The following is a 57,671-nucleotide window of genomic DNA, read 5'->3' as shown; positions in this document are numbered from 1 at the left end:
CTCGGCAAGGACACGAACTACTGGAGCACGGGGCTCCCCGGGCCTGCCGGCCCGTGCTCCGAGATCTTCTTCGACCGCGGACCCGCGTACGGGATCGACGGCGGTCCGGCGACCGACGACGACCGCTACGTCGAGATCTGGAACCTCGTCTTCATGCAGTACGAGATCACCAACGTGCGATCGAAGTACGACTTCGACATCGTCGGCGAGCTGCCCGCCAAGAACATCGACACCGGCATGGGCCTCGAGCGCGTCGCCTTCATCAAGCAGGGCGTCGACAACATGTACGAGACCGACCAGGTGCGCCCCGTCCTGGACCGCGCGGTCGAGCTCTCGGGCCGCGTCTACGGCGCGAACCACGAGGACGACGTGCGGTTCCGCGTCGTCGCCGACCACGTCCGGTCGTCTCTCATGCTGCTCTCCGACGGCGTGACGCCGTCCAACGACGGGCGCGGCTACATCCTGCGCCGCCTCATGCGCCGCGTCATCCGCTCCATGCGCCTGCTGGGGGTCGAGGGGCCGACGTTCCGCGAGCTCTTCACGGTGTCGCGCGACGCCATGAAGGACGCCTACCCCGTCGTCGAGACGGACTGGGCCCGCATCTCGCAGTACGCGCTCGCGGAGGAGGAGACGTTCCTGCGCACCCTTGCCGCGGGCTCGGCGATCCTCGACGACTCCGTCGCGCAGACGAAGGCGGCGGGCGGCGCGAAGATCGCCGGCGCGGAGGCGTTCCTGCTGCACGACACGTACGGCTTCCCCATCGATCTCACCCTCGAGATCGCGGAGGAGGCGGGTCTCACGGTCGATCGCGCCGCGTTCGACTCGCTCATGCAGGAGCAGCGCGCACGCGCCAAGGCCGACGCGAAGGCCCGCAAGCGCCAGCTCGCCGACACGAGCGTCTACCGCGACCTGCGCGCCAAGGGCGAGACCGCGTTCACGGGCTACACCGACCTCGAGACCGAGTCGACCGTGCTCGGCATCCTCGTCGACGGCACGCCGGTGGACCGCGCGACGGCGGGGCAGATCGCCGAGGTGATCCTCGCCGAGACGGCCCTCTACGCCGAGTCCGGCGGCCAGGTCGCCGACAAGGGCGTCATCGTGGGCCCGGGCTACGAGCTCGAGGTCCTCGACGTGCAGAAGCCCGTCCCGGGCCTGGTGAGCCACACGGTCGAGGTCACGACGGGCGAGGTCGGGATCGGCCAGGCGGCCACGACCGTCGTCGACGCCGTCAACCGCCGCGCGGCGCAGCAGGCGCACTCGGCCACCCACCTCGTCCACGCGGCGCTCCGCGACACGCTGGGCAAGACCGCGACCCAGGCGGGCTCGCTCAACCGGGCCGGCTACATGCGGTTCGACTTCGCGTGGGGCCAGGCGCTGTCGGACGACACGAAGAGCGAGATCGAGGAGATCGCCAACAACGCGGTCCGCGACAACCTCACGGTCACGACGCGCGTGCTCCCGCTCGACGAGGCCAAGGCGCTCGGTGCCATGGCGCTCTTCGGCGAGAAGTACGGCGACACCGTCCGCATGGTCGACATCGGCGGCCCCTGGTCGCGCGAGCTCTGCGCCGGCACGCACGTCGTGACCAGTGCCGAGGTCGGCCTCATCAGCCTGGTCGGCGAGTCGTCGGTCGGCGCGTCGAACCGTCGCGTCGAGGCGCTCGTCGGGCTCGACGCGTTCCGGTCGCTCGCTGCGGAGCGCGCACTCGTGTCGCAGCTCACGTCGAGCCTCAAGACGCCGCGCGACCAGCTCCCTGCGCGCATCGCGGAGCTCCAGGCGAGCCTCAAGGCCGCCGAGAAGAAGATCGCCGCGTTCGAGTCGCGGGCACTGGCCGACCGCCTGCCCGCTCTCGCCGGAGCCGCCGTGCAGGTGGGACCGCACCGCGTCGTCGCCGAGTCCCTCGGGTCGGCCGCGTCGGCCGACGACGTGCGCTCGCTCACGCTTCAGGTCCGCGACCGCCTCGGGGCGGAGGCCGCCGTCGTCGCGCTCGGCGCAGACGTGGGCGGTCGCCCCGTCGTCGTCGTCGCGACGAACGAGGCGGCCCGCTCGGCCGGCGCGAAGGCCGGCGTGCTCGCGAAGGGCGCCGCGTCGGCGCTCGGCGGGGGCGGCGGCGGCCGTGACGACGTCGCACAGGGCGGCGGGACGGATGCTGCGGCACTGCCCGCCGCGCTCAGCGCTGTGAAGGGCCTGCTCGGCGCGTGACCGGGTTCCGTCGCGGGGTGCGCATCGGCGTCGACGTGGGCAAGGCCCGCGTCGGGGTCGCGCGGAGCGACCCGGACGGCATGCTCGCGACCCCCGTGGAGACGGTCCCGCGCGGGGACGACTCCATCGCGCGCGTCGTCGCGCTCGCGCGGGAGCACGACGCGGTCGAGATCGTCGTCGGCCTGCCCATCAGCCTGAGCGGGGGAGACACGCCGTCGACGGCCGACGCCCGGGAGCTCGCGCAGGGGCTGGCGACAGCATCCGCTCTTCCCGTCCGCCTCGTCGACGAGCGGCTCAGCACGGTGTCGGCCCACTCCGCTCTGCGTGGTTCGGGCAGATCTCAGCGGCAGTCTCGTAGCATTGTGGATCAGGTCGCCGCAGTCGTGCTGCTCCAGCAGGCACTCGATGTCGAGAAGAACACCGGCAGACCTTCCGGAACACCCGTCCCCCCGGACCAGGAGCCCGCCTGACCATGCCCGACTCGACTTCGCGGTTCGACGATCCCTTCGCGGATCTGTTCGGCCGACTGCCCGACCCGCGGATGCGGGGCGGCGATGCCCCAGGACCCCGGCGCACGCCGGCGCCCCACGTCGACGATGACGACCACACGTGGGAGTCTCCGCCTGTGACCGGTACCTGGAAGCCCTTCACCGATGAGCCCATGGTGACCCCGACGGGCGCCACTCCTGTCTCCGCAGCGCAGACGGGTGCCACTCCCGCCGCGTCGAGCGGCGGCGCCCCCGTCACGCCGGCGGGCGGTCCGCCCGCCGCGCCGACCGAGCCGGTTCCAGCGGCCGACCAGGGCTCTGCCGCTTCCACGGGAGCGGTCCCGACGTCGCGCCGGGCCGCTCGCGAGGCGCTCCGAGCGCAGGGCCAGACCGGCCCGCAGCCCACAGCGGCGGCCGCGGAACCGGAGCAGTCCTCGGCGACGGCATCCCTGCCGGCCGGCCACCCGAGCGGACCTCAGCCGATCCAGGCCGCCGGCGCCCAGCATCCGATCGCCGCTGCGGCTGCGAAGTCCGGACAGCACGCGGGCCGCCCCGAGCAGCGCGAGCCGCTTCCCGCCACGGCGATCCTTCCGGTGGCCGCCCAGGATCCGGCATCGCAGCCCGCCACGGGCGCGCTCTCGTTCGCCGACTTCTTCAGCGAGCCCCACGCCCAGGCGCAGGCGAAGCCCGCAAGCCTTCTCACCGACGCGCGTCCCGATTCCGGGCCGATCGTCCAGGCCTCGACGCCGGCGGGTGGGAACCTGGAGGATCTGTTCATGGGCAGGGCCTCATCGGACGACATCGGGTACGTCCCGCCGCCGCCGGACAAGCGCCGCCGCCGCGTCGGCGGATGGATCGCGCTGGGCGTCGTCCTGCTGATCCTCGGCGGCATCGCCGCCGGCGGCCTGTGGGTCTGGAACACCTATGAAGCGCAGATCCGCGAATTCATGGGCTGGGAGGAGCCCAAGGACTACGAGGAGGGTCTCGCCACCGGCGAGGCGCTCGTCACGATCTCGTCGGGTGACACGGGCGGGACGATCTCGCAGTCCCTCTACGACGCGGGCGTCACCAAGACGCCCGAGGCGTTCTACGAGATGCTCGTCGACGCGGGCCGCAACCCCACGTTCTATCCGGGCGTGTACCAGCTCCAGAAGCAGATGACGTCGGAGGCCGCGCTCGAGGCGCTGCAGGACCCGGCCAACAAGCTCGAGAACTCGGCTCTCGTCCGCGAGGGTCTCACCGTCGACCAGACGCTCACGATCCTGTCGGAGGGCATCGGGATCCCGCTCGAGGACTTCCAGGCCGCCGTCGCGGATCCGTCGGTCTACGGCGTGCCGGTCGATCCCGCCGTCGCCGAGGCAGGTGGGCAGCCGCTCGAAGGCTGGCTCTTCCCCGCGATGTACACGTTCGATCCGGGTGCGACCGCCACCGACGTCATCCAGACGATGGTCAATCGCACGATCGAGTCGCTCGACGCCGCAGAGGTGCCCGCGGAGGACCGCCAGCGCGTGCTCACGGTCGCGTCGATCATCCAGCGCGAGGCGCGCTTCGAGGAGGACTTCTACAAGGTCGCGCGGGTCATCGAGAACCGTCTGAACCCCGACAACCAGCAGACGTTCGGCCTGCTCCAGATGGACTCGACGGCTCAGTACGGGTACGGCGAGATGCACGACGGCACGGTCTCGTCGTCGCAGGAGGCGCTCGACGACCCGAACCCCTGGAACACCTACATCAACGCAGGTCTGCCGGTCGGCCCCATCGCGAACCCCGGCGACGTCGCGATCGATGCGGCGATGCACCCCGCCGACGGGCCCTGGCTCTACTTCGTGACGGTCAACCCCGATACGGGCGAGACGGTCTTCACCGAGACGGTGCAGGAGCACGAGCAGTACGTCAGGCAGTGGCAGGACTGGTGCGCCGAGAACACGGGCAGGTGCTGACACCGGCCGCGACGCGGCTCGCTGTCTGGGGAGACCCCATCGCGCACAGCCGCTCGCCGCAGCTGCACGGCGCCGCGTACGGCGTGCTGGGCCTGGACTGGACGTACGAGCGCCGGCGGGTGTCCGAGGAGCGGTTCGCCGACGTGCTCGCGTCGCTCGACGGCTCCTGGCGCGGCCTGTCGCTCACGATGCCGCTCAAGGGCGTCGCATTCGCGGCGGCCGTCGAGCGCGACCGTCGCGCCGAGCTCACCGGCGCCGCCAATACGCTGCTCCTGGATCCCGACGGGTTCCGGGCGTTCAACACCGACATCGGCGGCATCGTCCGATCGCTCGCCGAGGAGGGGATCGACCGCGTCGGCGAGGCCCGCGTCGTCGGCGCCGGTGCCACGGCGATGTCGGCGCTGGTCGCCCTCGCCGAGATCGGCGCCACCCGTGTCGAGGTCGTCGCACGACGGCCCGAGGCCGTCGAGCCCCTCCAGAAGCTGGGGGAGCGGCTCGCGGTGTCGGTCACACCCGTCCCGTTCGGGGACGGCGCGCTCTCGCCCGTGCCCGTCACGATCGCCACGCTTCCCGGAGACGCGCCCGTCCCCGTGCCGGCGGCCGACGCGCTCGCGCGGTCCGGCGGCCTCCTGCTCGACGTCGTCTACGGGCACTGGCCGACGACGCTCTCGTTCGCGTGGGATCGGGCGGGACACCCTGCGGTCTCCGGCCTCGGGATGCTGCTCCACCAGGCTCTGCTGCAGGTCCGGGTCTTCACGTCGGGCGACGCCGATGCCCCCGTCCCCGACGAAGAGGCGGTGCTCGCCGCAATGCGCGCGGCGATCGTGGGAGACTAGCAGGATGCTCCGCGTGCTCACGGCCGGCGAATCGCACGGCCCAGAACTCGTCGCCATCATGGAGGGCCTGCCGTCCGGCGTGCCCGTCTCGCGCACCGCCATCCAGGCCGACCTCGCCCGCCGCAAGCTCGGCTACGGGCGCGGATCGCGCATGAAGTTCGAGGAGGACGAGCTGTCCATCTCGGGCGGCGTGCGTCACGGACTCAGCCTCGGCAGCCCCATCGCGCTGCGCATCGGCAACACCGAATGGCCCAAGTGGGTCGAGGTCATGAGTCCCGACCCCGTCGAGCTCACCGACAAGTCGCGCGGCCGCGGCGCCGCCCTCACACGCCCCCGCCCCGGGCACGCCGACCTCGTCGGCATGCAGAAGTACGACTTCGACGAGGCCCGCCCCATCCTCGAGCGCGCCAGCGCGCGAGAGACTGCCGCCCGCGTCGCGCTCGGCGCTCTCGCGCGCGCCTTCCTCGCCGAGCTCGGCATCCGCCTGGTGAGCCACACGCTCTCGATCGGCCCCGTGCGCGTCCCCGAGGGCGCGGCTCTGCCGGCTCCCGACGACGTCGACGCGCTCGACGCCGATCCGCTGCGCTGCTTCGACGCGGCCACGAGCGAGCGAATGGTCGCCGAGGTGGACGACGCGCGCAAGGACGGCGACACGCTCGGCGGCATCGTCGAGGTCCTCGCCTACGGACTCCCGCCGGGCCTCGGCTCGCATGTGCATTGGGACCGGCGCCTGGACGGCAAGCTCGCGCAGGCGCTCATGAGCATCCAGGCGATCAAGGGTGTCGAGGTCGGAGACGGCTTCCTCACGACGACCCGCCGCGGATCGCAGGCTCACGACGAGCTGTTCGCGACGGATGCCGGCATCACGCGCTCCTCGGACCGCGCGGGCGGCACGGAGGGCGGCATGTCGACGGGCACCGTGCTGCGCGTGCGCGCGGGGATGAAGCCCATCGCGACGGTGCCGCACGCCTTGCGGACGGTCGACGTCGCGACGGGCGACACGGCCGCCGCACACCACCAGCGCTCCGACGTGTGCGCCGTGCCGGCCGCGGGTGTCGTCGCCGAGGCGATGGTCGCGATCGTGCTCGCCGAGTCCGTGCTCGAGAAGTTCGGCGGCGACTCGGTCCGTGAGACGCGTCGCAACCTCGAGGGCTACCTCGCGGCGATCCCGGACGCCCTGCGCACCACGCCCGCCTCCGAGGCGGCGCTGCTCGCGCACGAGCTGTCCTGATCCATGGGGCACGGCACCACCCAGGCCATCGTCCTCGTCGGTCCCATGGGAGCCGGCAAGTCCAGCGTCGGGCGTCGCGTCGCGCGCGAGCTCGGTGTGGCCTTCACCGACACCGACAGCCTCGTCGTCCGCGAGCACGGCCCCATCGCCGAGCTGTTCGCGAAGGAGGGCGAGGCGCGCTTCCGGGAAGTGGAGCGCAGCGCCGTCATCGAGGCGCTCGGCAAGGGCGGCGTCGTCGCCCTCGGCGGGGGCGCGGTGCTCGATCCCGACACGCGCCACGACCTCGCACGGCACCGGGTCGTGCTCCTCACCGTCGCGCCGGAGATCGTGCGCTCGCGCATCCAGGGCGACGCGAGGCCGCTCCTGGCGAGCGACGAGGATCCGGTGGCGCGCTGGCAGAAGATCATGTCGGAGCGGAAGGGCATCTACGAAGCCCTCGCCGACATCACGTTCGACACCTCGACCGGACCGCTCGCGCACGTCGTCTCCGACATCGTGACGTGGGCCCGCGAGGGCAGCTCCACCGAGGGGGACGCATGACCGACCTGACGACCATCACCGTCGCGGGCGACCAGCAGTACGACATCACCGTGGGCCGCGGCATCCTGGACCGCGTCGCCGACGCGATCCCCGCGGAGGCCCGCAAGGTGCTCGTGATCCACCCGCCGACGCTCGCCGCGCAGGCGGCGAAGCTGCGCGATCGCCTCCTCGACGACGGCACGCGCGAGGTGCTCATCGCCGAGATCCCCGACGCGGAGCAGGGAAAGCGCGTCGAGGTCGCGGCATTCTGCTGGCAGATCCTCGGCCAGGCGGACTTCACCAGGACGGACGCGATCGTCGGCTTCGGCGGGGGCGCCGTCACGGACCTCGCCGGCTTCGTCGCCGCGACCTGGCTGCGCGGAGTCGCGGTCGTGCAGGTGCCCACGACCGTGCTCGGAATGGTGGACGCCGCCGTAGGCGGGAAGACGGGCATCAACACGGCGGAGGGCAAGAACCTCGTCGGAGCCTTCTGGCCGCCGAAGGCCGTCGTGTGCGACCTCGAGCTCCTCGACGAGCTGTCCGCCAACGAGCGCACGGCGGGCTTCGCCGAGGTCGTCAAGGCGGGGTTCATCTGGGCCCCCGAGATCCTCGACCTCGTCGAGGCGGACGCCGGCGCCGCCGTCGACCCCACGAGCGCCGCATTCCGCCGCTGCGTCGAGTTGGCCATCGACATGAAGGCGCGGGTCGTGGGGGAGGACCTGCGCGAGGCGGGCCTCCGCGAGATCCTGAACTACGGTCACACGCTGGGGCACGCGATCGAGCACGCCGAGCGCTACCGCTGGCGCCACGGCGCCGCGATCTCGGTCGGGATGGTGTTCGCCGCCGAGCTGTCCCGGTTGGCGGGACGGCTTCCGGATGCCGCGGCGCAGCGTCACCGCGACATCCTCGAGACGCTCGGCCTGCCGACGAGCTATCGCGCGGGTGCGTGGTCGCAGCTGCTCGCGACGATGCAGCGCGACAAGAAGAGCCGCGGCGGGATGCTGCGCTTCATCGTGCTCGACGACATCGCCCGCCCGACCGTGCTCCAGGCGCCCGACGAGTCGCTCCTCTTCGCCGCGTACCAGGAAGTGGCGGGCGACTAGCGCCATGGCACGGCCGGTCGCGGTCCTCGCTCTTGCGGCCCTGGTCGCCGTGATCTCGGGATGCTCCGAAGCGGAGTCCGAGGCCGGCTTCGGGCTCCCGACCCTCGACTCGGAGGAAGCGGCGGCCGTCGCGCAGTCGGCGGGTGTGCCGGCCGGGAGCGTGGGCGGCGCGCTCGCGGTGGAGTCGAACGGCTGTTTCACCTGGCGGTCGGATGACGAGGCCGACGGGGCCTGGCTCGTGTGGCCCGATGACGCGCGGCAGGACGGCGATGCCGTCGTCCTCGGCGAGGGCGCGCGGATCACGGACGGAGCACGCATCGCCGGATCCGGCGCCGTCGTGTCGCTCGCGGATCTGCCGGACGGCGCGAATGCGGACTCGTACTTCGGCTCGTTCGGCGGCTTCTGCGACGCGGACTCGAGGGGCGCGCTCGTCCTGCTCGAGGTCGCGCCCGAGTAGGGCGGCCGAAGGCCGAGGCCCCGCCCCGCAGTCGCGGGACGAGGCCTCGAGCGGTGCGGCGTCAGACGGCGGCGGCCACCTGGTGCGCCTTCTCGGACTGGATTCCGAGCTCCGACGTCGGGATGCTCTTCGATTCGCGTGCCGTGAGGGCGCTCACGGTGGCGATGAGCGAGATGACGGCGGTGAAGGCGCTGATCACGACCCAGCCGCCCTGCTGCACGCCGCCGAGCGCCGTGACGATGGACGGCGCGAAGCCGGCCATGAGGAACCCGAGCTGCGTGCCGATCGCCATGCCGGAGAAGCGGACGCGGGTCGAGAACATCTCGCCGTAGAACGACGGCCACACGGCGTTGGCGGCGGCGTAGCCGAACGAGAAGGTGAGCACCGCGAGCAGGAACGTGACGAACTCGTTCCCGGCGCCCATCGACAGCATGTAGAAGGGCATGAACACGGCCGACGACAGAGCCCCGTAGATGAAGACCGGCTTGCGGCCGATGCGGTCGGCGAGTGCGCCGAAGAGCGGCTGGGTCCCGAGCGCGACGAAGTTCGCGACGACGACCAGCCACAGCGTGATCGCCGCATTCAGGCCGACCTCGACGCCGTATGCGATCGCGAGGTTGCCGAAGACCGTCGACACCGCGGCGATGAACGCGCAGCAGATGACGCGGAGGACGTCGCGCCAGTGGTCCCGGAGGAGCGGGATGAGCGGCATCCGGGCAATGCGTCCTTCGGCCTTCGTCTGCTCGAACTCCGGCGTCTCGTGGAGGGTGCGGCGGATGAGGTAGGCGACGACGACGACGACGGCGCTGAGCCAGAAGGGCACGCGCCATCCCCACGTGTACTTGATCTCGTCCGGCAGCGCCACGACGGGGATGAAGATGAGCGCCGCGAGGATCTGCCCGCCCTGCGTGCCTGTCAGGGTCCACGACGTGAAGAACGAGCGGCGGTTGTCGGGAGCGTGCTCGAGGGTCAGCGACGACGCGCCGGCCTGCTCCCCTGCAGCCGAGAGGCCCTGGAGGAGTCGGCACAGCACGAGCAGTGCCGGGGCCGCCCACCCGGTCTGCTCGTAGCTCGGGATGCACCCGATCGCGAAGGTCGCGAAGCCCATCAGCAGGAGCGTGAACATCAGCACCTTCTGACGGCCGATGCGGTCGCCGAAGTGCCCCAGGATGACGGCGCCGACGGGGCGCGCGATGTAGGCGAACCCGAACGTCGCGAACGACATCACGAGCGCCGCCTGACTGTCGGACGGGAAGAACACGGTGGGGAAGATGAGTGCGGCGGCCGAGCCGTAGAGGAAGAAGTCGTAGTACTCGACGGCGCTGCCCATGAAGCTCGCGACGGCGGCCTTCACGGGAGTCTTCCGCGTCGTTGCGGTGTTTGTCATCGGAGGTTCCTTCTGTTTCAGTGTCCGGCGAGGATCTCGTGCGGCGCAACGAGGGTGTGGAAATGGCGGTTCATGCGGTCCGGGTCGGGGGTGAGACCCGTGATGAGGCGGAAGGCGTCGACGGCCTGGTGGACCGCCATCCGTCCGCCGTCGAGGGTGGCGCAGCCGGCCGCGCGGGCGGCCCGGAGCAGCTCCGTGTCGAGCGGCCGGTAGACGATGTCGGCGACCCACAGGTCGGGCCGCAGCAGATCGGGCGAGAACGGCGTGCCCGGATGCTCCTTCATGCCCGTAGGCGTGCAGTGCACGAGACCCGACGCCGTGGCGAGCAGACGGGGCAGGGCGTCGGGTGCTGCCGAGCGGACGTCGGCGGCGTGCCGGCTGCGCAGATCCGTCGCGAGCTCCTCGGCGCGCTGAGCGTCGAGGTCGACCACCGTGAGCCGCCGCGTCCCGACGCGCAGCAGTGCGTCGGCGACGGCGGAGCCTGCACCGCCGGCACCGAGCATGGTGACGTCGTCGACCGCTGCTCCGGGCAGGCCCGTGCGGAACGCGGTCTCGAATCCGGTCGTGTCGGTGTTGTGCCCGACGAGTCCGTCGTCGGTGAAGAGCACCGTGTTCACCGAGCCGAGAGCCGCCGCCAGCGGGTCGATGCGATCGAGGTACTCGACGACGAGACGCTTGCACGGATGCGTGACGTTCAGCGCGTCGAACCCGAGTCGCCGCGCCCACGCGAGGATGTCGGGCAGCTCGTCCGGGGCCAGACCCAGGGTCGTGAGATCGATCGTGCGGTACACGTAATCCAGGCCGAGCGCGCGGGCTTCGGCCATGTGCAGCGCGGGGGTCAGCGACGGGGTCACGCCCGTTCCGACGAGCCCCACGAGATAGGGGGGCGTCTGCGCCATGGCGACTCCTTCGTCTGTCGGAACTGCAATGTACTAACTGGTACGTTCACAGAAAACCATGACGAGATCGATCTGTCAAGAGGCGGATGCTGCCGGGCCGGCGCTCAGCGCACGGCCGACGTGAGCCATCCGACGACGACGTCGCCGATGAGGGAGCGCAGGTGGGCCCGGCGATCGGGCTGCGTGAACTCCACGTCGAAGAGATAGCCGAACGTGTACTGGTTCGCGATCTGGAAGACGCAGTAGGCGCTGATGACGAGGTGGACGTCGATCGCGTCGACGTCGGTGCGGAACACTCCGGCGGCTCGTCCGCGCTCGAGGATCTCGTCGAGCAGCGTCTTGGCGGGCTGCGCGAGAGTGCGCAGCGAATCGATCCGGCGGATGAACTCGCCGCGATGGATGTTCTCGATAGCGACGAGGCGGATGAAGGCGTCGTGCGTGACGTGGTGGTCGAAGGTGAGCTCGGCCAGCTGCCGGATGGCGGCCACGGGATCCGTGTGGTCGACGTCGATCGCACGTTCGGCTTCCCGGATGCCGCGATACGCGTTCTCGAGCACCGCCAGGTAGAGCTGCTCCTTGCCGCCGAAGTAGTAGTAGATCATCCGCTTCGTCGTGCGCGTGCGCTCGGCGATGTCGTCGACCCGGGCCCCGGAGTAGCCCTCTTCGGCGAAGACCTCTGTCGCCACGGCGAGGAGCTCGGCTCGGGTTCGCTCGGCGTCTCGGGATACGGGGGGCACGGTTGTCAGGATAGTCGGCGCTTCGTGCGGCGCCGGGGAGACAGGGGGAGTGCGCCACAATGTACTAACTGGTACATTGTGGCGCTATGAAGACCTCGATCGCGACGGTGTGCTTGAGCGGGACCCTCTCCGAGAAGCTGCACGCCGCCGCGGCAGCCGGGTTCGACGGGGTGGAGATCTTCGAGCCCGACCTGGTCGGCTCACCGGAGAGTCCGGAGGAGATCCGCGCCCTGGCGGCCAGGCTCGGGCTCAGGCTCGATCTCTACCAGCCGATGCGCGACGTCGAAGGGGTGGACGAGGATGCCTTCCTCGACGTCCTGCGTCGCGCCGAGGCGAAGTTCGCGCTCATGCGGCGACTCGGCATCGACGTGGTCCTGTGCTGCAGCAACGTCGCGACCGCGACGATCGACGACGACGACGTGTCGGCGTCGCAACTGCGCCGGCTGGGCGAGCTCGCCCAGGATCACGGCATCCGGATCGCCTTCGAAGCCCTCGCGTGGGGGCGGTACATCGACGACTATCGCCGCGCGTGGCGCATCGCAGAGCTCGCCGACCACCCGGCCGTGGGCGTGTGCCTCGACTCCTTCCACATCCTCTCCCGCGGCCACGACCCCTCCGCGATCGAGGCGATCCCGGCCGAGAAGATCTTCTTCCTCCAGCTGGCAGACGCGCCGGCCCTGTCGATGGACGTCCTTTCCTGGAGTCGGCACCATCGCCTGTTCCCCGGAGAAGGCAGCTTCGACCTCGCGCGGTTCCTCACGCACGTCGTGAGGGCGGGCTACACCGGCCCGGTCTCGCTGGAGGTCTTCAACGACACGTTCCGGCAGACCGATGTGCGACAGACGGCGGTCCACGCGCGACGCTCGCTGCGCTGGCTCGAGGACGCCGTCGCACGAGGTCTGGCGGACGACCGGCCGCAGGATTACGAGCCGCTTCCCGCCTTCGGCGGCCCTCGCGGGTTCGACTTCGTCGAGATCAAGGCGGAGGACACCTCTGGCATCGAGGCGCTCCTGGAGATCGTCGGCTTCACACCGCGCGGCAAGCACCGCACGAAGCCCGTCACGCTCTGGACTGCGGGCGAGGCGCGAGTCGTGCTCAACGAGCAGCACGCGCGCGGGCTCGACCCGCACATCGCCGCCCTCGGCTTCGCGGTGCCCGACGCCGATGCGCTCACACGCCGCGCGGCCGAGCTCGGCACCCCGTTCGCCTACCGGCGCACCTACGAGGGTGAGCTCGCCCTGGAGGGTGCCGTCGCCCCCGACGGGACCGAGATCTTCTGGTCGTCGTCTGCGGACGGCGCAACCGCAGACGGCGCCGCACTCCGCGACGAGCCGCTGTGGGCCGCCGAGTTCGAGCACGGCGCAGCGGTCCAGGAGAGCCCCGTCTCGGGGATCGACCACGTGAGCCTCAGCCAGCCGTGGCAGGCGATCGACGAGGCGACGCTCTTCTTCGCATCGGTGCTCGAGCTGCCCACGACGAGCTCGACCGAGGTCGCGAGCCCCCGCGGGCTCGTGCAGAGCCGGGTCATCCAGTCCCGCGACGGCTCTATCCGCATCCCGCTCAACGTCGCGCCGCCGATCCTCTCCGGTGGTCGGGCGGCGCTGCCGCAGCACGTCGCGTTCGCGTGCGACGACATCGTCGCGCTCGCCCGCACCGCCCGCTCGAGAGGCATGGCGGCTCTGCCGATCCCGCAGAACTACTACGACGACCTCGCGGCGCGCTTCGACCTGGACGACGGCTTCCTCGCGACGCTGCGCGAGCTGGACCTCGTCTACGACCGTGAGAGCGAGGGGGAGTACCTCCACTTCTACACCGCGACGGTGGGCGACCTGTTCTGCGAGTTCGTCGAGCGCCGCGGGCGCTACGACGGCTACGGCGCGGGCAACGCGCCCGTGCGCCTCTCCGCGCAGCGGGCGGGCGAAGGCGGCGCGGGACGCGCTGATATCGTGCGAGCATGACCCCGTCGCGCCGGCTCCTGCTCGTCAACGGACCCAACCTCAACCTCCTCGGCACACGTGAGCCCGACGTGTACGGCACGGCGACCCTCGCGGATGTCGAGCGCATCGCGACCGAGGCCGCGGCATCCCGTGGCTTCGAGATCCGAGCGGTGCAGAGCAACCACGAAGGCGTCCTGCTCGACGCGATCCATGCCGCGCGCGAGGACTGCGACGGGATCGTCATCAACCCGGGCGGTCTCACGCACACATCGGTCGTGCTGCGCGACGCGCTCTCCGGCGTCGCGCTTCCCGTCGCCGAAGTGCACATCTCGGACGTGCTCAAGCGCGAGCCGTTCCGCCACCACTCCTACGTCGCCGACGTCGCCGTCGTGCACGTCATCGGCGAGGGTGTCGCGGGCTACGCGACGGCGGTGGGCCGCCTCATCGCCGTCATCACGGGCCAGACCGACTGACGGCATCCGCTCCTTCCGAAGCCGCGAGCCTGAATCGGTTGGACGAGACCGCGGGTACTCCGCCCCCTCTGGTCCAACCGATGTAGTCTCGCGGGCTTGTGGGGACGGGGCCGGGGCGGGGCGGATCAGGCCGCGGCCGGGACGGCTGCCGTCCTGGCGGGGAGCGCGAAGCACACGCCGATCGCGACGACGGTGAAGCCGACGGCCGCCCAGAACGCGACGTCGAAGCCCGCCGCCACGCCCGCGGCCGTGGTCGCACCCTCGGTCGCGAGCTCGAGGACGACGGCGAGCAGCGCCGTGCCGAACGCCCCGCCCAGCTGCTGTGCGAGGCGCGTGATGATGCTCGCGTGCGGCACCTCGTCGTGCGCGAGGCCCACGAAGGCGACCGACATGACGGGGATCATGACGGCGCCCATCCCGAAGCCGCGCACGAGGAGCATCGCCATGAGCCACCACTGGTTCGTGGACGCGTCCGCGAGGGCGAAGGGGATCGTCGCCGCGCCCATGACGGCGAAGCCGGCGATCGCGACGACGCGCGCGCCGATCGTGTCGGTGAGCCGGCCGGCGAGCGTCCGGCTGAGGAGGGCGCCGACGCCCTGGGGGATGAGCAGGAGCGCCGCGCCGAGCGGGTCCATCCCGCGCACGACCTGGAAGTAGAGCGGCAGGAGGAGCATCGCGCCGTAGAGCGAGGCGCCGGAGAGGAAGAGGACGGACGACGCCGAGGCGACCGGTCGGCGGCGCAGCAGGCCGACGTCGACGAGCGAGGAGCCGGGGCGCCGGACCTGCGAGAAGACGAAGGCCGTCATCAGCACGAGCCCCGCGACGACGGGCATCCAGACGTCGGGACGCGCGAACCCGCCGTCCTGGCTCACGTTCGACAGGCCGTACAGGATGCCGACGAGCGCGGGGGAGACGAGGACGAGGCCGACCCAGTCCAGCGCCGGCTTCCCGCGCGGCCCGTCGGCGGGGATGAAGCGCCATGCGAGGGCGAGCCCCAGGAGGCAGAAGGGGACGTTGACCCAGAACAGCCAGCGCCAGTCGGCGAAGCTCAGGATGAGCCCGCCGATCGTGGGCCCGAGGATGGGACCGAGGGCTGCCGGGAGGCTCACCATCGCCATGAGACGGCCCAGACCCGCGCCGCCGGGCACCTGCTGGATGGCGAGCGTCGCCATGAGGGGCATCATGAGCCCGCCGCCGATGCCCTGCAGGACGCGGAAGGCGATGAGGCTCGGCGCGTTCCACGCCAGGCTGCAGAGGATCGACGCGACGAGGAAGATCGTCAGGGCGATCATCCACAGGCGCTTGCCGCCGATGCGCGCCTGCGCCCACCCCACGACAGGGATCGCGACGCCGAGGGCCAGCAGGTAGGCCGTCGTGACCCACTGGATCGTGCTGACCGGCACCCCGAGATCGATCGACAGCGTCTTGAGCGCGATGCTCATGATCGTGCTGTCGAAGATGACGGCAAGTCCGCCGGTGACGAGCACGAGAGCAGTGACGATGGCGCTGCGCGGAACGGCCGGCGCGGCAGGAGTCGTGGTCACGAGCGGGATCCTCCATAAGATACACGGATGTATCTCTCGTTGCCCGAGTGTACGCCGGGTCGATAAGATACACAAATGGATCTTGTGGAGACGCCGAAGCGCCGCCGCGGCAGGGAGCTGGAGGAGGCGATCCTCGCGGCCGGCTGGGCGCAGCTGATCGACGGCGGCTACTACGGATTCACGATCGACGCCGTCGCCGAACGCGCCGAGACGAGCCGCTCGGTGATCTACCGCCGCTTCGACGACCGCGACGCGCTGCTCGAGGCGACGCTGACCTACGGACTCAACCAGGGGCGGACCGAGCCTCCCGATACGGGGAGCCTCCGTGAGGACGTCTTGGAAAGCCTGCGCCGATCCAATCGCTCGAGGGCCGCCATCGCGCCCATCATGAGCGTCTTCATGGGTGCCTACTTCAGCGAGTCGGGCCGCACCTTCGCCGACGTCCGGCAGCGGGCGTTCGGGGAGCGCGCGGGCCGGTCGCTGGACATCATCCTCGAGCGCGCGGTCGCGCGCGGCGAAGCCGATCCCGCCCGGCTCACTCCTCGCGTGCGGACCGTCGCGACCGACCTCTACCGCCACGATCTCCTCATGACCGCCGCGCCGCTGAGCGACGAGCAGCTCGTCGCGATCGTCGACGAGATCTTCCTGCCTCTCGTGCGGCCGCTGCGGGACGGCCCGTGAGCTCGGCGTCGCAAAGGACTGCGCGAACCCGCGACCGCGGCATCCGGATGAGTTCTCTCAGGTCGGGACACTAGAATCGAACGTCGGGCCGATCGGCCGCTGAACTTCACGAACGGAAACTCCACACTCATGGCATCCACCGCAGACATCAAGAACGGCGTCGTCCTCAGCATCGACGGGCAGCTGTGGAGCGTCATCGAGTTCCAGCACGTCAAGCCCGGCAAGGGCGGCGCGTTCGTGCGCACGAAGCTCAAGAACGTCGTCTCGGGCAAGGTCGTCGACCGCACGTACAACGCGGGCGCCAAGATCGAGATCGAGAACGTCGACCGTCGCGACTTCACGTACCTCTACAACGACGGCGAGAGCTTCGTCTTCATGGATGTCGCCGACTACGACCAGCTGACGGTCGGCGCCGCCACGGTCGGCGACGCGAAGAACTTCCTGCTCGAGAACCAGCAGGTCCAGATCGCGCTCAACAACGGCAACCCGCTGTACATCGAGCTCCCGGCATCCGTCGTCCTCGAGATCACGTACACCGAGCCTGGTCTTCAGGGTGACCGCTCGTCGGCCGGCACCAAGCCCGCGACCGTCGAGACCGGCTACGAGATCCAGGTGCCGCTGTTCCTCGAGACCGGCACGAAGGTCAAGGTCGACACGCGCACGGGCGACTACCTCGGCCGCGTGAACTGACCACGACGGCACCCTTCAGATGAGTGCCCGTACGAAGGCGCGCAAGCGCGCGCTCGACATCCTGTTCCAGGCAGACGTCCGCGGCGACGACGTCGCGGCGATCCTCGCCGCGGAGGCGAAGCGCGCCGCGAGCGAGCCCGCCCGCGAGGCGTCGTGGCTCTACGCACGCGAGATCGTCGACGGCGTGATCGACAACCGTGAGGCGATCGACGAGCAGATCACGACCTTCGCGAAGGACTGGTCGCTTGCCCGCATGCCCGCCGTCGACCGCGCCGTGCTGCGCATCGGCGTGTGGGAGATCGTCTACAACGACGGCGTGCCCGCGGCGGTCGCGATCGACGAAGCCGTCGAGCTCGCGAAGGAGTTCTCGACGGACGACTCGGGCTCCTTCGTGCACGGCGTCCTGGCGCGCATCGCCCGCGTCTCCTGACCTCCGGATCCCACGCCGCTGTCCGCGGCGGCTGAGAGGATGAACGGGTGCCGGCGCCCTTCCTCGATCCTCAGGAGAGCCGGCAGCCCCCGCCCGCCTGGCACGCGCTACTCGACGACCCGCTCGCTCCGTCGGGGGCGCCGCTCGCCCTCGGGATCGAGCTGCGCCAGCGCGCCGCGTGGGATGCCCGCTCTTGGGAGCCGCGCCGCGTCGCGACCGCTGAGCCGCGGGCGCTGGCCCGCCACCGCGACGGCCTGACGCTCGGCATGCGCCCTCTCGTGCGAAGCGCGTCCACAGGGGGCTGGGTCAAGGGCGGCGCGTCGTGGGATGCTGTCCGCCGCGGCGTCGGGAGCTTCCAGCGCGACCACGCAGCGTGGTTCGCCGAGCTCGCGAGCATCGCCCTCGCGTCCCGCGCGTTCGGACCGTATGCCGATCCAGGCGAGTGGCTCGTCCTGGACACGGTGGAATCGTCGCTGCTGTGGCGGCTGCTGTCGGGCGCGGAGGGGGCGGGGATCCCGCTCGTCGCGACCGGCAGGCGACAGTCGGTGGGTCTCGCGGCAGCCGCGACCACCGGCGTCCATATCGCCCCCGGACCCGACGGAGCACTCCGGGTCCGGGCCGCGGTGACGATCGACGGGGTGCCGGTCGAGCATGCCGTCGTACGTCCGATCGGTCGCATGGGGGTGTACGCGGCGGGCCTGGACGCCGACCCGATCCCGATCGTCCTCGCACCCGCCGAGGTCCCCGACGCCGTGCGCACCCTGCTGTCCCACCAGGACGGCCTCGTCGTCCCGCGCGAGGACGTCCCGGCGTTCCTGCAGGAGGCCGTTCCCCGGCTGCGGCGGCAGGCCGTCGTGACTGCGGCTTCGAGCGTGACGCTTCCGGCCGCCGCCGCGCCCACCGCCGTCGTCACGGCCGAGTTCCGCAGCGATGACGTCGCCTACCGCGTCGAGTGGTCGTATCCCGGGCTCGCGCGCCTGCCCTACCGAGCCGGCGCCGAGGCCGGCCGGCAACCGGCGGCCGAGGATCGGCTCCGAACGGAGCTCGAGGCCGCCTGGGAACAGGCGATGGGGGTGCCCTTCGCAGGCACGGGGCGCCTGCACGGCGTCGCGGTCGCGGAGTTCGCCGCGCGCCTCCTGCCGGCCTGGGAGCGCCTCGAGGGCGTGCGGATCGAGGGCAACACGCCGCGACGGGCCTACACCGAGCTGACCGGCGATCCGTCGATCTCGGTGACCGCCGTCGAGAGCGACGATCCCGACTGGTTCGAGCTCGGCATCGTCGTGACGATCGACGGGCGCGTCATCCCCTTCTCCCCGCTGTTCGAGGCGCTCACGCTCGGTCGCCGCAAGCTCCTGCTCGCGGACGGCGCGTACTTCTCGCTGCGGCATCCCGCGCTGGACCGCCTCAAGGAGCTCATCGACGAGGCCGCGGGCATGGACGAATGGGAGACAGGACCACGGATCAGCCGGTACCAGACGGTGTTCTGGGCCGACTTCGAGGACCTCGCGGATCAGGCCGCACCCGCTGTGGCCTGGCGGGAGCTCGCGGAAGGCCTGCGCTCCGAGACGAGCGTGCCGCCCGTCCCCGCCCCAGCCGGGGTCGACGCCGAGCTCCGCCCCTACCAGCGGGCGGGACTCGACTGGCTCGCGTTCCTGTGGCGGCACCGGCTCGGCGGGATCCTCGCCGATGACATGGGGCTCGGGAAGACGCTGCAGCTGCTGTCCCTCGTGGCCCATACGCGCGAGCAGGGCGAGCGCAGGCCCGTCCTCGTCGTCGCCCCGACCTCCGTGGTGCCGACGTGGGTGTCCGAGGCCGCCCGCTTCACGCCGGGCCTCGAGGTCCGCGCGATCGACCAGACCCTGCAGAAGACCCGGACGAGGGTGAGGGATGCCGCGGCCGGCGCCGATGTCGTGCTCACGTCCTACGCCATCGTCCGCCTCGATCCGGACGCGTTCGCAGACGTGGACTGGTCGCTCGTCGTCCTCGACGAGGCGCAGTTCGCGAAGAACCCGCAGACGAAGCTCCACCAGGCCCTCGCCGCGCTGCGAGCGGATGCCGTCGTCGCTGCGACGGGGACGCCACTGGAGAACAGCCTGACCGACCTGTGGGCGCTCCTCGCGCTGACGGCCCCCGGGCTGTTCCCGTCGGCCCGGCGGTTCCGAGAGGAGTACGTCAAGCCGATCGAGCACGGGAAGGTCCCCGAGAACGCCGAGGGCGTCCCGTTCCGGGCGGCCCGGCTCGACCGGCTGCGGCGGCGCATCCGGCCGCTCGTCCTCCGCCGGACGAAGGAGCTGGTCGCACCCGAGCTCCCCGAGAAGCAGGAGCAGCTGCTCCGCGTCGCCCTCGACCCCGCCCACCGCACGCTGTACGACCGCACGCTGCAGCGCGAGCGCCAGAAAGTGCTCGGGCTCCTGGATGATCTCGACCGCAACCGGTTCATCGTGTTCCGGTCTCTGACGCTCCTGCGGCTCATGAGCCTCGCGCCCGCGCTCGTCGATCCACGGCAGGCCGACGTCAGCTCCACGAAGCTCGACGCGCTCCTCGAGCGCCTCGTCGAGGTGGCGGCCGAGGGCCACCGCGCCCTGGTGTTCAGCCAGTTCACCTCCTTCCTGAAGCTCGCGGCCGGGAGACTGGATGCTGCCGGCATCCGTCACTCCTACCTCGACGGGTCGACGCGCCGGCGCGCGAGCGTCATCGACGAGTTCCGTCGCGGCGACGCGCCCGCCTTCCTCATCAGCCTCAAGGCCGGCGGATTCGGGCTCACCCTCACGGAGGCCGACTACGTCTTCGTGCTCGACCCGTGGTGGAACCCCGCCGCGGAAGCGCAGGCGGTCGACCGGACGCACCGCATCGGGCAGACGAGCACGGTGCTCGTCTACCGCATGATCGCGGCCGACACGATCGAGGAGAAGGTCATGGAGCTCCAGCAGCGCAAGGCGCGCCTCTTCCGCTCCGTCGTGGACGACGGCGACCTGTTCTCGAACGCGCTGACCGCCGACGAAATCCGAGGCCTCCTGGATGCCTGAGCGCCGCCGAGCCCGACGGGGAGGTCGGCGCGCTCCGCGTAGACTCGACTGCTGGTTCTGAAGGGAGCGCTTCATGCGGATCACGGGCCTCGGCCACGCGGGCATGTTCATCGAGACTCGGGGCGGCAGCATCCTGTGCGACCCCGTGATCGGTCCGACGTTCTTCGGATCGTGGTTCCCGTTCCCCGACAACCGGGGCCTGGACTGGGAGCGCTTCGGCAAGGCCGACTTCCTCTACATATCGCACCGCCACCGCGACCACTTCGACCCCGCGCTCATGCAGCGGCACATCCCGAAGGAGATCAAGGTCCTCCTGCCGGAGTACCCGACGGATGACCTCGAGCAGGACCTCCGCAAGCTCGGCTACGACAACATCGTCTATACGCAGGCGGGCGTGCCGCTCGAGTTCGGCGAGCTCAAGGTCATGGTGACGCCGCTGCGCGCGCCGAGCGACGGCCCGATCGGCGACTCGTCGCTGTCCGTGGACGACGGGACGGCCAGCATCCTGAACCAGAACGACTCGCATCCCCTCGACCTCGAGAAGCTCATGTCCTTCTCGAAGCCCGAGGCGTACTTCACGCAGGTGTCCGGCGCGATCTGGTGGCCCATGGTCTACGACCTGCCCCAGGACGCGAAGCAGAACTTCGCCAGGCTCAAGCGGGACGCCCAGAACAAGCGCGCCATGTACTACATCGAGAAGGTCGACGCCGAGCACGTCTTCCCGATGGCGGGGCCGCCCATGTTCCTGCGCGAGGAGCTGTTCAAGTACAACGGCCAGGGCCTGGACGGGGACGCGATCTTCACGGATCAGCGGGAGTTCCTCGCGCACATGCGCGAGCTGCGCCCCGAGCAGAAGGGCTACGAGTTCCTGCCGGGGACCGTCGTCGAGCTGAACGACGGCGAGCTGTCGGTCACGCAGACGCTGTACACGGATGCCGAGATCGACCGGATCTTCGACGACAAGTGGTCGTACCTGGCCGAGCAGCGCGATTCGCGACAGGACGAGATCCGCGCGGAGGAGGCATCCCGCGCCGCCGTCCTGCCGCCCGACGAGATGCTCGCGGCGATCAAGGAGTGGTGGGAGCCGCTCCTGCGCCGCGCCCGCACGATCCGGGGCGGCGTCGGCGGCAACGTGCGCTTCCGCATCGGCGAGCTCGACATGGTCGTGGACTTCCCCAAGGCGAAGGTCCGCGAGTACGCGGGGGAGGAGTGCATCTACTGGTACACGATCCCCGCCGACCTCGTCTCGACCAACATCGCCGACGGCGAGATCGACTGGTCGAACTCGATCTTCCTCTCCATGCAGTTCGAAGTGGGTCGCAGCGGCAAGTTCAACGAGTTCCTCACGACGTTCCTCAAGTGCCTCTCGCGCGACCGCATCGAGTACGTCGAGAACTGGTACGCCGAGCAGACCGACCAGACCGAGGACGCCCAGCTCGGCGACTGGATGGTGCAGCGCCGCTGCCCGCACCTGCGCGCCGACCTCACCAAGACCGGAAAGATCGAGGACGGCGTCCTGACCTGCTCGCTGCACGACTGGAGCTGGGACCTCAAGACCGGCAAGTGCCTGACGAGCCAGGGCCACCCGATCCGCGCGTCCCAGGTCGAGGACGACGCGCAGCGCGAGGCGGCGCAGCCCGCAGCCTGACCCGCAGGCGCGTGCGGCGTTCGGCGATGATCGGGCGACCCGCGCCGAATCCCTGCGCGGACCGGGGAATTCCGGTACCGTTCCGCATGGGTTGAGATTCGACGGCGATTCCGACGTCATTTCTCGACCCGGGGCTGATCACGGTGTCCTACAGACGGAGACCTCGCATGCGTCGTTCTGTGCGCCTCGCGCGCTCTTTCGCGGTGGGATTCATCGCGTTCGTGCTCATCTCGGCCGGCGGGCCGGCGTCCGCCATCGGGGGCGGCTCGCCCATCGCCGCGACAGCCGCCGCCGCGGCTCCAGCGACATCGCCATCCGGTCCCGTGCAGCGGGTCCCCGGCGCGGATCGGTACGCCGGATCCGCGGCGATCAGTGCGAGCACCTTCGCGCCCGGAGTGTCGGTCGCCTACGTCGCGACCGGGGAGAACTTCCCGAACGCGCTGTCCGCGGGCGCCGCAGGCGGCGCGGTCGGCGCTCCCGTTCTGCTGACGGCACCGGGCACCCTCCCTGCGCCCATCCGCTCCGAGCTGGCGCGCCTCAAGCCTGCCAAGATCTACCTCCTCGGCGATGTGCGCAGCGTTTCGGACACGGTGAAGGCGCAGCTGGCGTCCTACACATCCGGATCGGTGCAGCGGCTGGCCGGCAGCAATCGGTACGGCACGTCTGCGGCGATCAGCGCGAGCGCCTTCGCGCCGGGTGTGCCGGTCGCCTATGTCGCGACGGGTGAGAACTTCCCCAACGCGATGTCGGGCGGAGCCGCTGCAGGCGCCAGAGGCGGTCCTCTGCTGCTGACCGCGCCCGGCTCCCTCCCTGCCGCCATCCGCTCCGAGCTGACGCGGCTGAAGCCCAAGAAGATCATCCTGCTGGGCGATGCCCGCAGCGTCTCGGACGGTGTCGCGACCGAGCTGGACGCGTACACGACGGGGCCCGTGCAGCGGCTGTCGGGCCGCGATCGGTATGGCACGTCGGCGGCCGCGAGCGCCGATGCGTTCGCGGCCGGTGTCCCGATCGCGTATGTCGCGAGCGGGGAGAATTTCGCCGGCGGCCTGTCGGCGCCGGCAGCGGCGGGCCATCAGGGCGGCCCTGTCCTGCTGACAGCCCCGGACGCCCTTCCCACCGCGATCCGCGCCGAACTCGCGCGGCTGAAGCCGAAGAAGGTCGTCCTCCTCGGCGGAGCCGGCAGCGTCTCGGACGCCGTGCGGATCCAGCTCGCCGCCTACGCGACCGCCGCCGGGGCGAACCCGCAGGCCGACGGATGGTTCACCTTCGCCACCTACCCCGACACCCAGCAGGAGGTGTTCCCCTTCGCCGGCACGCGCTTCATCGACCGCTCGAAGTGGCTCGTCGCGCACCGGGGCGTGCTGGATCTCCGCTTCGTCGCGCACACGGGCGACGTCGTGAATTGGGACACCGACACGCACGACCAGTACGTCATCGCGAGGGCTGCGACCGTGCCTCTGGATCAGGCCGGCATCCCGTATCAGCTCAGCATCGGCAACCACGACTCGTATGCGACAGGCGAGGGCGGATCCGCGCGCGAGCCGCTCAGCAGCACCTACGCGTACCAGCGGATCACGACCACTTTCAACCAGTACTGGCACCCGGCGGACTACCTCGCGCTGGCGGGGCAGTTCGAGGCGGGGAAGGTCGACAACACCTACTCGGTCTTCCAAGCCGAGGGCACGCAGTGGCTCGTCCTGAACCTCGAGCTGTGGCCGCGAGGCCCGGTCGTGGACTGGGCCGCCAAGGTCATCGCGACCCATCCCCAGCACAACGTCATCATCCACACGCACTCGTTCCTCGATCGCGATGCGCAGATCGCGGGGGCCGGCCGCGCCCAGACGAAGTGGGAGTACGGCGACTCGTCGCCTCAACTCATGTACGACCGGCTCGTCGCCCCCTACGGCAACGTGAAGGTCGTCACGAGCGGGCATGTCGGCACCGCGATGTCGCGGGTCATCACGACGGCGTCCGGCAACCGCGTCGCCTTCATGGTGCAGGCGATCCACTCGAACACGAACAACCCCGTCCGGCTGTCCCAGTTCGACGTCGCGGCGGGGACCATCACGACCCAGGTCTACGCTCCGCAGGACAACGTGACCTGGGATGTCCGGGTGCTCTCGGGGCTCACCTTCATCCGCGGCTGACGACCGCCCGGGCTCGCCCCCCACGCCGCCGAGGCAGGGCGTCTCGCCGAGGCCGGGCGTCCTGCGGCTCTGTCTCGGCGAGCCCCCGTGCTTCGGTCAACCGATGAGCGCGACAGCGTCCGGTAGGATCGAACGAACCACAGCAACCTTTAACCCCGTCCTGTGAGGCGGAGAAGGGAGCGGCGGATGAGCACGCGCACCGTGCTGCACGAGGCCGACATCGCCCGGGCACTGACTCGGATCTCGCACGAGATCCTCGAGTCGAACAAAGGCCCCGAGAAGCTCGTCATCCTCGGCATCCCCACTCGAGGCGTCGCCCTCGCCCACCGCATCGGCGCGCTCGTCGCGGAGTTCGGCGGGCAGCCCGTCCCCGTCGGTGCGCTCGACGTCACGATGTACCGCGACGATCTGCACCGCAATCCCACGCGGGCGCCGCAGCCCACGCAGATCCCCGCGGGCGGGATCGACGGCAAGACCGTCGTCCTCGTCGACGACGTGCTCTTCTCGGGACGCAGCATCCGGGCCGCGCTCGACGCGCTGCAGGACATCGGGCGTCCCGCCGCCGTCCGCCTCGCGACGCTCGTCGACCGCGGGCATCGCGAGCTGCCCATCCGGCCCGACTTCGTCGGCAAGAACCTGCCGAGCGCGCGCGACGAGCGCGTCAACGTGCGCCTGTCTGAGATCGACGGCGCCGAGGAGGTGACGATCGAATCATGAGGCACCTGCTCGACACGAAGACGCTGTCCCGCGAGGACGCCCTGCGCATACTCGACGTCGCCGAGGACATGGCCGACACGCAGCGTCGTGAGATCAAGAAGCTGCCGACGCTGCGCGGCAAGACCGTCGTCAACCTGTTCTTCGAGGACTCGACCCGCACGCGCATCTCGTTCGAGGCCGCCGCGAAGCGCCTGTCGGCCGACGTCATCAACTTCTCCGCGAAGGGCTCGAGCGTCTCCAAGGGCGAGTCCCTGCAGGACACCGCGCAGACGCTCCAGGCGATGGGGGCGGATGCCGTCGTCATCCGTCACGGCGCGTCCGGGGCGCCGCGCACCCTCGCGACGAGCGGCTGGATCACCGCCGGTGTCGTCAACGCCGGTGACGGTACGCACGAGCACCCGACCCAGGCGCTCCTGGACGCCTACACGATCCGCAAGCGGACCTTCGGCGACGACAGCCGTGGTCGCGATCTCGCGGGGCTGCGGGTCACGATCGTCGGCGACATCCTCCACTCGCGCGTCGCACGCTCGAACGTGTGGCTGCTGGACGCCCTCGGCGCGCACGTCACGCTCGTCGCACCCCCGACCCTCGTGCCGCAGGACGTCTCGGCCTGGCCGGCCCGTGTGCTCTACGACCTCGACGAGGCGATCACGGAAGGGTGCGACGCGCTCATGATGCTGCGCATCCAGCTGGAGCGCATGAACGCCGCGTATTTCCCGACTGAACGGGAGTATTCCCGGCGCTGGGGCCTCGACGCGACACGGCTCGCGGCACTCGAGCCGGGTAGCATGGTGATGCACCCGGGCCCCATGAACCGAGGCCTGGAGATCTCCGCCGACGCCGCCGATTCGCCGCGCTCCACCGTGCTCGACCAGGTGACCAACGGCGTCTCGGTGCGCATGGCGGTGCTGTATCTGCTGCTTGCCGGCACTGATGAGAGAGAGGACGTGTGATGGCTGAGGTCCTCCTCTTCAAGGGCGCCCGCCTCGAGGGCGGCGAGCCCGCGGACCTGATCGTCGAGGACGGCGGCATCGCCGAGGTCGGCACAGGACTGAGCCGCGCCGGCGCGACGGTGATCGACGTCGAGGGCCTCGTCGCGCTGCCGGGTCTCGTCGATCTGCACACCCACCTGCGCGAGCCCGGGTACGAGGCATCCGAGACGATCCTCACGGGCTCCCGTGCGGCCGCGGCCGGCGGCTACACGACGGTCTTCGCGATGCCGAACACGTCGCCCGTGGCCGACACGGCTGGCGTCGTCGAGCAGGAGCTCGCACTCGGTGAGGCGGCCGGGTACGTCACGGTCCAGCCGATCGGCGCCGTCACCGTCGGGCAGAAGGGCGAGCGCCTCGCCGAGCTCGGCGCGATGGCAGACTCGCGCGCACGCGTGCGCGTCTTCAGCGACGACGGCTTCTGCGTGTGGGACCCGCTCATCATGCGCCGCGCGCTGGAGTACGTGAAGGCCTTCGACGGCGTCATCGCGCAGCACGCGCAGGACCCGCGCCTCACGGAGGGCGCGCAGATGAACGAGGGCAGCGTCTCGGCCGAGCTGGGCCTGGCCGGCTGGCCCGCCGTCGCCGAGGAGTCGATCATCGCGCGCGACGTCCTCCTCGCCGAGCACGTCGGATCCCGCCTGCACGTGTGCCACCTGTCGACGGCCGGCTCGGTCGACATCATCCGCTGGGCCAAGCGCCGCGGCGTCGACGTCACGGCCGAGGTCACGCCGCACCACCTGCTGCTGACGGACGAGCTGGCCCGCGGCTACGACGCCCGGTTCAAGGTCAACCCGCCGCTGCGGCGCGAGGAAGACGTCCTCGCGGTGCGCGAAGGGCTCGCCGACGGCACGATCGACATCGTCGCGACCGACCATGCTCCGCACCCGGCCGAGGCGAAGGCGTGCGAGTGGCAGGCTGCCGCGAACGGCATGGTGGGACTGGAGAGCGCGCTGCGCGTCGTCCAGCAGGCGATGGTCGACACGGGACTCATCGTTTGGGCCGACGTGGCGCGCATCATGTCGCGCACACCCGCACGCATCGGCCGGCTCGACGGCCACGGCACTCCGCTGAGCGCGGGGCACGCGGCATCCGTCACGTTCTACGACCCGAAGCCGGTCCGGTCGTTCTCGACCGGCGACCTGCGCGGCCGCAGCGTCAACTCGCCGTACCTCGGGCGGGAGCTGCCCGGCGAGGTCCGCTGGACGCTGCACCGCGGCATCCCGACCGTCGTGGACGGCGCGCTGCTCGACCAGCCGGGGGTGCGCGCGTGAGCCGGCAGGGTGCGCTGCTCGTGATGATCGGCGTCGCGGTCGTGCTGCTGGGCCTGCTCGTGTGGGCGTGGATCCGCCGGACCCGCCGCGACTCCGCGCCGCTCGTGCAGGCGGCCCAACTGCCGGTCGGTGCGCACGTGCGCGCCGTCTTCGATGTCCTCTACGTCGCGACGACGCGTCGCGACACGCCGCTCGAGCGGATCGCCGCGCCCGGGATGTCCTTCCGCTCGAAGGCGACCCTGACGGTCGCCCAGGAGGGCCTCGAGGTCGACCTCACCGGCGGGAACCGCTTCGTCCTGACGCCGGACCGCATCCTCGACGTCGGGCAGTCCACTGTCGCGATCGACCGGGTCGTCGAGCAGGGCGGCCTCACGAAGCTCACGTGGCGCACCGACGCCGGCGCCGTCGTCGACACCTACTTCCGACCGCAGGATGCCTCGGCCCGCGCTCTCGCGGACGCCGTGGCCGGCATCCTCACCCCGACCCCGACAGGAACCGACGCATGACCCCTTCGACGACCTCAGGGATCTTCGCCCAGGAGCCCGCCGTCCTCGTCCTGGAGGACGGCACACGACACGTCGGCCGCGCCTACGGCGCGCACGGCACGACGCTGGGCGAAGTCGTCTTCGCGACCGGCATGACCGGTTACCAGGAGACCCTCACCGACCCCTCCTACGCGGGCCAGATCGTCCTGCAGACGGCGCCGCACATCGGCAACACCGGCATGAACGGCGAAGACCCCGAGTCGCGCCGAATCTGGGTGTCCGGCTACATCGTCCGCGACCCCTCCCGCGTCGTCTCGAACTGGCGCGCCGACGAGTCGCTCGACGACGCGCTCGTGAGCGACGGCGTCGTCGGGATCAGCGGCATCGACACGCGCGCCGTGACGCGGCACATCCGCTCCGCGGGCAGCATGCGCGGCGGGATCTTCTCGGGCGAGGCGGCAGGGCTCGACCCCGAGCAGCAGCTGACACTCGTGCGCGAGGCGCCGAAGATGGCGGGACAGAACCTCTCGGCATCCGTCTCCGTCGCGGCCGCCGAGGTGACCCCGGCTGCCGTGAAAGACGGAGTGGAGCGGATCGGCAACCTCGCCGTCCTCGACCTCGGCGTCAAGCAGGCCACCGTCGACAACCTCGCGGCGCGGGGCTTCGACGTCCATGTCCTGCCGCAGGACGTCTCGATCGACGACATCCGGGCGATCGACCCGGTCGCGGTCTTCTACTCGAACGGACCCGGAGATCCCGCGGCCTCGGGGGACCACGTCGACCTCCTCCGCGGCGTGCTCGACGACGGACTGCCGTTCTTCGGCATCTGCTTCGGCAACCAGCTCCTGGGCCGCGCCCTGGGCCTGGGCACCTACAAGCTCCCGTTCGGCCACCGCGGCATCAACCAGCCGGTGCTCGACAAGCAGACGGGCCGCGTCGAGATCACGGCGCACAACCACGGCTTCGCGGTCGACGCGCCGATCGACGGCGCCTTCGACAGCCCGAACGGCTACGGCCGCATCGAGGTCTCGCACGTGGGACTCAACGACCAGGTGGTCGAGGGCCTGCGCGCCCTCGACATCCCGGCGTTCTCGGTGCAGTACCACCCGGAGGCGGCCGCCGGCCCGCACGACGCCAACTACCTCTTCGACCGCTTCCGTGACCTGGTCGTCGCCCACCGGTCGTTGAGCGAGCGAAGCGAGACGAAACGCCCCGAGCCGCCCGACGACGGTTCGTCTCGTCGCTTCGCTCCTCGCTCAACGACCGGAAAGTCAGACAATGCCTAAGCGCGACGACATCAAGAGCGTCCTGGTCATCGGCTCCGGCCCGATCGTCATCGGCCAGGCCTGCGAGTTCGACTACTCGGGCACCCAGGCGTGCCGCGTCCTGCGCGAGGAGGGGGTGCGCGTCATCCTCGTCAACTCGAACCCCGCGACGATCATGACCGACCCCGACTTCGCGGACGCGACCTACATCGAGCCGATCACGCCCGCCGTGATCGAGACGATCATCGCGAAGGAGAAGCCCGACGCGATCCTGCCGACGCTGGGCGGCCAGACGGCCCTCAACGCCGCGATGGCGCTGGACAAGGCCGGCATCCTCGACAAGTACGACGTCGAGCTCATCGGCGCGAAGGTCGAGGCGATCGAGAAGGGCGAGGACCGTCAGATCTTCAAGCAGCTCGTCCTCGATGCAGGGGCGGATGTCGCGGCATCCGTCATCTGCCACTCGATGGACGACCTCCTCGCCGGCGCCGAGAAGCTCGGCTACCCGCTCGTCGTGCGCCCGTCCTTCACGATGGGCGGCCTCGGATCGGGCTTCGCCTACGACGAGGCCGACCTCCGCCGCATCGGCGGCGCAGGCCTGCACGACTCGCCCACGAACGAGGTGCTGCTCGAGGAGTCGATCCTCGGGTGGAAGGAGTACGAGCTCGAGCTCATGCGCGACACGGCCGACAACACGGTCGTCGTCTGCTCGATCGAGAACGTCGACCCGGTCGGCGTGCACACGGGCGACTCCATCACGGTCGCCCCCGCGCTGACCCTCACCGACCGCGAGTACCAGAAGCTCCGCGACATCGGCATCGACATCATCCGCGCCGTCGGCGTCGACACTGGCGGCTGCAACATCCAGTTCGCCGTGAACCCCGACAACGGCCGCATCATCGTCATCGAGATGAACCCGCGCGTCTCGCGCTCGTCGGCCCTCGCCTCCAAGGCCACGGGCTTCCCGATCGCCAAGATCGCCGCGAAGCTCGCGATCGGCTACCGCCTCGACGAGATCCCGAACGACATCACGAAGGTCACCCCCGCGAGCTTCGAGCCGACGCTCGACTACATCGTGGTCAAGGTCCCGCGCTTCAACTTCGAGAAGTTCCCGGCCGCCGACACGACCCTCACGACGACCATGAAGTCCGTCGGCGAGGCGATGGCGATCGGCCGCAACTACGCCACGGCGCTGCAGAAGGCGCTGCGCTCGCTCGAGAAGCGCGGCTCGAGCTTCCACTGGGGCGACGAGGCGCGCAGCGTCGAGGAGCTCCTCGAGATCGCGAAGACCCCGACCGACGGCCGGATCATCGTCGTGCAGCAGGCGCTGCGCAAGGGCGCGACGGTCGAGCAGGTGTTCGACGCGACCGCGATCGACCCGTGGTTCATCGACCAGATCGTGCTCATCAACGAGGTCGCCGACTTCGTGAAGTCGGCGGGCGAGCTGGATGCCGCGACCCTTCGCATCGCGAAGGAGCACGGCTTCAGCGACGCCCAGATCGCACAGCTGCGCGGTGACAGCGAGGCGGAGGTGCGCGGTGTCCGCCACGGGCTCGGCATCCGTCCCGTCTTCAAGACGGTCGACACCTGCGCGGGCGAGTTCCCGGCGCTGACGCCGTACCACTACTCGAGCTACGACTTCGAGACCGAGGTCACGCCGTCCGAGCGCACGAAGGTCGTCATCATCGGCTCGGGCCCCAACCGCATCGGCCAGGGCGTCGAGTTCGACTACTCGTGCGTGCACGCCTCGTTCGCCCTCGCCGACGCCGGCTACGAGACCGTCATGGTCAACTGCAACCCCGAGACGGTGTCGACGGACTACGACACGAGCGACCGCCTGTACTTCGAGCCGCTGACCCTCGAGGACGTCCTCGAGGTGCTGCACGCCGAGGCGCAGTCGGGCGAGATCCTCGGCGTCATCTGCCAGCTCGGCGGCCAGACGCCGCTCGGCCTCGCGAAGGGCATCGAGGAGGCGGGCTACCGCATCCTCGGCACGAGCCCCGCGGCGATCGACCTCGCCGAGGAGCGCGAACTGTTCTCGCGCCTGCTCGACCGTGCGGGTCTCGTCGCGCCGCGCAACGGCACCGCCATCGACGAGGCGGGCGCGATCGCCGTCGCGGAGGAGATCGGCTACCCCGTGCTCGTCCGCCCCAGCTTCGTGCTGGGCGGCCGCGGCATGGAGATCGTGTACTCGACCGAGGCCCTGCGCGACTACTTCGTCCGCATCGCCGACCAGGCCATCATCGGCCCCGGTCTGCCGCTGCTCGTCGACCGCTTCCTCGACGACGCCGTGGAGATCGACGTCGACGCGCTCTACGACGGGCAGGAGCTCTACATCGGCGGCGTCATGGAGCACCTCGAGGAGGCCGGCATCCACTCCGGCGACTCGAGCTGCACCCTGCCGCCCATCTCGCTCGGCCGCACCGAGATCGACCGCGTCCGCGAGGCGACCCGCCTCATCGCGGAGGGCGTCGGCGTGCGGGGCCTCCTCAACGTCCAGTTCGCGGTCAGCGCCGGCGTGCTCTACGTGATCGAGGCGAACCCCCGCGCGTCGCGCACCGTGCCGTTCGTCTCGAAGGCGCTCGGCATCCCGCTCGCGAAGGCCGCCTCCCGCATCATGGCGGGTGCGACGATCGCCGAGCTCAAGGCCGAGGGCGTCCTGCCCGAGGTCGACGGCTCGCGCGTCCCGCTCGACGCGCCGGTCGCCGTCAAGGAGGCCGTGCTGCCCTTCAAGCGGTTCCGGACGAAGGACGGCCTCATGGTCGACTCCGTGCTCGGACCCGAGATGCGCTCGACGGGCGAGGTCATGGGCATCGACCGGGACTTCCCGACGGCCTTCGCGAAGAGCCAGGAGGCCGCGTACGGCGGCATGCCGCTCGAGGGCACGGTGTTCATCTCGGTCGCCGACGACGACAAGCGCGCCGTCATCCTGCCGGCCCACCGCCTGCAGGAGCTCGGCTTCGACCTCGTCGCGACGGAGGGCACCGCCGAGATCCTGGCGCGCAACGGCATCGCGGTCGAGGTCGTGAGCAAGTACTCCGAGACGCAGGCCAGCGGCGAGACGAACATCGTCGACCTCATCAACGCCGGCGAGATCGACATGATCGTCAACACGCCGAGCGGGGGAGCGGCGCGCGCCGACGGGTACGAGATCCGCGCGGCCGCCGTCGCGGCCGACAAGGCGCTCTTCACGACGATGGCGGTGCTCGGTGCGGCCGTCTCGGCGCTGCCCGTCCTCCGCGAGGGCTTCGATGTCAGGAGCCTCCAGGAGTACGCCGTCGACAGGGCAGGACGCGCGTGACGGGTTTCGGTGAACGACTGACCGCTGCGTTCGCGCAGCACGGCCCGCTGTGCGTCGGGATCGATCCGCACGCCCACCTGCTCGCGGAGTGGGGGCTGGATGCCTCGGGCGCTGGCCTGCGCGAGTTCGGTCTGCGCGTCGTCGACGCGGCGGCCGGACGCGTCGGGATCGTCAAGCCTCAGGTCGCCTTCTTCGAGCGGTTCGGCTCGGCGGGCTTCGCGGCGCTCGAGGACGTCCTGGCTGCGGCTCGCGCGGCGGGGCTCGTCGTCATCGCCGACGCCAAGCGCGGCGACATCGGCTCGACGATGGACGGGTATGCGGAGGCCTGGCTCGCGGAGGGCTCGCCTCTGGAGGCGGATGCTGTCACCGTGAGCCCGTACCTCGGACCCGAGTCGCTGCGCGGCACGCTGACGCTCGCCGCACGCGGCGGGAAGGGCGTCTTCGTCCTGGCCGCGACGAGCAACCCGGAGGCGGCCGCGCTGCAGACGGCGCAGACGACGGATGTCGCTGCCGCCGACGGCGAGACCGTCGCCGCGCGGGTGGCCCGCGACATCGCGTGGGTCAACGGCTCGACGGCCTTCGCGGGCGGTCTGGGTCCCGTCGGGCTCGTCGTCGGCGCGACGGTCGATCGCCTGGAGTTCGGCCTCACCGACGAGCTCCTGCGCGGTGCTCCGATCCTGGCTCCGGGCTTCGGCGCGCAGGGCGCCGAGCCCGCGGATCTGCCGGAGCTCTTCGGCGCGGTCGCCCCGAACGTCGTCGCGAGCGAGAGCCGCAGCATCCTGTCCGCCGGCCCCGACGGCCTCGCGATGCGCATCGAGGAGCGCGCCGCGCTGTACCGTGGGGAGTCCCATGGCTGACGCACAGCACCCTCCCGAGGTCGACCGCGTCGCGGCATCCCGTCGCGCGGTCGAGGCCCGGCGTGCGCGCGCATCCCTCAAGAAGGATGTCGCGATGCGGGTCATCACGCCGCAGGAGCTCGTCCGGCGGGCGTTCGCCGACCCGGCGTCGCCGGCCGGCACGATGCGGGTGACGGAGTTCCTCACGAGCATCCCGGCCATCGGCGAGGGCAAGCGCGACCGCATCCTCGCGCAGCTCGGGATCTCGCCCGTCAAGCGCCTCGGCGGGCTCGGAGCGCGCCAGCGTCGCGCGCTCGAGTCCTTCCTCGAGGAGCGCTGGCCGCAGCTCGTGCCGCGCGGAGGCCGAAGCCACCTCGTCGTGCTCGCCGGCCCGACGGCCGTCGGCAAGGGCACCGTCGCGGCGCGCATCAGGCAGCTGCATCCCGAGATCCACCTCTCGGTCTCGGCCACGACCCGCGCGGCGCGGCCGGGCGAGGTCGATGGAGAGCACTACTTCTTCGTCGACGACGCGGAGTTCGACCGGCTCGTGGCCGGCGGCGAGCTGCTCGAGCACGCGACGGTGCACAACCGCTTCCGGTACGGCACACCGCGCGAGCCCATCGAGCGTGCCCTCGCGGAGGGCAAGACCGTCCTCCTCGAGATCGATCTGCAGGGCGCGCGGCAGGTCCGTGCCGCCGAGCCGTCCGCGACGCTCGTCTTCCTCCTGCCGCCGAGCTGGGACGAGCTCGTGCAGCGTCTCGTCGGGCGGGGGACCGAGGGTGCGGAAGAGCGCGCCCGGCGCCTGCGGACGGCGAAGGTCGAGCTCGGCGCGCAGCATGAGTTCGACTTCGGCGTCGTGAACGACGACGTGGACCGTGCCGCCGAGGAGGTCGTGGCGCTCACCCGGTAGACTGTTCTTTTGGGCCTGCGCCGGCAGCGCACGCCGAACGTCTTCTGCACCGACATCCGCCCCCGAACCAGGAGGTTCCCCCATGGCCGGAACGAACCAGGGCATCATCGAGCCCCCCATCGACAACCTGCTCGACAAGGTCGACTCGAAGTACCAGCTCGTCATCTACGCGGCCAAGCGCGCGCGCCAGATCAACGACTACTACTCGGACCTGCACGAGGGGAACCTCTTCGACAACGTCGGCCCGCTCGTCGACTCGACCGTCGAGGACAAGCCGCTCACGATCGCGCTCCACGAGATCAACGAGGACAAGCTCCGCCTCCGCTCGGTCGAGTGATCCCGGGCGCATGACGCCGCGCGGCGCGAGCCGCGACGGTGTCGGCGCCCGCCTGCAGACTGGTGCGAATCCGCCTCGCCACGATCCTGGAGCCTTGATGACCGAGCTGCGTCTGTTCACCTCCGAGTCCGTCACGGAGGGGCACCCCGACAAGATCTGCGACCAGATCTCCGACAGCATCCTCGACGCGATCCTCGCGGACGACCCGCAGGGCCGCGTCGCGGTCGAGACGCTCGTGACGACGGGTCTCGTGCACGTCGCCGGCGAGGTCTCCACACGCGCGTACGTCGAGATCCCGGCGATCGTCCGAGACGTCGTCAACCGCATCGGCTACACGTCGAGCGAGACCGGCTTCGACGGGGACTCGTGCGGTGTGAGCGTCTCGATCGGCGCGCAGTCGTCCGACATCGCAGCGGGCGTCAACAAGGCGTTCGAGCGCCGCGAGGACGGCTCGGAGGACCCGCACGACCTCCAGGGGGCCGGCGACCAGGGCATCATGTTCGGCTACGCCACCATCGAGACGCCGCAGCTCATGCCGATGGCCGCGTGGACGGCGCACCGCATGGCCGAGCGCCTCGCTCAGGTCCGCCGATCCGGCGCGCTGCCGTTCCTCCGTCCGGACGGCAAGACGCAGGTGACGCTCGGCTACGACGGCCAGACCCCCAAGACGGTCGAGTCCGTCGTGCTGTCGACGCAGCACCACCCCGACATCTCGCAGGACGAGCTGCGCGCGATCGTGCGCGCCGAGGTCATCGACCCGGTCCTGGCGCAGACGGGCCTCGACACGCCGGACGTCAAGTACTACATCAACCCCGCCGGGCCGTTCGTGACGGGTGGTCCGAAGGGTGACGCGGGGCTCACGGGGCGCAAGATCATCATCGACACATATGGCGGCGCGTCACGCCACGGCGGCGGCGCGTTCAGCGGCAAGGACCCCTCGAAGGTCGACCGCTCCGCGGCGTACGCGATGCGCTGGGTCGCCAAGAACGCCGTCGCGGCCGGTCTCGCCGATCGCCTCGAGGTCCAGGTCGCGTACGCGATCGGCAAGGCCAAGCCCGTCGGCCTGTACGTCGAGTCCTTCGGCACAGGACACGTCGCGGACGAGACGATCACGGACGCGATCCGCAGCGTCTTCGACCTCCGACCGAAGGCGATCATCGACCGCCTCGACCTGCTGCGTCCCATCTACGCCCAGACGGCCGCGTACGGCCACTTCGGCCGTGAGCTGCCCGACTTCACGTGGGAGCGCACCGACCGCGTCGAAGAGCTCCGCGCCGCAGCCGGGCTGTGACGTGGCGCGGCGTCTCCGCCGGAACGTCCTGACGCGCTTCGCCGCGGACCCGTCGTGACCGCGCGACCGATCGCGCGCGTCCTCCTCGACTCGCCGCTCCCGCAGCTCGACCGGCTGTTCGACTACGCGATCCCGGCCGAGTGGGAGGCGGATGCTCAGCCCGGCGTCCGCGTCCGCGTGCCGCTGCGCTCGGCCGGTCGTGTCGTCGACGGGTACATCGTCGAGCGCGGCGAGGAGGAGGCGGGCGACCGGCCCCTCTCCGAGCTCGACTCGGTCCTCTCGCCCGTGCGCGTCCTGCCGGACCGGCTCTATGCGCTCGCCCGCCGCGCCGCCGACCGTGCGGCGGGGTCGGCCTCCGACATCCTCCGCCTCGCCATCCCCAAGCGCATGGTGCGCGCCGAGAAGGCCTGGCTCGCGGCACCCCGGCCAACGATTCCCGTCGTCGACACGGCCGCTTCGGAGTGGGCCTCAGGCGTGCTCGCTGCGTTCCCGGGCCTCGCCGACGGGCTGGACGCCGGAGCGCGCCTCGCACTGGAGGCGCCCGCGCGGGTGGTCCAGGCGGCCGAGGGTGCGTGGGTCGGGGCCTGGGCCGAGCTGCTCGCTGCGGCGGCCGCCGCGACGCTCGCCCGCGGGCGCAGCGCGATCCTGGTCGTGCCGGACCACCGCGACCAGGCGCAGCTCGAGGCCGCCCTCGAGGGGCGCATCCCGCCTCAAGCCCTCGTGCGCCACGACGCGCGCCAGTCCTCGCCTTCGCGGTACGCGGGCTTCCTCCGCACGCTCGATGCCGCCCCCTGCATCGTCGTGGGCAGCCGGTCCGCCGTGTACGCGCCCGTCCACGAGCCCGGCCTCATCGCGGTCTGGGACGACGGCGACCCTCTGCTCGACGAGCCGCTCAGTCCCGGGGTGCACGCGCGCGACGCGGCCCTCGTCCGTCAGGAGCTGGACGGCTGCGCCCTCCTCTTCGCGGCCCACACCCGCACGAGCGACGTCGAGCGGCTCGTCGGCGTCGGGTGGCTCCGCGACCTCGCGCCCGCGCGCCGCATGAGCCCGCGCGTCGTCATGAGCGCGACGCGGGAAGGCGAGTCCCGCGGTGCGCGCGTGCCGTCGGCGGCCTTCGCAGCCGCGCGCGAGGCGCTCGCGCACGGGCCGGTCCTCGTGCAGGTCGCCCGCCCGGGCTACGCGCCGGTCCTCGTGTGCGCCGAGTGCCGCCGGCCCGCGCGCTGCGCGCACTGCGCCGGGCCGCTCAAGGCCGCCCGACCCGGCGCGGTGCCCGAATGCGGCTGGTGCGGCCGCGCCGCGAACGGCTGGACGTGTCCGCACTGTCAGTCGACGCGCGTGCGCATGGCCTCGTCCGGCAGCGAGCGCACGGCCGACGAGCTGGGGCGCGCGTTCCCCGGTGTGCGCGTCATCGTGGCGGACGGCGAGCACCAGGTGCTCCGCGTCGATGCGCGGCCTGCGCTCGTCATCGCGACGAGGGGCGCCGAGCCCATCGCCGACGGCGGCTACCGCGCCGTGATCCTCCTCGACGGGGAGCGGATGCTGCTCGCCGACGATCTGCGGATCGGCGAGTCCGCCCTGCGCTGGTGGATGAACGCGGCGGCGCTGTCCGCACCCGGTGCGCCCGTGCACCTCGTCGGCGTGACGGGAGCTGTCGCGCGGGCCCTCGCGACCTGGACGCCGGCGTCCTACGCCCGCTCCGAGCTCTCCGACCGGACGCCTCTGCGCATGCCGCCGGCCGTGCGCGTCGCGGTGCTCGAGGGACCGCCGCAGACCGTCGCGACGGCTCTCGCGGCGCTGCGCGACGCCGTGCCCGAGTCCGAGGCGGGCGATGTCCTCGGTCCCGTCCCGCACGGCGACGAGACCGTCCGCGCGCTCGTCCGCTTCGACTACGGGGCAGGCGCGCGCGTGACCGAGAGCCTGCGATCCTCGGTCGTGTCCGACGCACTGCGCGCGCGGAAGGGTCCGCGGGGCAAGGCGGCGGGCTCGCGCAATACACTCAGAGTGCGGGTCGACGTGCCCGATCTCGACCTGTGAGGAGCCCCATGCGCCTCGTCTTCGCCGGGACGCCGGATGCCGCCGTCCCGACACTGCGCCGCCTCGCGGCATCCGACCACGACGTCGTCGCCGTCGTGACCCGCGCGGACGCGCCGCTCGGACGCAAGCGCGTCCTGACGCCGTCGCCCGTCGCGCAGGCGGCGGCCGAGCTCGGCATCCCCGTCATCAAGGCCGACCGGCTCGACGCCGACGCGACCGAGGCGGTGCGCGCCGTCGAGCCCGACCTCGGCGTCATCGTCGCGTACGGCGGCCTCGTGCGCGAGCCGCTCCTCTCGCTGCCCGCCCACGGCTGGATCAACCTCCACTTCTCGCTCCTCCCGCGCTGGCGGGGCGCCGCTCCCGTGCAGCGGGCCATCATCGCGGGGGATGCCGAGACCGGCGCCGCCGTGTTCCAGCTCGTGCCCGAGCTCGACGCGGGCGACGTCTTCTCGGTGCTGCGGACGCCCGTGCCCGGCGACGCGACGGCGGGGGAGCTGCTCGCCGATCTCGCCGTGCGCGGGGCGGAGGTCGTGGCCGACGTCGTCGACGGGATCGCCGCCGGCACCGCCGTGGCGCAGCCCCAGGTGGGCGAGCCGACGTTCGCGGCGAAGCTCACCCTCGAGGACGGCCGGATCCCGTGGACGGATCCGCGGGAGGCCGTGCTCGCTCGCATCCGCGGCGTCACGCCCGAGCCAGGCGCCCACACGGCGCTGGACGGGGCACGCCTCAAGGTGCACGCCGCCGCGCCCGCTCCCGACGGCTCCGCCGCTCTCGCCCCCGGCGAGCTCGCGCTCGTCGGCAAGACCGTGCAGGCGGGGACCGGGTCCGAGCCCATCGTGCTCGAGCTCGTCCAGCCGGCGGGAAAGGGCTTGATGCATGCCCCGGACTGGTGGCGAGGGCTGCGCGCCGGAGGACGGGTGGTGGCATCGTGACCGCGAGCGCCCCGCGCCGGGTCGCGCACGATGTCCTTCAGGCCGTCGGCGAGTCCGACGCCTACGCCAACCTCCTGCTCCCCGCCGCGATCGACCGGGCCGGCCTGTCCACCGCTGACGCCGCACTCGCGACGGAGCTCACATACGGCACTCTCCGCCGGCGCGGGACCTACGACGCCGTCATCGCGATCGCGGCCGACCGTCCCGTGCAGGACATCGACTCGTCGGTCATCGACGCGCTCCGCCTCGGGGTGCACCAGCTCCTGTCGACCCGTGTCGCGTCCCACGCCGCGGTGCACGAGTCGGTGGAGCTGGTCCGCGGCACCGGCCGAGGTGCCTCCGGATTCGTCAACGCCGTCCTTCGGCGCATCTCGCGCGACACGCCGGGAGACTGGATGACGCGCGTCGAGCAGTCCGCGAGGTCCGACGATGAGCGGCTCGGGCTGATGTTCTCGCACCCGGTGTGGATCGTGCGCGCCTTCCGTCGGGCTCTGGCCGCGGAGGGTCGCGCCGACGAGCTCGAGGCGCTCCTGACAGCCGACAACGCATCGCCGCGCGTCACGATGGCGGCGCTCCCGGGTCTCGCCGAGGTGCCGGGCGACGCACGTCGCACGCCGTTCTCACCCTTCGGCTTCCGGCTCGCGGGCGGCGACCCGGAGTCGCTCGTCACGGGCTCGGAGGGACGTGTCCGCGTGCAGGACGAGGGCTCACAGCTCGCCGCCCTCGCACTCACGCGGGCCGAGCCCGTGCGACCGGGGGAGCGGTGGCTCGACCTGTGCGCGGGGCCCGGCGGCAAGACCGCGGTCCTCGCGGCCGAAGCCCTCGCAGGCGGTGCGAGCCTCGAGGCGAACGAGGTCTCTCCGGCACGCGCGGGGCTCGTGCGGCGGGCGATCGCCGGTGTGCCCATCGACGTCCCGGTGTCGGAGGAGGACGGACGCGTCCGCGCGGCGGATCAGCCCGGCGCCTACGACCGCATCCTCGTCGACGCGCCGTGCACGGGACTGGGCGCCCTGCGCCGCCGGCCCGAGGCGCGCTGGCGGAAGTCCCCCGCAGACGTGCCGTCCCTGACCGAGCTGCAGACCGAGCTGCTGACGGCCGCGATCGTCGCCCTCCGACCCGGGGGCATCGTCGCCTACGTCACGTGCTCGCCGCACCTCGCCGAGACGGCGGGAGTCGTGGCCGAGGTCCGCCGCGGCTTCGGCGGCGCGATCGAGGAGCTCGACGCGCGCGAGGTCGTCCGCAGCATCGCTACGACGGATCCGCGGCTGCCCGACCAGTCGGACGGCTCGGGGCGCGCGCAGCTGTGGCCGCACCGGCACAACACCGACGCGATGTCGATCTCGCTCCTTCGCAAGGTCTGAGCCTCGGGGATCACTCCACGAAGCGGACGGCGGAGTGCAGGGCTTCCAGCTCACCGCGCAGCGCGACCATCGCCACCGGATGCGCGCGAGCGAGTTCACGGCCGTCGACGAGGATGACGGCATCCGAGGGCGTCACGGCGGCGAGGTCGCGCAGCGCAGCCAGCACGCGCTCTGCGGCTGCGTAGCCGAGCTCGCCGCTCAGCCTGATGACCCGTCCGTCCGGCGATTCGACGACGTCGACGACAGGCTGCGAGATGCTCTCGTGCGGCTCGAGCAGGTGCATGCCCATGCGGTCCGACAGGGCCTCGACGATCGCCTGCCCGCGCACGCTGTTGCCGTGCTCGTCGAGCCGGGGGCTGAACGCCGCGACGCCGAACTGCGAGGGGGCGACGGCGAGGACACCGCCGCTCACGCCGCTCTTGGCGGGAAGGCCGACGCGCAGCATCCACTCGCCCGAGAAGTCGTACATGCCGCAGCTCGACATGATCGACAGGACGTCGCGGGCGACCCGCTCGTCCACGACGCGTTCGTCGGTGACGGGATTGACGCCGCCGAAGGCGAGGGTGCTCGCCATGATGGCGAGGTCGCGCACCGTGACGAGGATCGAGCACTGCCGGAAGTAGGTCTCGACGGCGAGGTCCACGGGCGCGTCGATGATGCCGTAGGAGCGCATGAGGTGCGCCAGGGCGCGGTTGCGGTCGCCGGTCGAGGATTCGGAGCGGTACACGTCCTCGTCGACCAGCAGGCGACGCCCCGCGAAGGCGGAGAGCGTCTCCACGATGCGCGATGTGCGATCCTCGACGTCGGATCCGGCGACCATCCCCGTGGTCGCGATCGCGCCGGCGTTGACCATGGGATTGGCCGGCCGGCCGCTGCCCTCCTCGAGGCTGATCGCGTTGAACGGCTCGCCGCTGGGCTCGGCGCCGACGCGGTCGAGCACATCGGACAGCCCGCGCTCGGCGAGCACGTGGGCCAGCACGAAGGGCTTCGAGATCGACTGGATCGTGAACTCGGCGTGGTCGTCGCCGACGGAGAGCACGCGCCCGCGCGGCCCTACGACGCCGAACGCCAGGCGGTCGGGATCGGCGGCCGCGAGCTCGGGGATGTACGAGGCCGTCGCACCCCGGTCGTCCTGCCTGATCTCGTCCAGTACGCCCTGCAGCACCGCGGTGATCGGATCCACGGCTCGACCATAATGGACGGATGCAGCGCCACGACGAGGACAGCATCCGGATCAACCCCAGCATCCTCGCCGCGGACTTCGTGAACATGCAGGCCGAACTCGCGCGCATCTCCTCCGCCGACTTCGTCCACGTCGACGTCATGGACAACCACTTCGTGCCGAACCTGACGTTCGGGCTGCAGATGGTCGAGCGAATCCAGGCCACGAGCCCCGTCCCGCTCGACGTGCATCTCATGATCACCAATCCCGACCGCTGGGCGCCCGGGTACGCGGAGCTCGGGGCGGCGTCCGTCACGTTCCACCTCGAGGCCGCGCAGGAGCCCGTAGCGCTCGCACGGCGCCTGCGAGCGATCGGCGCGCGGGCGGGCGTCGCCGTCAAGCCTGCGACGCCCGTCGAAGGCCTCTTCGACCTGCTCGACGACTTCGACCAGATCCTCGTCATGACGGTCGAGCCCGGCTTCGGCGGCCAGTCGTTCATGCCTGAGACGATGCCCAAGCTCCGTCGCCTCGCCGACGAGGCCCGCAAGCGGGGATCGGCTGTGTGGCTGCAGGTCGACGGCGGCATCGGCGAGTCGACGATCGCGCAGGCCGCCGAGGCGGGTGCCGACACCTTCGTCGCGGGCTCCGCCGTGTTCGGGGCGGGGGATCCGGATGCCGCGATCGCGGGCCTGCGCGACCTCGCGGAGCACCGCCACTGAGCCGGCCGCCGTCACGCGGCGCCGAGGCATCCCGCCCTCCCGGTAACCTGGCATGGTGAAGACGTTCGACGAGCTGTTCGCCGAGCTCTCCGCGAAAGCGGTCGAGCGCCCCGAGGGATCGGGCACCGTCGCCGAGCTCGACGCGGGGGTGCACTACATCGGCAAGAAGATCGTCGAAGAGGCCGCCGAGGTCTGGATGGCGGCCGAATACGAGTCGACGGACGCCACGGCCGAGGAGATCTCGCAGCTCCTGTACCACCTGCAGGTGATCATGATCTCGAAGGGCCTGGGGCTCGAGGACGTCTACCGACATCTCTGAGCGCCGTCTCCGCCCCCACCGACGCTCCGACACGAAAGCCCCCGTCATGCTGCGAATCGCCGTGCCCAACAAGGGCTCGCTCGCCGACACCGCCGCCGAGATGCTCTCCGAGGCGGGCTACATCGGCCGCCGCGACCCCAAAGACCTGCACGTCATCGACCCCCAGAACGACGTCGAGTTCTTCTACCTCCGTCCCAAGGACATCGCGACCTACGTCGGGTCTGGCGCGCTCGACGTCGGCATCACGGGCCGCGACCTGCTGTTCGACGCCAGGATGCCGGGCGCCCGCGAAATCGAAGAGCTCGGCTTCGGCGGCTCGACGTTCCGCTTCGCGGGCCCCCCGGGGCGCTTCTCGAAGATCGAGGACCTCGAAGGCCTGCGCGTCGCGACGGCCTACCCGGGCCTCGTCGACGCGTTCCTCGACGATCACGGCGTCGCGGTCGACCTCGTGCCGCTGGACGGCGCTGTCGAATCCGCGGTGCGGCTGGGCGTCGCCGACGCCGTCGCCGACGTCGTCTCGACCGGCACGACGCTCAAGCAGGCGGGCCTGGAGATCTTCGGCCCCGTCATCCTCGAGTCCGAGGCCGTGCTCATCAGCGCGCCGATCGAGGTCGAGGGGACGGACACGCTGCTGCGGCGCCTGCGCGGCGTCCTGGTGGCCCGCCGGTACGTGCTGATCGACTACGACCTGCCCGCCCAGCTCGTGGACGAGGCCGTCGCGATCGCGCCCGGCATCGAGTCGCCGACGATCTCGCCGCTGCGCGACCCGTCGTGGGTCGCCGTGCGCGTCATGAGCCCGCGCAAGGGCGTCAACCAGGTCATGGACGCGCTGTACGCGATCGGCGCACGCGCGATCCTCGTGACCGCGATCCACAACGCGAGGCTCTGATGAGCCTCGTCTGCCGCGTCATCCCGTGCCTCGACGTCGCGGCCGGTCGCGTCGTCAAGGGCGTCAACTTCGAGAACCTGCGCGACATGGGCGACCCCGTCGAACTCGCGCGCCTGTACTTCGAGCAGGGCGCCGACGAGATCACGTTCCTCGACGTCACTGCGACGGTCGACGAGCGCTCGACGACGTACGACGTCGTCCGAAGGACGGCGGAAGAGGTCTTCATCCCGCTCACGGTGGGCGGCGGGGTGCGGTCGGCCGACGACGTCGCGCGGCTCCTGTCCGTCGGCGCCGACAAGATCGGCGTCAACTCCGCCGCGATCGCGCGTCCGGATCTGCTCGACGAGATCGCGGACCGCTTCGGCGCCCAGGTCCTCGTCCTCTCGCTCGACGTCAAGCGGGCATCGACGGAGCTCAGCGATCGAATCCCGTCCGGCTTCGTCGTCACGACCCACGGCGGCCGCACCGAGACGACCCTCGACGCGCTCGCCTGGGCGCGCGAGGCGATCGAGCGCGGCGCCGGAGAGCTCCTGGTCAACTCGATCGACGCCGACGGCACGCGCGAGGGCTTCGACCTCGAGCTCGTCGGCCTCATGCGGGAGATCTCGAGCGTCCCGGTCATCGCGTCGGGCGGCGCAGGAGCTGTCGAGCACTTCGCACCCGCGATCCGCGCGGGAGCGGATGCCGTCCTGGCAGCATCCGTCTTCCATTCCGGTCAGCTCACGGTGGGCGACGTCAAGTCCGCCCTGGTCGCCGACGGCATCGACGTGCGCGAGACGGAGGGAGTCGCATGACCGACCCCGCACGGGCTGCCGAGCCCGCACCGGGCGCCGAGCCTGTCGAGGCGCGCATCGCGCGCGTGTCCTTCAACGGCGACGGCCTCGTCGCGGCGGTCATCCAGCAGTGGGACTCGCGCGAAGTCCTCATGCTCGGCTGGATGGATGCCGAGGCCCTCCGCCGCACGCTGACCGAGGGACGCGTCACCTTCTGGTCGCGATCTCGGCGGGAGTACTGGCGCAAGGGCGACACGTCCGGCCACATCCAGCTCGTCCGCGGCGCGCGCCTGGACTGCGACGGCGACACGATCCTCGTCGAGGTCGACCAGGTCGGCGCGGCCTGCCACACCGGCACACGCACGTGCTTCGACGCCGACGACCTCACGCCCGTTCGCGGGCCGGAGCGATGATCGCCCGGGCCCGGCTGATCACCGTCGTCGCGACCGTCCTGGCGGGCGCCGTCGGCATCATCTCGTCGACCCAGACCTGGCTCACCGTCGTGCTCGCCGACGGTGCGGCCCACGCGCTCCCCGTCCCAGGGGCCGCGGCCATCCCCGTGCTCGCACCGCTGAGCCTCGCCGTGCTCGCACTCGGCGGCGCCCTCTCGATCGTCGGGCTCGTGCTGCGCTACGTCTTCGGCGCCCTGACCGTCGTCATCGCGGTCGTCCTCGGCGTCCTCACCGGCCAGATCGTGCTCGCCCCGCCGCTCGCCGCCGTCGCGGCGACCGTGACGACCGCGACGGGCCTCACCGGCACCGAGGCGGTCGCCGCGATGGTGGTGGGCATCGGCACGACACCGTGGCCCGCCGTCACGCTCGTCGCGTGGATCGTGCTCCTCGCAGCGGGGCTCCTCGCCCTGGCCACGGCGCGCCGGTGGCGGGGAAGCGGCCGCAAGTACAGCACGGATGCCGCGACCCGCGCCTCCGCGACGGCCGGACCGGCGGCATCCCGACCTCACGATGCGATCGACTCGTGGGACGACCTGTCGCGCGGCGACGATCCGACAGCCCGATAGACTGACCGAGCCCGCAGCAATACGGAGGAGATCCATGAGCAACCACATCGGCGACCCCGGCCACGGACACTCGCCCGCCGCTTGGACGGCGGTCGTGATCATGCTCGTCGCCGTGGCCTTCGGCACGCTGTTCTTCTTCATGGATCTGCCTGTCCTCGTGTGGGCGTCGGCCGGTCTCCTCGTCGTAGGCCTGCTCGTGGGCTGGGGCATGGCCAAGGCCGGCTACGGCGTCAACGGCCCGAAGTACGCGCCGAAAGAGCACTGATCATGCTCGCCGACCTGACGGCCGGCGCGGTGGAGGATGCCGAGGCGCGCGCGGCACAGCGCCCCCTGGCAGCCGTCGAGGCGGCGGCGCTCGCACAGGCTCCCGCACGGGACGCCCTCGCCGCGCTCGCTCCCGCGGACCGCGTCAAGATCATCGCCGAGGTCAAGCGCGCGAGCCCGTCGCGCGGTGACCTCGCCGCCATCCCCGACCCCGCCCACCAGGCGGGTCTCTACGAGCAGGGCGGCGCCTCGGCGATCTCGGTCCTGACCGAAGGCCGCCGGTTCAAGGGCAGCCTCGCCGACCTCGAGGCCGTCAAGGCCGCCGTCTCGCTGCCGGTGCTGCGCAAGGACTTCATCGCGACCGAGTACCAGGTGCTCGAAGCCCGCGCGTCGGGAGCCGACCTCGTGCTCCTCATCGTCGCGGCGCTCGAGCAGGACACCCTCGCGCGCCTGCACGCGCTCACCCTCGAGCTCGGCATGACTCCGCTCGTCGAGACGCACTCGGCCGACGAGGTCGCCCGAGCGGCCGACGTCGGGGCTCGGCTCGTCGGCGTCAACGCGCGCGACCTGTCGACGTTCGAGCTCGACCGCGACCTGTTCGGCCGGCTGGCGGACAGCATCCCTTCCGACGCCGTCAAGATCGCCGAGTCCGCTGTGCTCGCACCCGCCGACGTCGCGCACTACCGCGCCGCCGGCGCGGACGTCGTCCTGATCGGCGAGGCGCTCGTGACGGGCGACCCCGTCGCGACGCTCGGGGCATTCCTGGAGGCAGGCGCGCGCGCCGTACCGAGTGAGCGGAGCGAATCGAAGTGACGCTGCTGCGTGAGGCCAAGGGCCCCTTCTTCGGCGACTTCGGCGGGCGCTACATGCCCGAGTCGCTCATCGCCGCGATCGACGAGCTCACCGCCGTCTACGAGGAGGCGATCGCCGACCCGGCCTTCCAGGCCGAGTTCACGGGGCTGCTGCACTCGTACGCGGGGCGGCCGTCGGTGCTCACCGAGGTGCCGCGGTTCGCGGCGCACGCAGGCGGCGCCCGGGTCTTCCTCAAGCGCGAGGACCTCAACCACACGGGTTCGCACAAGATCAACAACGTCATCGGCCAGGCGCTGCTGACCAAGCGCCTCGGCAAGACGCGCGTCATCGCCGAGACCGGAGCCGGTCAGCACGGCGTCGCGACCGCCACGGCGGCGGCGCTCTTCGGCTTCGAGTGCACGATCTACATGGGCGAGGTCGACACGCAGCGCCAGGCGCTCAACGTCGCCCGTATGCGCCTGCTCGGCGCCGAGGTCATCCCGGTCAAGACGGGCTCGCGCACCCTCAAGGACGCGATCAACGACGCGTACCGCGACTGGGTCGCGAGCGTCGAGACCACGAACTACATCTTCGGCACCGCTGCGGGGCCCCACCCGTTCCCCGCCATGGTCCGCGACTTCCAGAAGATCATCGGCGAAGAGGCGCGTGCTCAGCTCCTCGGGGAGCTCGGCAGGCTCCCGGATGCTGTCCTCGCGTGTGTCGGCGGAGGCTCGAACGCGATCGGCATGTTCGACGCCTTCCTCGACGACGAGGGCGTCAAGCTCTACGGCGTCGAGGCGGCGGGCGACGGCGTCGACACGCCGCGTCACGCGGCGTCGATCGAGCGCGGGCGTCCCGGCGTGCTGCACGGCGCGCGGACATACGTCCTGCAGGACGAGGACGGCCAGACGATCGAGTCGCACTCGATCTCGGCGGGGCTCGACTACCCGGGTGTCGGACCCGAGCACGCGTGGCTCGCGTCGATCGGGCGCGCGGAGTACATCCCGGCGACCGACGACGAGGCGATGCAGGCGCTGCGGCTCCTGAGCGCGACCGAGGGGATCATCCCCGCGATCGAGTCGGCGCACGCCCTCGCGGGCGCGCTGCGCATCGGCCGCGAGCTCGGACCGGACGCCGTGCTGGCGGTGTGCCTCTCGGGTCGCGGCGACAAGGACATGGACACGGCCGCGCAGTACTTCGGGCTGTACGACGACGAACCCGTCGTCGCACCTCCTGCCGATGATGCCGCCAAGGGCGAAGGGACCAAGCTGTGACCTCGCGCGTCGCCGCCGTCATCGACGCCGCGCGCGCCCAGGGGCGCGGTGCGTTCGTCGGCTACCTCCCGATCGGGTTCCCCGACCTCGAGACGAGCATCGAGGCGGCCGTCACGCTCGCCGAGAACGGCGTCGACATCCTCGAGCTCGGGCCGCCCTATTCCGACCCCGTCATGGACGGCACGGTCATCCAGGAGGCGACGCAGGCGGCCCTCGCCGGGGGCTTCCGGCTCCGCGACACGTTCACGGCGGTCCGCGAGATCACCCGGCGCGTCGACGTGCCCGTGCTCGTCATGACCTACTGGAACCCCGTCGTGCAGTACGACGTCGACCGCTTCGCCGACGACCTCGCGGCAGCCGGCGGCGCCGGGCTCATCACGCCCGACATCACGCCGGAGGCGGCGGGGGAGTGGATCGCCGCGAGCGAGCGCACGGGCCTCGACCGCGTGTTCCTCGCCGCGCCCACCTCGACCGACGAGCGGCTCGAGCTCATCGTGCGGAGCACGACGGGCTTCGTCTACACCGTCTCGACGATGGGCATCACGGGCGAGCGCGACCAGCTCGACGCCGCCGCCCGCACGCTCGTGGCGCGCCTGCGCGAGCACGCCGGAGCATCCCCTGACGGGGAGCTGCGCGCATGCGTCGGGATCGGCATCTCGAACGCCGAGCAGATCGCGGGCGTGCTCGACTACGCCGACGGCGCGATCGTGGGCACAGCGCTCGTGCGCGCGCTCCGCGACGGCGGCCTCGAGGGGCTGGCCGAGACGGCCCGCGCCCTTGCCGCGGGCGCCGAGCCCGCCGCCTAGACTTCTGAAGTCGGCAAGGCCGGCGACCCCCCTCTCGAAGGACCAGCATGATCCGCGCCGCAATCGACGTCGTCACCAGCATCCCGAGCCCGTCGGTGAGCTCGTTCACGATCCCTCTGTTCTCGTGGTCGCTGACGATCCACTACTACGCGCTGTGCATCATCGCGGGCATCGTCATCGCGATCCTGATGACGAACAGCCGCCTGACCAGGCGCGGGGCGGAGCCGTGGGTCGTCATCGACATCGCGCTGCTCGCCGTGCCGCTCGCCATCATCGGCGCGCGGATCTACCACGTCGCGACCCACCCGGGGTTCTACTTCGGCGAGGGCAGCGACTTCTGGGCGATCTTCCGCATCTGGGAGGGCGGCATCGCCATCTACGGCGCCCTCATCGGCGGCGCGATCGGTGCGTGGCTCGGCTGCCGGTGGACCGGCATCCGCTTCTCGACCTTCGCGGACGCGATGGCCCCCGGCCTCCTGCTCGCGCAGGCGATCGGACGCTTCGGCAACTGGTTCAACCAGGAGCTCTTCGGCCTGCCGACCGACCTGCCTTGGGGCCTCGAGATCGCCAGCGACAACCCCGCGTTCCCCGCCGGGCTCGCCGACGGCACGCTCTTCCACCCCACCTTCCTGTACGAGGTGATCTGGAACTCGCTCGGCGTCATCGTGCTCCTGTGGGCGGGGAAGAAGTTCACGCTCCAGTGGGGCCGCCTGTTCGGTCTCTACCTCGTCTGGTACAGCGCGGGCCGCATCGTGTGGGAATCGATCCGGATCGACCCGAGCGAGATCTACTTCGGTCTCCGGACCAACGTGTGGGCGGCGATCTTCGGCGTCGTCCTCGGCCTCGTCATCCTCTTCGTCCAGAAGCGCCGGCACCCCGGCCTCGAGCCGTCGCCGTACCGGCCCGGCCGCGAGTGGAAGCCCGCGGGGGCTGTACAATCGCAGGACACCACCGACTACGTCGATGTCAGCGAACCACCCGCCGACGAAGTCGCCGAGGGCACCGCCACAAGCACAGTCGCCGCCAAGTAATTCCACTGCATCCGTGCAGTCCAGCTAGTACCGGGCCGACGTCGTCCCATTGTGAGCATCAAGTGAGGACGGTCGGTATGGCTTCGAGCCCCCGTCACAGCCCCGGGACCTCCGGACCCGGCGGCTTCCCGCAGAAGCAGGGAATGTACAACCCCGCGTTCGAGAAGGACGCGTGCGGTCTGGCCATGGTCGCGACCCTTCGCGGCGAGCCCGGCCACGACATCATCGCGCTCGCCCTGACGGCGCTGCGCAACCTCGAGCACCGCGGCGCCATCGGCTCCGACGCGGGCACCGGCGACGGCGCCGGAATCCTGACGCAGATGCCGGATGCCTTCCTCCGCGCCGTCGTCGACTTCGAGCTTCCCCAGGTGGGGGAGTACGCGGCGGGCATGGTCTTCCTGCCGCTCGATGCGGACGCGCGCGCGGTGCAGAAGGCCGGGATCGAGCAGATCGCCGCGAGCGAGAACCTCGTCGTGCTCGGCTGGCGCGAGGTGCCGACCGAGGACGAGCACCTCGGCAAGCTGGCGCACGCCGCCCGCCCCGCCTTCGAGCAGGTCTTCGTCTCGCGTCCCGCCGTCGGCGACGCGCCCGCGCTGTCGGGCATCGAGCTGGACCGCCGTGTCTTCCGCCTGCGCAAGCGCGCACGGCACGAGCTGGACGCCTACTTCGTGTCGCTGTCCAGCCGCACGCTCGGCTACAAGGGCATGGTCACGACCCTCCAGCTCGAGCCGTTCTACCCCGACCTGTCGGACGAGCGCTTCATGTCCGAGCTCGCGGTCGTGCACTCGCGGTACTCGACGAACACCTTCCCGTCGTGGCCCCTCGCGCAGCCGCTGCGCATGCTCGCGCACAACGGCGAGATCAACACGGTCAACGGCAACCGCAACTGGATGCGCGCGCGGCAGTCGCAGCTCGAGTCCGAGCTCCTGGGCGACATGGACCCGCTGCTGCCCATCTGCTCCGTCGGGGCGAGCGACTCGGCCTCGTTCGACGAGGTGCTCGAGCTGCTGACCCTCACGGGCCGCAGCCTGCCGCACGCCATCATGATGATGGTCCCCGAGGCGTACGAGAAGCAGGTCGGCGTCGACCCGAAGCTGCGCGCCTTCTACGAGTACCACTCGATGCAGATGGAGCCGTGGGACGGCCCCGCCGCCCTCATCTTCACGGACGGCACTCTCGTCGGCGCGACGCTCGACCGCAACGGCCTGCGTCCGGGCCGCTGGACCGAGACGACCGACGGCCTCATCGTCATCGGCAGCGAGACCGGTGTGCTGGACTTCGAGCCGGAGCGCATCAAGCGCCGCGGCCGCCTCCGCCCGGGCCGCATGTTCCTCGTCGACACCGCGCAGCGGCGCGTGATCGAGGACGACGAGATCAAGACCCAGCTCGCCGAGCTCGAGCCGTGGCAGGAGTGGCTCGACGCCGGCCGCGTCCGCCTCGCGGACCTCCCCGAGCGCGAGCACATCGTGCACCCCATCGCCTCGATCACGCGACGCCAGCGCACGTTCGGCTACACCGAGGAGGAGGTGCGCATCCTGCTGACCCCCATGGGTCAGACGGGCGCAGAGCCTCTCGGCGCGATGGGCAGCGACACCCCCGTCGCCGTCCTGAGCGACCGGCCGCGCCTGCTCTTCGACTACTTCACGCAGCAGTTCGCGCAGGTGACGAACCCGCCGCTGGACAGCATCCGTGAAGAGGTCGTGACGTCCCTCTCGCTGGGACTCGGCCCCGAGCGCAACCTCCTGTCCTGGGGTCCCGACCACACGCGCGTCGTGACGCTGGACTTCCCCGTGATCGACAACGACGAGCTCGCGAAGATCCAGCACATCGACACGGCGCTGCCGGGGCGGACCTCGGTCACGATCCGCGGTCTGTATCGCGTCGAGGCCGGCCACAAGGGCATGCAGAAGCGCCTCGCGCAGATGTGCCAGGAGGTCGACCAGGCCATCGAGGACGGTGCGGAGTTCATCGTCCTGAGCGACCGCGACTCGAACAAGGACCTCGCGCCGATCCCGTCGCTGCTCATGCTCGCGGCCGTGCACCACCACCTCATCCGCAACCAGACGCGCATGAAGTGCGGTCTCGTGGTCGAGGCGGGCGACGTGCGCGAAGTGCACCACATCGCGACGCTCATCGGGTACGGGGCATCCGCCGTCAACCCATACCTCGCGATGGAGACCGTCGAGTACCTCGTGCGCGCCGGCTTCATCACTGGCCTGTCGCCCGAGAAGGCCGTCAAGAACCTCATCTACGCGCTCGGCAAGGGCGTGCTGAAGATCATGTCGAAGATGGGGATCTCGACCGTCTCGTCGTACGCGGGCGCGCAGGTCTTCGAGGCGATCGGTCTGTCGCAGGAGTTCGTCGACAAGTACTTCACTGGCACCGAGACCAAGCTCGGGGGAGTGGGTCTGGACGTCATCGCCGCCGAGAACGCCGCGCGCCACGCGTACGCGTATCCGGAGGATGCCGCGGTCCGCGCCCACGAAAGGCTCTGGACGGGCGGCGAGTACCAGTGGCGCCGCGACGGCTCGCCGCACCTGTTCAACCCGGAGACGGTCTTCCGACTGCAGCACTCGACCCGCACGCGACGCTACGACATCTTCCGCGAGTACACGAAGCTCGTGGACGACCAGGCGGCCGAGCTCAAGACCCTCCGCGGGCTGTTCAAGCTGCGCAAGAACGCCCGCCCCGCGATCCCGATCGACGAGGTCGAGCCCGTCTCGGCCATCGTCAAGCGCTTCTCGACCGGTGCCATGAGCTACGGCTCGATCTCGAAGGAAGCGCACGAGACGCTCGCGATCGCGATGAACCGCATCGGCGGCAAGTCGAACACGGGCGAAGGCGGCGAGGACGTCGAGCGCCTGCTCGACCCCGAGCGTCGCAGCTCGATCAAGCAGGTCGCCTCGGGCCGCTTCGGCGTCACGAGCCTGTACCTGACCGAGTCGGACGACATCCAGATCAAGCTCGCACAGGGCGCCAAGCCCGGTGAGGGCGGACAGCTGCCGCCGACGAAGGTGTACCCGTGGGTCGCCCGCACGCGCCACGCGACGGCGGGCGTGGGCCTCATCTCGCCGCCGCCGCACCACGACATCTACTCGATCGAGGACCTCAAGCAGCTCATCTTCGACCTCAAGCGCGCCAACCCCGGTGCGCGCGTGCACGTCAAGCTCGTGAGCCAGTCCGGCATCGGTGCGGTCGCGGCGGGGACGGCGAAGGCCCTCGCCGACGTCATCCTCGTCTCGGGGCACGACGGGGGGACGGGCGCGAGCCCGCTCAACTCGCTCAAGCACGCGGGCACGCCGTGGGAGCTGGGCCTGGCCGAGACGCAGCAGACGCTCATGCTCAACGGCATGCGCGACCGCGTCGTCGTGCAGGTCGACGGCCAGCTCAAGACGGGACGCGACGTCATCATCGGCGCGCTGCTCGGCGCCGAGGAGTTCGGCTTCGCGACGGCTCCGCTGGTCGTGTCGGGCTGCATCATGATGCGCGTCTGCCACCTCGACACATGCCCCGTCGGCGTCGCGACGCAGAACCCCGTCCTGCGCTCGCGCTTCACGGGCAAGCCCGAGTTCGTCGTGAACTTCATGGAGTTCATCGCGGAGGAGGTGCGCGAATACCTCGCCGAGCTCGGCTTCCGCTCGCTCGACGAGGCGATCGGCCACGTCGAGCTCCTGGACATCGACGGCGCGATCGAGCACTGGAAGGCGAGCGGTCTCGACCTCTCGCCCGTGCTCGACGGACCCGCGTTCGCCGACGACGAGCCGCGCCGCAACGGCCGCGCGCAGGAGCACGAGCTCGACGAGCACTTCGACGTCCAGCTCATCGAGCGCGCCCACGACGTCATCGCGCACGGCGGCCACCTCGAGATCGACCTCCCGATCCGCAACACGGAGCGTGCCGTGGGGACGATGCTCGGCCACCACGTGACGCGCGCACGCGGGCAGAACGGCCTTCCGTCCGGCTCGATCGTCGTGAACCTCACAGGCTCGGCGGGTCAGTCGTTCGGCGCCTTCATGCCGGCCGGCATCACGCTGCGCCTCGAGGGCGACTCGAACGACTACGTCGGCAAGGGACTGTCCGGCGGCCAGATCGTCGTGCGTCCGCCGCGCGGTGCCACATTCGACGCCTCGCAGAACGTCATCGCCGGAAACGTCATCGGCTACGGTGCGACGCAGGGGACGATGTTCCTGAGCGGCGTCGTCGGCGAGCGGTTCTTCGTCCGAAACTCGGGCGCGACCGCTGTCGTCGAAGGCGTCGGCGACCACGCGCTGGAGTACATGACGGGCGGCCTCGCCGTCATCCTCGGCAAGACGGGACGCAACCTCGGTGCCGGCATGTCAGGCGGCATGGCCTACGTGTACAAGCTCGACCGCGCCCTCGTGAACCGCGAGGCTCTCGCAACGGGCGAGCTCGTCCTCGGCGAGCTCGGATCGGGGGATGCCGAGATCCTGCGTGATCTGCTGACCCAGCACCTCGCCGAGACCGACTCCGTCCTGGCGGCAAATCTTCTCGCGGACTTCGAATCGGTCCTCGACGACTTCGTCCGTGTGCTTCCGCGCGATTACGCGGCGGTCCTGCAGACCCGCCAGGATGCGGTCGCACAGGGCCTCGATCCCGACGGCGACGTCGTGTGGAGCCGGATCCTGGAGGTGACGGGTGGCTGACCCGAAAGGCTTTCTGAAGGTCACCGAGCGGGAGCTGCCCGCTCGCCGTCCGGTGCCCGTGCGCATCCTCGACTGGAAAGAGGTGTACGAGCCGGGCGACTCGGCCGTGCTCCGGCGCCAGGCCGGGCGATGCATGGACTGCGGCGTGCCGTTCTGCCACAAGGGCTGCCCGCTCGGGAACCTGATCCCCGAATGGAACGACCTGACCTGGCGCGGCGAGGGGCGCGCGGCGAGCGAGCGCCTCCACGCGACGAACAACTTCCCGGAGTTCACGGGGCGGCTGTGCCCCGCGCCGTGCGAGAGCGCGTGCGTGCTCGGCATCAACCAGCCGGCCGTGACGATCAAGCAGATCGAGGTCTCCATCGCCGAGGAGGCCTTCGGGAACGGCTGGATCGAGCCGGAGCCCCCCGGGCGACTGACGGGCAAGACCGTCGCGGTCGTCGGTTCGGGGCCTGCGGGCCTCGCCGCGGCGCAGCAGCTCACACGCGCCGGCCACACCGTCGCCGTGTTCGAGCGCGATGACCGCATCGGCGGCCTCCTCCGCTACGGCATCCCCGACTTCAAGATGGAGAAGAAGCACCTCGAGGCGCGACTTCGCCAGATGCAGGACGAGGGGACGCGGTTCCGCGCCGGCGTCGAGGTCGGCAAGGACCTCTCCTGGAGCGACCTTCGGGCGCGCTACGACGCCGTCATCATCGCCACGGGGGCGACGATCCCGCGCGAGCTCGCGATCCCGGGGCGCGACCTGGCGGGCGTGCACTTCGCGATGGAGTATCTCGTCGAGTCGAACCGCGCCATCGCGGGCGACGCCGTGCCGAACCAGATCTCGGCCGAGGGCAAGCACGTCATCGTGATCGGCGGCGGCGACACGGGCGCCGACTGCATCGGCACGGCGCACCGACAGGGCGCGCTGAGCGTGACGAACCTGGCGATCGGCCGCCGTCCCCCGGGGGAGCGCCCCGAACACCAGCCGTGGCCCATGACGCCGACCGTGTTCGAGGTGCAGTCCGCGCACGAGGAGGGCGGCGAGCGGTCCTACCTTGCCTCGACCGTCGAATTCCTCGGCAACGGCGCGGGTGAGGTGCGCGCGCTGCGCGTCGCCGAGACGGAGTTCGTCGACGGCCGCCGCGTGCCCAAGAGCGGGACGGAGCGGGAGATCCCGGCCGACCTGGTCCTCATCGCGATGGGATTCACGGGACCCGAGCGCACGCAGCTCGAGGAGCAGCTCGGCACGCAGTTCACGAGCCGCGGCAATGTCGAGCGCGAGGACGACTTCCACACAACCGTTCCCGGCGTCTTCGTCGCCGGCGACGCGGGCCGCGGCCAGTCGCTCATCGTGTGGGCCATCGCGGAGGGCCGCGCGGCCGCCGCGCACGCCGACGCGTACCTCATGGGCTCCACCTCGCTGCCCGCGCCGGTCCGGGCGTCCGATGTCGCGATCGGCCTTCAGCCCGCGTAGGCTGGCTGAGGTCGATTCCGACCATTTCCCGACGAAACCCTCCCACGGAGCTAATACGGATGAGACGCGCCAAGATCGTCGCAACCCTGGGCCCCGCAACTTCGACGTACGAGATGGTCCGCGCGATCATCGATGCCGGCGTCGACGTCGCGCGGTTCAACCTGAGTCACGGGGACTACTCGGTCCACGACAACAACTTCGCCAACGTCCGCAAGGCCGCTGAGGACGCGCAGCGCGCCGTCGCGATCCTCGTGGACCTGCAGGGTCCCAAGATCCGCCTCGGAAAGTTCGCCGACGGCCCGCACGACCTCGCGGTCGGCGACATCTTCAAGATCACGATCGAGGACATCCCCGGCACGAAGGAGATCGTCTCCACGACCTTCAAGGGCCTCCCCGCAGACGTCAAGCCCGGCGACTTCCTCCTGATCGACGACGGCAAAGTCCGCGTCAAGGTGCTCGAGACGGACGGCACCGTCGTCACGACCGAGGTCATCGTCGGCGGCCCCGTGTCGAACAACAAGGGCATCAACCTGCCCGGCGTCGCGGTCAACGTCCCGGCCCTCTCCGAGAAGGACGAGGCCGACCTGCGCTGGGGCCTGCGCACCGGCGCCGACCTCATCGCCCTGTCGTTCGTGCGCGATGCGAAGGACGTCCAGCGCGTCCACGTCATCATGGCGGAGGAGGGACGCCACGTCCCGGTCATCGCCAAGATCGAGAAGCCCCAGGCCGTCGAGAACCTCGAGGAGATCATCGACGCCTTCGACGGCATCATGGTGGCCCGCGGCGACCTCGGCGTCGAGCTGCCCCTCGAAGCCGTGCCGATCGTGCAGAAGCGCGCGGTCGAGCTCTGCCGTCGCATGGCCAAGCCCGTCATCGTCGCGACGCAGATGCTCGAGTCGATGATCGAGAACCCCGTCCCGACGCGCGCCGAGACCTCCGACGTCGCCAACGCCGTCCTCGACGGCGCCGACGCGGTCATGCTCTCCGGCGAGACGAGCGTGGGCAAGTACCCCGTCGTCGTCGTCGAGACGATGGCCCGCATCATCCAGTCGACCGAGGAGCACGGGCTCGAGCGCATCCTGCCGCTCACGGCCAAGCCCCGCACGCAGGGCGGCGCCATCACCCTCGCCGCCGTCGAGGTCGCCGACTTCGTCGACGCGAAGTACCTCTGCATCTTCACGGAGTCGGGCGACACCGCGCGCCGCATGTCGCGCATCCGCTCGAAGATCCCCATGATCGCCTTCACGCCGGAGCCGGCGATCCGTCGCCGCATCGCGCTCACGTGGGGCGTGCAGTCCACGCTCGTCGAGCACGTCGCCCACACGGACCGCATGTTCATCCAGGTGGACGACCACCTCCTGTCGAACGACCTCGCGAAGGTCGGCGACAAGGTCGTCGTGATCTCCGGTTCCCCTCCCGGAATCATCGGCTCGACCAACGACATCCGCGTCCACAAGGTGGGCGACGCGGTGCACGGCGCAGCGCCGATCTACCGCCAGTAGACACGCTCACCCGCAGCGGGCGAAGTTGATCCGCCCTCAGCCTGGCGCTCGCTAGGCTGAGGGCGATCTAGTCGCTGTCGAAAGGTGCAGGCTGTGTTCTTCTGGTGGATCCTCTGGGCGTTCTACTTCATCGCCTACCTCTACGTCATCATCTTCGTGATCCGCGACCTGTTCCGGGACGACAAGGCGAACGGGTGGATCAAGGCGCTGTGGATCATCGCCCTTGTCTTCATCCCGTTCCTCACGGGCATCATCTACGTCATCGTCAACGGCAAGGGCATCGCCGAGCGCGAATACCAGGCCCGCGCACAGGTCGCCGAGAACGACTCGTACCGTCCCGCGGCGTCGTCGAGCCCCGCCGAGGACATCGCCCGCGCCAAGGCGCTGCTGGACGCCGGGACGATCTCGCAGGGCGAGTACGAGGCCCTCAAGAGCAAGGCTCTGGGCAACCAGTACTTCGGCGCCTGACGCCGGAAACCGCGAAAGAAGAGTGGATGCCTCGAATCGAGGCATCCACTCTTCTTCGTGTGCGGGTTCGTGCCGGTGGTGGGAGTCGAACCCACACGCCCTCTCGGGCAACCGAGTTTGAGTCGGTCGCGTCTGCCATTCCGCCACACCGGCGCACGTCAGATCGAAGATACCGCAGCCATCTCGACTCCGACGCCGGCGCGTCTTTCGGCGATGGTGGTGGGAGTCGTTCCCGCGGCCGAGTTCGAGTCGGTCGCGTCTGCCATTCCGCCACACCGGCAAGCGCGGGGCCGGGGCTCTGCGCGACCGCGTTTGAACATACCCTAGGATTCAAAGGTGACTGAGCAAGAGCAGGCCACTTCGGCAACCACTCCCCGTCGCGTCGTCGTCGCGGAGGACGAGTCGCTGATCCGCCTCGATATCG

At 70.9% G+C, this 57,671-nt stretch carries 50 protein-coding genes and 1 tRNA gene (2 of these 51 only partly in view); 45 read left to right on the top strand and 6 right to left on the bottom strand.

Going from position 1 to position 57,671, the window contains the following annotated elements:
• The 8 genes in view from alaS to ABZ477_RS01795 are tightly spaced (at most 4 nt apart) and all read left to right on the top strand, a layout consistent with a single transcriptional unit that may run on beyond the window.
• On the top strand, positions 1–2,202 hold the 3' portion of the coding sequence (gene alaS / locus ABZ477_RS01830) for an alanine--tRNA ligase (protein WP_360126957.1). It extends 456 nt beyond the left edge of the window; only the last 2,202 of its 2,658 coding nucleotides appear in the window; its start codon lies off the left edge, out of view; it ends in the stop codon at positions 2,200–2,202.
• Positions 2,199–2,672 (top strand): Holliday junction resolvase RuvX, encoded by a 474-nt coding sequence (gene ruvX, locus ABZ477_RS01825; RefSeq protein ID WP_360126954.1) that lies wholly within the window; start codon positions 2,199–2,201, stop codon positions 2,670–2,672. The genes alaS and ruvX overlap by 4 nt, the downstream gene beginning before the upstream one ends.
• Before the next feature lie 2 nt (positions 2,673–2,674).
• Positions 2,675–4,630: an endolytic transglycosylase MltG gene (mltG, locus tag ABZ477_RS01820; RefSeq protein WP_360126951.1), complete on the top strand. Its 1,956-nt coding sequence runs from the start codon at positions 2,675–2,677 to the stop codon at positions 4,628–4,630.
• Positions 4,603–5,466, top strand: coding sequence for a shikimate dehydrogenase (locus ABZ477_RS01815; RefSeq protein ID WP_360126948.1), 864 nt, complete (start codon positions 4,603–4,605; stop codon positions 5,464–5,466). Before mltG ends, ABZ477_RS01815 begins: the two co-directional genes overlap by 28 nt.
• A gap of 4 nt (positions 5,467–5,470) precedes the next feature.
• On the top strand, positions 5,471–6,697 hold the full coding sequence (gene aroC / locus ABZ477_RS01810) for a chorismate synthase (RefSeq protein ID WP_360126945.1): 1,227 nt from the start codon (positions 5,471–5,473) through the stop codon (positions 6,695–6,697).
• Positions 6,698–6,700: 3 nt separating this feature from the next.
• Positions 6,701–7,237, top strand: coding sequence for a shikimate kinase (locus ABZ477_RS01805; protein WP_360126942.1), 537 nt, complete (start codon positions 6,701–6,703; stop codon positions 7,235–7,237).
• Complete coding sequence (gene aroB / locus ABZ477_RS01800; RefSeq protein WP_360126939.1) at positions 7,234–8,319, top strand: 3-dehydroquinate synthase; 1,086 nt, start codon at positions 7,234–7,236, stop codon at positions 8,317–8,319. The genes ABZ477_RS01805 and aroB overlap by 4 nt, the downstream gene beginning before the upstream one ends.
• 4 nt (positions 8,320–8,323) lie before the next feature.
• Positions 8,324–8,776 (top strand): hypothetical protein, encoded by a 453-nt coding sequence (locus ABZ477_RS01795; RefSeq protein WP_360126936.1) that lies wholly within the window; start codon positions 8,324–8,326, stop codon positions 8,774–8,776.
• 61 nt (positions 8,777–8,837) lie between these two features.
• Here the strand turns inward: ABZ477_RS01795 and ABZ477_RS01790 are convergent, their stop codons facing one another.
• From ABZ477_RS01790 to ABZ477_RS01780, 3 genes are all read right to left on the bottom strand, one after another.
• Positions 8,838–10,163, bottom strand: a complete 1,326-nt coding sequence (locus ABZ477_RS01790) for an MFS transporter (RefSeq protein WP_360126933.1) — start codon at positions 10,161–10,163, stop codon at positions 8,838–8,840.
• A 17-nt stretch (positions 10,164–10,180) separates the two neighbouring features.
• The gene (locus tag ABZ477_RS01785) at positions 10,181–11,062 is read right to left on the bottom strand and encodes a shikimate dehydrogenase (RefSeq protein WP_360126930.1); all 882 of its coding nucleotides are present in this window, start codon (positions 11,060–11,062) and stop codon (positions 10,181–10,183) included.
• A gap of 104 nt (positions 11,063–11,166) precedes the next feature.
• Positions 11,167–11,799, bottom strand: a complete 633-nt coding sequence (locus tag ABZ477_RS01780; protein WP_360126927.1) for a TetR/AcrR family transcriptional regulator — start codon at positions 11,797–11,799, stop codon at positions 11,167–11,169.
• An 86-nt stretch (positions 11,800–11,885) separates the two neighbouring features.
• On the opposite strand from ABZ477_RS01780, the gene ABZ477_RS01775 reads away from it, so the two are divergent.
• A complete protein-coding gene (locus ABZ477_RS01775; RefSeq protein WP_360126924.1) occupies positions 11,886–13,757 on the top strand; it encodes a TIM barrel protein in 1,872 nt (623 codons plus the stop codon).
• Positions 13,754–14,209 carry a type II 3-dehydroquinate dehydratase gene (gene aroQ, locus ABZ477_RS01770; RefSeq protein WP_360126921.1) on the top strand — a complete coding sequence of 152 codons (456 nt, stop codon included), beginning with the start codon at positions 13,754–13,756 and terminating at the stop codon, positions 14,207–14,209. Before ABZ477_RS01775 ends, aroQ begins: the two co-directional genes overlap by 4 nt.
• Positions 14,210–14,334: 125 nt before the next feature.
• On the opposite strand, the gene ABZ477_RS01765 is transcribed toward aroQ, so the two are convergent.
• On the bottom strand, positions 14,335–15,753 hold the full coding sequence (locus ABZ477_RS01765; RefSeq protein WP_360126918.1) for an MDR family MFS transporter: 1,419 nt from the start codon (positions 15,751–15,753) through the stop codon (positions 14,335–14,337).
• A gap of 75 nt (positions 15,754–15,828) precedes the next feature.
• On the opposite strand from ABZ477_RS01765, the gene ABZ477_RS01760 reads away from it, so the two are divergent.
• The 19 genes from ABZ477_RS01760 (at position 15,829) to ABZ477_RS01670 (ending at position 40,107) form a co-directional block, all read left to right on the top strand.
• A complete protein-coding gene (locus ABZ477_RS01760; protein WP_360126915.1) occupies positions 15,829–16,434 on the top strand; it encodes a TetR/AcrR family transcriptional regulator in 606 nt (201 codons plus the stop codon).
• Between the two features lie 129 nt (positions 16,435–16,563).
• Positions 16,564–17,124: an elongation factor P gene (gene efp, locus ABZ477_RS01755; RefSeq protein WP_360126912.1), complete on the top strand. Its 561-nt coding sequence runs from the start codon at positions 16,564–16,566 to the stop codon at positions 17,122–17,124.
• Positions 17,125–17,143: 19 nt separating this feature from the next.
• Positions 17,144–17,554: a transcription antitermination factor NusB gene (nusB, locus tag ABZ477_RS01750; protein WP_360126909.1), complete on the top strand. Its 411-nt coding sequence runs from the start codon at positions 17,144–17,146 to the stop codon at positions 17,552–17,554.
• A 47-nt stretch (positions 17,555–17,601) separates the two neighbouring features.
• Positions 17,602–20,580 (top strand): DEAD/DEAH box helicase, encoded by a 2,979-nt coding sequence (locus tag ABZ477_RS01745; RefSeq protein ID WP_360126906.1) that lies wholly within the window; start codon positions 17,602–17,604, stop codon positions 20,578–20,580.
• 73 nt (positions 20,581–20,653) lie between these two features.
• Positions 20,654–22,228, top strand: coding sequence for a Rieske 2Fe-2S domain-containing protein (locus tag ABZ477_RS01740; protein ID WP_360126903.1), 1,575 nt, complete (start codon positions 20,654–20,656; stop codon positions 22,226–22,228).
• 167 nt (positions 22,229–22,395) lie between these two features.
• Positions 22,396–24,375 carry a cell wall-binding repeat-containing protein gene (locus ABZ477_RS01735; protein WP_360126900.1) on the top strand — a complete coding sequence of 660 codons (1,980 nt, stop codon included), beginning with the start codon at positions 22,396–22,398 and terminating at the stop codon, positions 24,373–24,375.
• 186 nt (positions 24,376–24,561) lie between these two features.
• Complete coding sequence (pyrR, locus tag ABZ477_RS01730; RefSeq protein WP_360126897.1) at positions 24,562–25,092, top strand: bifunctional pyr operon transcriptional regulator/uracil phosphoribosyltransferase PyrR; 531 nt, start codon at positions 24,562–24,564, stop codon at positions 25,090–25,092.
• Complete coding sequence (locus tag ABZ477_RS01725; RefSeq protein ID WP_360126894.1) at positions 25,089–26,045, top strand: aspartate carbamoyltransferase catalytic subunit; 957 nt, start codon at positions 25,089–25,091, stop codon at positions 26,043–26,045. Before pyrR ends, ABZ477_RS01725 begins: the two co-directional genes overlap by 4 nt.
• A complete protein-coding gene (locus tag ABZ477_RS01720; RefSeq protein WP_360126891.1) occupies positions 26,045–27,355 on the top strand; it encodes a dihydroorotase in 1,311 nt (436 codons plus the stop codon). The genes ABZ477_RS01725 and ABZ477_RS01720 overlap by 1 nt, the downstream gene beginning before the upstream one ends.
• Positions 27,352–27,861, top strand: coding sequence for a hypothetical protein (locus tag ABZ477_RS01715; protein ID WP_360126888.1), 510 nt, complete (start codon positions 27,352–27,354; stop codon positions 27,859–27,861). Before ABZ477_RS01720 ends, ABZ477_RS01715 begins: the two co-directional genes overlap by 4 nt.
• On the top strand, positions 27,858–29,126 hold the full coding sequence (gene carA / locus ABZ477_RS01710; RefSeq protein ID WP_360126885.1) for a glutamine-hydrolyzing carbamoyl-phosphate synthase small subunit: 1,269 nt from the start codon (positions 27,858–27,860) through the stop codon (positions 29,124–29,126). Before ABZ477_RS01715 ends, carA begins: the two co-directional genes overlap by 4 nt.
• Positions 29,119–32,406, top strand: coding sequence for a carbamoyl-phosphate synthase large subunit (gene carB / locus ABZ477_RS01705; protein WP_360126882.1), 3,288 nt, complete (start codon positions 29,119–29,121; stop codon positions 32,404–32,406). The genes carA and carB overlap by 8 nt, the downstream gene beginning before the upstream one ends.
• Positions 32,403–33,263, top strand: a complete 861-nt coding sequence (pyrF, locus tag ABZ477_RS01700; protein ID WP_360126879.1) for an orotidine-5'-phosphate decarboxylase — start codon at positions 32,403–32,405, stop codon at positions 33,261–33,263. The genes carB and pyrF overlap by 4 nt, the downstream gene beginning before the upstream one ends.
• On the top strand, positions 33,256–34,152 hold the full coding sequence (gene gmk / locus ABZ477_RS01695; RefSeq protein ID WP_360126876.1) for a guanylate kinase: 897 nt from the start codon (positions 33,256–33,258) through the stop codon (positions 34,150–34,152). The genes pyrF and gmk overlap by 8 nt, the downstream gene beginning before the upstream one ends.
• 82 nt (positions 34,153–34,234) lie before the next feature.
• Positions 34,235–34,489: a DNA-directed RNA polymerase subunit omega gene (gene rpoZ / locus ABZ477_RS01690; protein ID WP_360126873.1), complete on the top strand. Its 255-nt coding sequence runs from the start codon at positions 34,235–34,237 to the stop codon at positions 34,487–34,489.
• Positions 34,490–34,586: 97 nt separating this feature from the next.
• Positions 34,587–35,780 (top strand): methionine adenosyltransferase, encoded by a 1,194-nt coding sequence (gene metK, locus ABZ477_RS01685; protein ID WP_360126871.1) that lies wholly within the window; start codon positions 34,587–34,589, stop codon positions 35,778–35,780.
• Between the two features lie 54 nt (positions 35,781–35,834).
• Positions 35,835–37,814: a primosomal protein N' gene (locus ABZ477_RS01680; protein ID WP_360126869.1), complete on the top strand. Its 1,980-nt coding sequence runs from the start codon at positions 35,835–35,837 to the stop codon at positions 37,812–37,814.
• Positions 37,815–37,822: 8 nt separating this feature from the next.
• Positions 37,823–38,746 (top strand): methionyl-tRNA formyltransferase, encoded by a 924-nt coding sequence (gene fmt, locus ABZ477_RS01675; protein WP_360126866.1) that lies wholly within the window; start codon positions 37,823–37,825, stop codon positions 38,744–38,746.
• Complete coding sequence (locus ABZ477_RS01670) at positions 38,743–40,107, top strand: transcription antitermination factor NusB (protein WP_360126864.1); 1,365 nt, start codon at positions 38,743–38,745, stop codon at positions 40,105–40,107. The genes fmt and ABZ477_RS01670 overlap by 4 nt, the downstream gene beginning before the upstream one ends.
• A 10-nt stretch (positions 40,108–40,117) precedes the next feature.
• Here the strand turns inward: ABZ477_RS01670 and glsA are convergent, their stop codons facing one another.
• Positions 40,118–41,290 (bottom strand): glutaminase A, encoded by a 1,173-nt coding sequence (glsA, locus tag ABZ477_RS01665; protein WP_360126861.1) that lies wholly within the window; start codon positions 41,288–41,290, stop codon positions 40,118–40,120.
• A gap of 20 nt (positions 41,291–41,310) precedes the next feature.
• Here glsA and rpe point away from each other — a divergent pair, with 20 nt between their 5' ends.
• From rpe to ABZ477_RS01590, 15 genes are all read left to right on the top strand, one after another.
• Positions 41,311–41,988: a ribulose-phosphate 3-epimerase gene (gene rpe / locus ABZ477_RS01660; RefSeq protein ID WP_360126858.1), complete on the top strand. Its 678-nt coding sequence runs from the start codon at positions 41,311–41,313 to the stop codon at positions 41,986–41,988.
• A 55-nt stretch (positions 41,989–42,043) separates the two neighbouring features.
• Complete coding sequence (locus ABZ477_RS01655; protein ID WP_243074757.1) at positions 42,044–42,307, top strand: phosphoribosyl-ATP diphosphatase; 264 nt, start codon at positions 42,044–42,046, stop codon at positions 42,305–42,307.
• A gap of 46 nt (positions 42,308–42,353) precedes the next feature.
• Positions 42,354–43,196, top strand: a complete 843-nt coding sequence (gene hisG / locus ABZ477_RS01650; protein ID WP_360126853.1) for an ATP phosphoribosyltransferase — start codon at positions 42,354–42,356, stop codon at positions 43,194–43,196.
• On the top strand, positions 43,196–43,990 hold the full coding sequence (gene hisF / locus ABZ477_RS01645; RefSeq protein WP_360126850.1) for an imidazole glycerol phosphate synthase subunit HisF: 795 nt from the start codon (positions 43,196–43,198) through the stop codon (positions 43,988–43,990). Before hisG ends, hisF begins: the two co-directional genes overlap by 1 nt.
• Positions 43,987–44,382, top strand: a complete 396-nt coding sequence (gene hisI, locus ABZ477_RS01640; RefSeq protein WP_360126847.1) for a phosphoribosyl-AMP cyclohydrolase — start codon at positions 43,987–43,989, stop codon at positions 44,380–44,382. Before hisF ends, hisI begins: the two co-directional genes overlap by 4 nt.
• Entirely contained in the window at positions 44,379–44,987 is a 609-nt protein-coding gene (locus ABZ477_RS01635) for a Trp biosynthesis-associated membrane protein (protein WP_360126844.1), read from the top strand. The genes hisI and ABZ477_RS01635 overlap by 4 nt, the downstream gene beginning before the upstream one ends.
• Positions 44,988–45,021: 34 nt before the next feature.
• Positions 45,022–45,252 carry a DUF6704 family protein gene (locus ABZ477_RS01630; protein WP_360126842.1) on the top strand — a complete coding sequence of 77 codons (231 nt, stop codon included), beginning with the start codon at positions 45,022–45,024 and terminating at the stop codon, positions 45,250–45,252.
• Positions 45,253–45,254: 2 nt separating this feature from the next.
• The gene (trpC, locus tag ABZ477_RS01625) at positions 45,255–46,064 is read left to right on the top strand and encodes an indole-3-glycerol phosphate synthase TrpC (RefSeq protein ID WP_360126839.1); all 810 of its coding nucleotides are present in this window, start codon (positions 45,255–45,257) and stop codon (positions 46,062–46,064) included.
• Complete coding sequence (gene trpB / locus ABZ477_RS01620) at positions 46,061–47,317, top strand: tryptophan synthase subunit beta (protein ID WP_360126836.1); 1,257 nt, start codon at positions 46,061–46,063, stop codon at positions 47,315–47,317. Before trpC ends, trpB begins: the two co-directional genes overlap by 4 nt.
• Positions 47,314–48,123, top strand: coding sequence for a tryptophan synthase subunit alpha (gene trpA / locus ABZ477_RS01615; protein WP_360126833.1), 810 nt, complete (start codon positions 47,314–47,316; stop codon positions 48,121–48,123). The genes trpB and trpA overlap by 4 nt, the downstream gene beginning before the upstream one ends.
• 47 nt (positions 48,124–48,170) lie before the next feature.
• Positions 48,171–49,154, top strand: coding sequence for a prolipoprotein diacylglyceryl transferase (gene lgt / locus ABZ477_RS01610; RefSeq protein WP_360126830.1), 984 nt, complete (start codon positions 48,171–48,173; stop codon positions 49,152–49,154).
• A gap of 77 nt (positions 49,155–49,231) precedes the next feature.
• Positions 49,232–53,818, top strand: coding sequence for a glutamate synthase large subunit (gene gltB, locus ABZ477_RS01605; RefSeq protein WP_360126827.1), 4,587 nt, complete (start codon positions 49,232–49,234; stop codon positions 53,816–53,818).
• Positions 53,811–55,277, top strand: coding sequence for a glutamate synthase subunit beta (locus tag ABZ477_RS01600; RefSeq protein ID WP_360126824.1), 1,467 nt, complete (start codon positions 53,811–53,813; stop codon positions 55,275–55,277). Before gltB ends, ABZ477_RS01600 begins: the two co-directional genes overlap by 8 nt.
• Positions 55,278–55,336: 59 nt before the next feature.
• Entirely contained in the window at positions 55,337–56,779 is a 1,443-nt protein-coding gene (gene pyk / locus ABZ477_RS01595) for a pyruvate kinase (RefSeq protein WP_360126821.1), read from the top strand.
• Between the two features lie 93 nt (positions 56,780–56,872).
• On the top strand, positions 56,873–57,247 hold the full coding sequence (locus ABZ477_RS01590; protein WP_360126819.1) for an SHOCT domain-containing protein: 375 nt from the start codon (positions 56,873–56,875) through the stop codon (positions 57,245–57,247).
• A gap of 70 nt (positions 57,248–57,317) precedes the next feature.
• On the opposite strand, the gene ABZ477_RS01585 is transcribed toward ABZ477_RS01590, so the two are convergent.
• Positions 57,318–57,400: transfer RNA gene (locus ABZ477_RS01585), tRNA-Leu, on the bottom strand.
• Between the two features lie 183 nt (positions 57,401–57,583).
• On the opposite strand from ABZ477_RS01585, the gene ABZ477_RS01580 reads away from it, so the two are divergent.
• On the top strand, positions 57,584–57,671 hold the beginning of the coding sequence (locus ABZ477_RS01580; protein ID WP_243074743.1) for a response regulator. The gene runs 527 nt beyond the window's last position; the window shows 88 of its 615 coding nt (coding positions 1–88); its start codon is at positions 57,584–57,586; its stop codon lies off the right edge, out of view.

It is taken from the genome of Microbacterium sp. NPDC019599, from assembly GCF_040632175.1.
Taxonomy (GTDB): domain Bacteria; phylum Actinomycetota; class Actinomycetes; order Actinomycetales; family Microbacteriaceae; genus Microbacterium.
Note: the sequence above shows the minus strand (reverse complement) of the source record. Positions and strands in the feature narration are given on the sequence as shown.

Bases quoted from the DNA above. Each gene is read 5' to 3' on its own strand.
- mltG (WP_360126951.1), top strand. From the start codon at position 2,675: ATGCCCGACTCGACTTCGCGGTTCGACGATCCCTTCGCGGATCTGTTC.
- aroC (WP_360126945.1), top strand. From the start codon at position 5,471: ATGCTCCGCGTGCTCACGGCCGGCGAATCGCACGGCCCAGAACTCGTC.
- ABZ477_RS01805 (WP_360126942.1), top strand. From the start codon at position 6,701: ATGGGGCACGGCACCACCCAGGCCATCGTCCTCGTCGGTCCCATGGGA.
- aroB (WP_360126939.1), top strand. From the start codon at position 7,234: ATGACCGACCTGACGACCATCACCGTCGCGGGCGACCAGCAGTACGAC.
- ABZ477_RS01795 (WP_360126936.1), top strand. From the start codon at position 8,324: ATGGCACGGCCGGTCGCGGTCCTCGCTCTTGCGGCCCTGGTCGCCGTG.
- ABZ477_RS01790 (WP_360126933.1), bottom strand. From the start codon at position 10,163: ATGACAAACACCGCAACGACGCGGAAGACTCCCGTGAAGGCCGCCGTC.
- ABZ477_RS01785 (WP_360126930.1), bottom strand. From the start codon at position 11,062: ATGGCGCAGACGCCCCCCTATCTCGTGGGGCTCGTCGGAACGGGCGTG.
- ABZ477_RS01775 (WP_360126924.1), top strand. From the start codon at position 11,886: ATGAAGACCTCGATCGCGACGGTGTGCTTGAGCGGGACCCTCTCCGAG.
- aroQ (WP_360126921.1), top strand. From the start codon at position 13,754: ATGACCCCGTCGCGCCGGCTCCTGCTCGTCAACGGACCCAACCTCAAC.
- ABZ477_RS01760 (WP_360126915.1), top strand. From the start codon at position 15,829: ATGGATCTTGTGGAGACGCCGAAGCGCCGCCGCGGCAGGGAGCTGGAG.
- efp (WP_360126912.1), top strand. From the start codon at position 16,564: ATGGCATCCACCGCAGACATCAAGAACGGCGTCGTCCTCAGCATCGAC.
- nusB (WP_360126909.1), top strand. From the start codon at position 17,144: ATGAGTGCCCGTACGAAGGCGCGCAAGCGCGCGCTCGACATCCTGTTC.
- ABZ477_RS01740 (WP_360126903.1), top strand. From the start codon at position 20,654: ATGCGGATCACGGGCCTCGGCCACGCGGGCATGTTCATCGAGACTCGG.
- ABZ477_RS01735 (WP_360126900.1), top strand. From the start codon at position 22,396: ATGCGTCGTTCTGTGCGCCTCGCGCGCTCTTTCGCGGTGGGATTCATC.
- pyrR (WP_360126897.1), top strand. From the start codon at position 24,562: ATGAGCACGCGCACCGTGCTGCACGAGGCCGACATCGCCCGGGCACTG.
- ABZ477_RS01725 (WP_360126894.1), top strand. From the start codon at position 25,089: ATGAGGCACCTGCTCGACACGAAGACGCTGTCCCGCGAGGACGCCCTG.
- ABZ477_RS01720 (WP_360126891.1), top strand. From the start codon at position 26,045: ATGGCTGAGGTCCTCCTCTTCAAGGGCGCCCGCCTCGAGGGCGGCGAG.
- carA (WP_360126885.1), top strand. From the start codon at position 27,858: ATGACCCCTTCGACGACCTCAGGGATCTTCGCCCAGGAGCCCGCCGTC.
- carB (WP_360126882.1), top strand. From the start codon at position 29,119: ATGCCTAAGCGCGACGACATCAAGAGCGTCCTGGTCATCGGCTCCGGC.
- gmk (WP_360126876.1), top strand. From the start codon at position 33,256: ATGGCTGACGCACAGCACCCTCCCGAGGTCGACCGCGTCGCGGCATCC.
- rpoZ (WP_360126873.1), top strand. From the start codon at position 34,235: ATGGCCGGAACGAACCAGGGCATCATCGAGCCCCCCATCGACAACCTG.
- metK (WP_360126871.1), top strand. From the start codon at position 34,587: ATGACCGAGCTGCGTCTGTTCACCTCCGAGTCCGTCACGGAGGGGCAC.
- fmt (WP_360126866.1), top strand. From the start codon at position 37,823: ATGCGCCTCGTCTTCGCCGGGACGCCGGATGCCGCCGTCCCGACACTG.
- rpe (WP_360126858.1), top strand. From the start codon at position 41,311: ATGCAGCGCCACGACGAGGACAGCATCCGGATCAACCCCAGCATCCTC.
- hisG (WP_360126853.1), top strand. From the start codon at position 42,354: ATGCTGCGAATCGCCGTGCCCAACAAGGGCTCGCTCGCCGACACCGCC.
- hisF (WP_360126850.1), top strand. From the start codon at position 43,196: ATGAGCCTCGTCTGCCGCGTCATCCCGTGCCTCGACGTCGCGGCCGGT.
- hisI (WP_360126847.1), top strand. From the start codon at position 43,987: ATGACCGACCCCGCACGGGCTGCCGAGCCCGCACCGGGCGCCGAGCCT.
- ABZ477_RS01635 (WP_360126844.1), top strand. From the start codon at position 44,379: ATGATCGCCCGGGCCCGGCTGATCACCGTCGTCGCGACCGTCCTGGCG.
- ABZ477_RS01630 (WP_360126842.1), top strand. From the start codon at position 45,022: ATGAGCAACCACATCGGCGACCCCGGCCACGGACACTCGCCCGCCGCT.
- trpC (WP_360126839.1), top strand. From the start codon at position 45,255: ATGCTCGCCGACCTGACGGCCGGCGCGGTGGAGGATGCCGAGGCGCGC.
- lgt (WP_360126830.1), top strand. From the start codon at position 48,171: ATGATCCGCGCCGCAATCGACGTCGTCACCAGCATCCCGAGCCCGTCG.
- gltB (WP_360126827.1), top strand. From the start codon at position 49,232: ATGGCTTCGAGCCCCCGTCACAGCCCCGGGACCTCCGGACCCGGCGGC.
- pyk (WP_360126821.1), top strand. From the start codon at position 55,337: ATGAGACGCGCCAAGATCGTCGCAACCCTGGGCCCCGCAACTTCGACG.